Raw genomic sequence first — 57,671 nt, forward strand, 5'->3', positions numbered from 1 at the left:
GTCCTGCTGCTCACCCGGTACGGCAGCGGCGCTGCCACCGTGGGGGCGATGTGGGCGGTGATGGGGGTCACCGGAATCATCGCCGGCGCTCTTGCTGGACGCATGGACAGCGAAGGCCGTGAGGTCTGGTTCATCGCCGTCGGCGCCGCTGTCAGCGTTGTCGCCATGGGCTGCATGCTGGTGGCGGCCACGGTCGGTGGTGGCGTGCCGATGGTGGCCGCCGGCATGGCGGTGTTCGGGATCGCCAACGGGCCGTTCGACATCGGCCTGTTCTCGCTGCGTCAGCGTGCGACGGCGCCGGCGTGGATGGGGCGCGCCTTCGCTGTCTCGATGAGCCTGAATTTCGTCGGCCTCCCGGTGGGCTCGGCGCTCGCCGGACCGATCGTTGACCACAGCGCCGGCGCTGCCTTCGCGCTCGCGCTCAGCGCCAGTGCGCTGGGTGGCGTGGCGGCGGTGGCGCTCCTCCGACCGGTGCGGCAGCGCCGGGTGTCGGGGGCTGAGTACAATTGAGCCCTGCACAGGCATTCGATAATTTCTGCTGCCCGCCGGGCGGCGCTGAAGGAGGTGATTCCGACTAGTGTCGGAGGTCAAGGTCCGCGAGGGCGAGACGTTCGAGAGCGCGCTGCGACGCTTCAACAAGAAGATCAAGCAGAACGGCATCCTCTCCGAGGTTCGTCGTCGCGAGCACTACGAAAAGCCGTCGGTCCGTCGCAAGCGCAAGCTTGTCGCCGCCAAGAAGCGTCGCGCCAAGGCAGGCTGACCGCATTCACCAGGGGCCCGATGCGCGGCACAGTCGACGCGCCGGGCTTCGTGCGTCGTCCGCGCAGCGATGAGAGTGAGCATCCGGTCTGCCGACTCCGTGGCCCTCGCGACCCATCGCGGGGCGATCCGGCGCGCGCGCCTCGGTGCGCTGCTGCGTGCCAGCGGTGACGCGCTCGGGGTGCCCGCGCGCGCGTCCCTGGCAGTTCGGCTCACCGACGACGAGGAGCTACGCTCTCTGAACGCGCGCTTCCTGGGCACCGACGCGCCCACCGATGTGCTCGCCTTTCCCGCCGCCGAGGCCGGCCGCGTCGGCGACCTTGCCATCAGTGTCGAGCGCGCCGTCGACCAGGATCGTGAGTCGGGTGGCGACGGCGCCGCAGAGTTGCGACTGCTCGCCGTGCACGGCCTGCTCCACTGTCTCGGCCACGACCACGCTGAGGCGAGCGACGCGGCGTCGATGACTGAGGCGACGCGTGCTCTCCTCGCGGGGCAGCCTGTCCCCGACCTGGTGCCGGCCCGCTGATGGCGTCGCTGATCGTCGGGCTCGGCAATCCAGGCGGGGAGTACGCGCGAACCCGTCACAACGTCGGCTGGATGTGCCTGACCGAATTGGAGTCGCGCGGTCGCTTCGGGCGCGAGCGCCGCGAGGGGCCGGCGAAGGTGCGCGAGGGCCAGGTCGGCGGCTACGACATCGTCACCGCGCGACCGCAGACCTTCATGAACGTGTCCGGCCGCGCTGCAGTGCATCTGCTGGCGACGTACGGCGTGCCAGCGCAGGACCTCATCGTGGTTCACGACGACGTCGACCTTCCCCTGGGCCGTCTGCGCCTCAAGCGCGGCGGCGGCGCCGCCGGTAACAAGGGCGTGCTCTCGATCGTCGACTCGTTGCGCACCCCTGATTTCCTGCGTGTGCGCATCGGCGTGTCGCGACCTGTCGAGCGCGACCAGATGATCGACTACGTGCTCGACCGCTTCACGCCCGAGGAACGCGACCGGCTGGCCGCGGTGCTGCCGCGGACGGCGGCGGCGGTCATGGCGCTGGTGCGCGACGGCCTGGAACCCGCGATGAGCGAATACAACCGTGCCCCTGACGACTGAGCCGGCGACGCTGCGCGGGCGGCTCGACGCCGCAGCCGGGCTGCGCGAGCTGCGCAGCCTCGAGCACGGGCGCGTCGGGGGCGTTCCGGCTGGCGCCATCGCGCTGCTGGCCTGGTGGATGCGTGAGGCGACCGGTGCCCCGGTTGTGCTGGTGGGCAGCAACGCTGAGCTGCTCAGCTCCGACGCTGCGCTGTGGGGTGGCACGGACGGCCTCGGCCTCTTTCCCGCCGCCGACACGCCACCGTTCGACCGCGTGCCGCCGTCGGAGGAGGTGACCAGGCACCGCCTCGCCTCCCTTGCGCTCCTCGCCCAGCGAAGCGCGCCGCTGATCGTGGCGTCGCCGGCCGGCCTGCTCCGGCCTGCCCTGCCGGTCGAGGTGGTGCGCGGCGAGTCGATCCAGCTGCGCAGGGGCGAGCGGCGCTCACGGGACGAGTTCATCCGCCGCGCCACCGACCTCGGCTACAGCAGGGTGAGCGCGGTCTCGGGACCGGGCGAGATGGCGGTGCGCGGCGGGATTGTCGACGTGTTCGGGCTGGACCGGGCGCGACCCTGGCGCGCGGAGTGGTTCGGCGACGAGGTCGAGGACCTGCGCGCCTTCGATGTCGAGACGCAGACGTCCATCGCCAAGCTCGAGGAGGTCGCGCTGTGGCCGGCGCGCGAGCTCGACCTGCGCGCCGTCACCGTGGAGCGTGCTGTCCGCGAGGTCGACCGCCTCGACATCTCGGCGTGCCGTCCGGAGGTGCGCGAGGCGTGGCAGCGCGACCGCGAGCAGCTCGGCGTGGGCGCGTACGACGAGGGCGTCGACCTCTTCTATCCGTACCTGCTCGAGTCGCCGCCGACGACGCTGCTCGACCACGCCGGCGACTCCGCCGTGGTCCTGCTGGCCGGTGGTCGTGAGGCGGTGCTGCGCAGCGCCCAGCGTCATGCGGACGAGATCGAGGACCTGCGCACCCAGGAGGAGGAGCGCGGTGAGCTGCCCCCGGGGGCGCGCACCGGCCTGCTCACGCCGTCTGCGTTGCTGGCCGCGCTCGAGCAGCACCGCTGCATCGAGCTTGTGCGCGAGACGGACGGGGAGGTGGTGCTGGACTGGCACGGCGTGGACAGCTACGTCGGGCGCATCGAGGCGTTCACCGCAGCCGCGCGGGAGGTGACCGCAACCGGCGCGTCGGTGCTGGTGGTGAGCCGGCAGCAGCACCGCGTCGAGGAGCTGCTGGGCGACGGCAGCGTCGACCCTGTCGACATCGCGGAGATCGACGGCAACCTCACCACGCTGCCACCGGGAGCCTTCGCGGTGACCGGGGGCGACCTCTCCGCGGGGTTCTCGACCGGAGAGATGGGCCTCGACGTGTACACCGATCACGAGCTGTTCGGCGCCGTGAAACGGCGCGGCTCCCCGCTGGCGCGGGGGGCGAGGCGCGCGGAATCGACGTCGGTACGAGGCGCGCGGCGCGCCGCCTCGGGCAATGCCGCAGCGAGCGCGTTCGTGATGCGGTTCACGCCGGGCGACGTGGTGGTACACCGCGATCACGGGATCGGCCGCTTCCTCGAGATGCGCACGGTGAGCGACGCGCTCGGCGAACACGAGTACATGACCATCGAGTACGCCGACGGCGACAAGCTGTTCGTCCCCGTCGACCACCTCGACCGGGTGGACCGCTACGTGGGCGGTGCCGACTCGCACCCGCACTTTTCGAGGCTGGGCAGCGGCGAATGGGAGCGGGTCAAGCGGCGCGTCAAGGAGCGGACCGAGGAGGTGGCGCGTGAGCTGCTGGCGCTCTACTCCCGCCGCGAGATGGCCGACGGTCACGCCTTTGGCCCCGACGGCACCTGGCAGCGCGAGCTCGAGGCCTCGTTCCCCTACCAGGAGACGGCAGACCAGGAGATGGTGCTCGACGAGATCAAGCGCGACATGGAGTCCTCGCGACCGATGGATCGCGTGGTGTGCGGCGACGTCGGGTTCGGCAAGACGGAGCTCGCTTTGCGCGCCGCTTTCAAGGCGGCCGGCGAGGGACGCCAGGTGGCGATGCTCGTACCCACAACCGTTCTTGCGCAGCAGCACTTCCTGACCTTCAGCGAGCGCCTCGCTCCCTTCCCGGTCACGGTGCGGCAGCTGTCGCGATTCTGCAGCGACGCGGACATCGCCGACACGTTGACGGGACTGCGCAACGGCGGTGTCGACATCGTCGTCGGCACCCACAGGCTGCTGCAACGCGACGTGGAGTTCCGTAACCTCGGCCTGGTGGTGATCGACGAGGAGCAGCGTTTCGGGGTCCTGCAGAAGGAGAAGTTCAAATCGCTGCGTGTGGCTGTCGACGTGCTGTCGCTTTCGGCGACGCCGATCCCGCGCACGCTGCACATGTCCCTGGCGGGCATCCGCGACCTCTCGGTCATCCAGACCCCGCCCGAGGAGCGGCAGCCGATCAAGACCTACGTCACCGCCCGCGAGGAGTCACTGGTTCGCGAGGTGATCACCCGCGAGCTGGCCCGCGCCGGCCAGGTTTTCTTCCTGCACAACCGCGTGCAGACGATCGAGAGGCACGCCGAGGAGCTGCGCCGGCTGGTGCCGGAGGCGCGGATCGCGGTCGGCCACGGCCAGATGCCGGAGCACTCGCTGGCGGAGGTCATGCGCGAGTTCGGCGAGGGCAGCATCGACGTGCTCGTCTGCACCACCATCATCGAGTCGGGGCTGGACATCCCCAACGCCAACACCATCGTCATCAACGACGCGCACCGGCTCGGCCTGGCCCAGCTCTACCAGCTGCGCGGGCGGGTGGGCCGGGCTGGACAGCGCGCCTACGCCTACCTTCTGTACCCGCCCGACCGGTCGCTCACGGAAAAGGCCGACAAACGCCTCGATGTGATCGGTGAGCTGCAGGACCTCGGAGCCGGCTTCAAGCTGGCAATGCACGACCTCGAGATCCGCGGCGCGGGCAACCTCCTCGGCGAGGAGCAGCACGGCGAGATCGCCGCGGTCGGGCTCGAGCTCTACAACACGCTTCTGCGCCAGGCGGTCACCGCGCTGCAGGGCAAGCCCATCGTGGAGTCGCCGGCGCAGGTCAGCGTCTCTCTGCCTGTGAAAGCGTTCCTGCCGGTGAGCTACGTGACCGATGAGCGGCTCCGGCTGCGCTGTTACCAGGAGCTCGCCGCCTGCGCGACCGAGACCGACCTCGAGCGCGCCGCGCGAGGGCTCGTCGATCGCTTCGGTCCGCTTCCCGACGCAGCCGAGGCACTCGTGACCTCGCTGCGCGTCCGCCTTCTCGCCGCCGCAGCCGGCGTGGTCGCGGTCGAGTCGGGCGACGGGGGAGTGCGCGTGCAGCTGGCGGTCGACCACGGCGTCGACCTGGCAGGCGCGGTCAACCAGTGGCGCAGCCAGGCGACCGCCACGGCGACGCGCATCGTGGTGGCAACAGCGCCGGCGCGCCGTGGCGCGGACTGGCGCGAGGTTCTCCTCGGCGTGCTGCGCGAGCTTGGCCGCCTGCAGAGGATCCGGGGGAGGGTCGGCACTTAGGCGGCGGGGAGGGTCAGCAGGAAGCGGCTGCCCGCCTCGGCGCCGCTCTCTTCGAGGACAAGGTCACCACCCATGCGTTGCGCGCACTCCCGGCTCAGGTACAGGCCAAGGCCCGAGCCCTGCACGGCGCCGTGGCCTGCGCCACGGGCGAAGCGAGCAAAGATGCGCTCGCGTTCGTCCTCGCCGACGCCCGGCCCGTTGTCCTGCACGCGCACCGCGACGGTGCGATTCTCGGCGGCGACGGTCACCGTGATCACCGGGCGCCTCACCGAGTACGCGATGGCGTTGGCGAGCAGGTTGTCGAGCACGCGTGAGACCAGGGCGGTGTCACCGACCGCCTGGACGGCCTCGACCCCGTGCATCTCGATTGTTCCCGACCGAAGCCGTGACCGCGGCAGAGCGCGCTCGATGGCCGCGGTCACAAGCTCACCGACGATCAGGCGGTCGTGCGCGACGCCGAGATCGTGGCTCTCGATGCGTGCCAGGGTGAGCAGGTCCTGGGCGAGCGTTCGTGCATGTGCAGCCTGGCGCCGGATCGTGGCCAGCTGCTTGGCCGACTCCTCGTCGAGGTGCACGGCCTCATCAGCCATGAGCAGCTCGGTGTAGCCCTCGATGACCGTGAGCGGACCGCGCAACTCGTGCACCGCGATGTTCATGAAGTCGCGCTTCATCTTCTCCGCTTCGCGCAGGCGGTGCACCAGGCGACCGTTGTGGAGCACCAGCGCGGCCGGCGTCACGAAATGACGGAGGCCGGCGATGTCCCCGGCCGAGAACGGCTCGCGACCGTGGTGGCGACCCATCACGAGGATGCCGAGCAGGTCGTCCGAAAAACGCAGCGGCGCGACCAACGCGTGGCTGTACGGCGACGCATAGGGCTCCAGGGCAGCCTCGATGTCGGTCTGTGCGGTTGCCACCTGGATCGGCATGCCGGCGTCGATGGCGTCGCGTATCTCCGCAGCAAGCGGCCACCTGCTGCCGAGTGGGGCGATCCCTGACGTGGCCTCGACCACGCCCTCGTCGGCCTCGACGCGCATCACCGCCGCTGAGTCGGCCCCGGCCGCCTGGCAGGCGTGCTTGATGATCCGCTGCAGGAGCGCGGGAAGGTCCTGCAGGGTGGCCACGTCCGCCGCAGCTTCTGCGGCGGCCTGGAGGCGGCGGGTCGCTGCGGTCGCGTCCTCATACAGCTTGGCGTTGCGCAGTGCCAGGCCCGCGAGGGCTCCAAAGGCGGTGAGGTTGGGGATGTCGGAGCCCACGAAGGCCTGGTCCGCGTAGCGCGAGAGCACCAGCATGCCGACCAGTTCGCCCGCCTCGAGTACCGGAACGGTGGCGGTGTGCAGCACCCTGTCCAGCGCCTCGCGAAACTCCGTGTGCGCCTGGGACGTCGTCATCGGACCACCGAGCACCGTCTGGCGCGTCTCGAACAGCTCCTGCACCAGAGGCTGTCGCGCCAGGGACTCCGTCTGGTACGCGCGCCCCACCCAGGTGACCTCCCCGCCGGTGCCAACCGAGGCTTCGATGACCAGCCCATCCCCGACGAAGCTCGAGAGAGTGGCCCGGTCTGCGCCAGCCACCGTGAGGCTGCGCTCGAGGATGCGCCCCATCACCGTGCGGGCGTCCAGCGAGCCGGCGAGCTCGAGTGTGAGGGCGAGCAGGTCGTCGGTGGGCGCCTCGGGCTCCATGTGTCGGCCAACCTCGTGCAGGGGTCCTGCCGCGAGTGTAGATGTGCCCCCTGCCGGTGGGATGTTTGACGACATCGCCACGCTCATGAAGGCGGCTTGGCGCAGCGCGTCGGATACCGGCAACTGCGTACGCTGTGAGCGATGAGGGACGCCGCCGTCGACTCGCTGCGCGCACTCAACGAAGTCGTGAAGCGCCTCCGCGCCCCAGGCGGGTGCCCATGGGACCGCGAGCAGACTCATGCCAGCCTGCGGCCGTACCTCCTCGAGGAGACGTATGAGCTGCTCGAGGCGATCGATGCGCAGGGCGTGGCGACGCTTCGCGAAGAGCTCGGCGACGTCCTCCTCCAGGTGCTTATGCACTGCGCGATCGCCGCCGAGACCGACGACGGCTTCGACGTCGGTGACGTCGCCGAGGTGACCCGCGCCAAGATGATCCATCGCCATCCGCACGTCTTTGCCGGCACCGCTGTCGGCGGGGCCGCGGAAGTGGTCGTCAACTGGGAGCGTCTGAAGCGCACCGAGAAGCGTGAACGGCTGTCGCTGCTCGAGGGGATCCCCAGCGCGCTGCCGGCCCTGGCGTTCGCGCACGGCGTTCAGAAGCGCCCGGCGCGACTGGGCTTCGACGAGATGCCGAGCACGACGGACGCGTTGGACGCCACCAGGACGGCGCTCGAACGCCTGGCCAGCGTAGCCGAGGGGGCGCCGGCAGCGCCGGCTCGAGGGCAGGACTGGACGGTGGAGGTGTGCCGGCCGGCCGCGCCGCTCGAAGAAGCCGTGGGCGAACTATTATACGCCGCCGTGGCGCTGGCGCGCCGGCTGCGAGTCAACCCGGAGGACGCGTTGCGCTCGCGTACCAACCGATTCGTCGATCGCTTCCATGTCCTGGAGGAGGAGGCGCGCAGCGACGGCGTCGACCTGCACGACCTCGACCAGGCCGAGTGGCGGCGGCGCTGGGAGGCCACGTCCCGGCCGCGCTGAATCGGCCGACCTTGTCAAAATGACGCGTTGCGTCCATTCTATGGACGGTCGTACGGCCAGTTCCTGCACACGCTCTCGAGGGCCGACCCATTCTTCGTCATGTCATCGCACCGGATGCGAGTCCGCTGCGCCGCCTGGTCATCGCCGGGCTGGCCGCGCTCTCAGGTCTGGCCGCCTACGCCGTGTTCTCCGCTGCCGCGCAGAGCAACGCGCTCGACGCCCGGGTGCGTTCCCTGAACGCGCAGAACAGCACGCTGCAACAGCAGATCGCGCAGCGCAGCCAGCAGATCGGCGAGACCAACAACGTCGCCTGGCTCGAGGGTCAGGCGCGCCGGCTGGGCTTCGTCTTCCCGGGCGAGACGATGTTCATCATCACCACACCCGGTGCTGCATTACCCGCGAGCGGGGGCATCAACGCGGCGCTGCCAACCTACGCGCCGTCGCCGTCGCCATCGCCGTCAGCAAGCCCGGGGACTTCGCCGAGCTCGTCGCCCGCGGCCTCAGCCACGCCGCGCCCGTCGCCGACGCCGCTCGTCTTCGTGATGCCCTCACCGAGCGCGCACTGACGCCGCCTCTGCGGGGCCGTCCGCCGGCTTCCGATAGGCTATGACGGTGCCGCCCAGCGAGCAGCCATACCCCGAGGTCGACCCGCGGCCGCACTTCCCCACTCTCGAGGAGGAGGTGCTCGCCTACTGGGAGCGGGACCAGACCTTTGCCGCGTCGGTGGAGCAGCGCAGCCCCGAGCGCGAATTCGTCTTCTACGACGGTCCGCCATTCGCCAACGGGCTTCCTCACTACGGTCACCTGCTCACCGGGTTCGTCAAGGACGCGGTGCCCCGCTACAAGACGATGTGCGGCTACCGGGTGTCGCGACGATTCGGCTGGGACTGCCACGGCCTCCCCGCCGAGATGGAGGCCGAGCGTGAGCTGGGCATCTCCGGTCACGTTGCCATCAACGCCTACGGGGTCGACCGCTTCAACGAGCACTGCCGCAGCTCGGTGCTCCGGTACACGCAGGAATGGCGCAGCTATGTCACCCGTCAGGCGCGCTGGGTGGACTTCGACAACGACTACAAGACCATGGACATCTCCTACATGGAGAGCGTCATGTGGGCGTTCAAGCAGCTTTGGGAACGTGGGCTCATCTACGAGGGCCACCGCGTGCTCCCCTACTGCTGGGAGTGCGAGACCCCGCTGAGCAACTTCGAGACCCGGCTCGACGACGCGTATCGCCCGCGCCAGGACCCCGCCGTGACCGTGAAGTTCCGTCTGCGTCCGCTCCCCGACGACCCGGTCCCCACGTCTCTCCTGGTCTGGACCACGACGCCGTGGACCCTCCCGTCGAACCTCGCCATCGCGGTGGACCCCACCATCGACTACGCGGTGTTCGACCGCGACGGCGAGCGCTGGATCATCGGCGAGCGCGCCGCGGAGCGCTATGCCGAGGAGCTCGCCGGTGCCACCCGCGTGGACACGGTGCGCGGCGACGTCCTGGTGGGACGGTCGTACACGCCGCTTTTCGATTTCTTCGACGAGGAGCCGAACAGCTTCCGCCTCCTCGCCGCAGACTTCATCGCCGAGGACGAGGGGGCTGGGGCGGTGCACATGGCCCCCGGCTTCGGTGAGGACGACCAGCGGCTCTGCGAGGCCAACGACATTCGCGTCGTCGTGCCCGTCGACCAGAGCGGTCGGTTCACCGCCGAGGTGCCGGACTGGCAGGGGCTGCAGGTCTTCGAGGCCAACCCCAAGATCGTGCGCAGGCTGCGCGAGATCGGCGCGCTGGTGCGGCACGAGACCTTCGAGCACAGCTACCCGCACTGCTGGCGCACCGACACCCCGCTCATCTACCGGGCGGTGGGCTCGTGGTTCGTTGAGGTCACCGCCATCAAGGACAGAGCGCTCGAGCTCAACCAGGAGATCAACTGGGTCCCTGCGCACGTGCGCGACGGCGCCTTCGGCAAGTGGCTAGCTGGCGCGCGCGACTGGTCGATCAGCCGCAACCGCTTCTGGGGATCGCCGATCCCGGTGTGGAAGAGCGACGATCCCGCCTTCCCGCGCATCGATGTTTACGGTTCGCTCGACGAGATCGAGCGCGATTTCGGGGTGCGCCCGGCGGATCTCCACCGTCCCCACATCGACGAGCTCACCCGGGCCAACCCTGACGATCCATCCGGGCGCTCGACGATGCGACGGGTCGAGGAGGTGCTCGACTGCTGGTTCGAGTCCGGTTCGATGCCGTATGCGCAGGTGCACTACCCATTCGAGCAGGAGCGCTGGTTCGCCTCGCATTTCCCCGCCGACTTCATCGTGGAGTACATGGGCCAAACTCGGGCGTGGTTTTACAACCTGCACGTGCTCGCCACCGCCCTCTTCGACAAGCCGGCGTTCAGCAACTGCGTGGTCCACGGCGTGATCCTCGGCAACGACGGCCAGAAGATGAGCAAGAGGCTGCGCAACTATCCCGACCCCGAGGAGATGTTCGCCGACCACGGCGCCGACGCCATGCGCTGGTTTCTGCTCAGCTCCCCGGTGCTGCGCGGCCAGGACCTGGTCGCCGACGAGCGCGGCATTGTCGCCGGGCTGCGCCAGGTGGTCATCCCGGTGTGGAACGCGTACAAGTTCTTCTGCGAGTACGCCAACATCGACGGTTACCGCGCGCGCGCGCGCAGCGACGCCTCCGGCGTGCTCGACCGCTACATCCTCGCCAAGACCGACGCGCTCGTCGCCGACGTCGTCGAACAGATGGACGCGTATGACCTCGACGGTGCCTGCCAGTCATTGCTCGGGTTCATCGACGCGCTCAACAACTGGTACATCCGGCGCAGCCGCGAGCGGGTCTGGACGCACGGAATGAACGACGACAAGACGGACTGCTACGACACGCTCCACACGGTACTGACCACCTTCTGTCGCCTGGCCGCGCCGCTGCTGCCGCTGATGACGGAGACGGTGTACCGGGGCCTGACAGGAGCGCGCAGCGTCCACCTCACCGACTTCCCGAAGCCGCGCTCGCTGCCCTCCGACGCCGAGCTGGTCGCCGCCATGGATGCGGTTCGCGACGTCTGTTCGGCGGTGCTCTCGGTGCGCCGTGCTGCCAACCTGCGGGTTCGCCTGCCGCTTCCGTCGATCACAGTGGCGGTGCCGGACCCGCGGCTGCTCGAGGCCTACAAGGAGCTGATCGCCGACGAGGTCAACGTCAAGGAGGTGAAGCTCATCGCCGACGTTGACACCATCGCGCGGCGGGTGCTCGCCGTCAACGCGGCCGTGGTCGGACCGCGCCTCGGGCCGGACGCGCAGGCGGTGTTCACCGCGGCTCGCAAGGGCGACTGGCGCCTCGTCGAGGACGGCCTGGAGGTCGCCGGGCACCGGCTCGGGACCGGCGACTTCACCCTGGCCATCCGGCCCAAGGACGAGTCCAGCACCCGCGTCCTCGAGTCCTCCACGGGTGCGGTGAGCGTCGATCTCAGCGTCACCCCTGAGCTGGAGCGCGAGGGGCTGGCCCGGGACGTCGTGCGGCTGGTGCAGTCAGCGCGGCGCGACGCCGGCCTCCATCTCGCCGACCACATCCACCTGGTCGTCGAACTCCCGGCCGCGTACGCTGCCGCGGTTGACGAGCATCGCGACTACCTCTCCTCGGAAACGCTGGCGGCGGACCTCGAGATCGGCGTTGTCCCGCCTGGTATGAGCGTCCACGAGACCGAGGTGGCCGGGGGTGTTGCGCGTGTCGGCCTGGCCCGCGTCCCGGCCTGACCAGCGGGGCCGCTGAAGCCGGGTGCGCTAAACTGCCGGGGCGGCGTGGAGCAGTGGCAGCTCGTCGGGCTCATAACCCGAAGGTCGCCGGTTCGAGTCCGGCCGCCGCAATAGATGCCCCGCGCGGCACAGCCGCGTGGGGCATCTCTCACAGGGCGAGGCAGATCCTCGCCCTCGGTGCGTCGGAATGAATCCGATGTACCTCACCCACTCCTCGGCGCGCCTCGCGCGCCGCTGTCGCTCCGCATCGCCGCCGCATCTCACACCCCACTCGGCGCGATGAATCGCGCCGGCTTCGCGTGCTCGCGGCCCGAGGGGAGCCTGTTCGCCCCTCGCCTACAATTTCCCTTCCTCTCGGCGGCATAGCTCAGTTGGTAGAGCACCCGGCTCATACCCGGTATGTCCCTGGTTCGAATCCAGGTGCCGCCACCAACGCCGACAACAGGCGGCCGATGAGCGTTCACGGATCGACGCTGGAGCCGCGGCAGCGCGCAGCCGCGGTCGGGCGTTTGCGTCGCGCGGTTGCCGTGGCCATCGATGCACGCGGCGTGCTCAAGGCCGGCGAAACCGTGGTGGTGGCCTGCAGCGGGGGCCGTGATTCGACCGCGCTGCTCGATGCGCTGTCGCGGTTGGCGCCGCCCCGCCGGCTCACGCTCCACGTGGCCCACGTCGACCACCGCCTGCGTAACGATTCAGGCGCCGAGGCGGACGTGGTCGAGGCGGCAGCGGCACAACGTCAGCTGCCGTTCACCGCGCTGTCGGTGACGGTGGCGCTGCGGGGATCATCGCTGCAGGACCGCGCGCGTGACGCCCGCCATGCCGCGCTTGCGGAACTGGCCGACCGCATCGGCGCGACCGCGATCGCTCTCGCGCATACCGCCGACGACCAGGCTGAGACCGTACTGATGCGTGCGCTGTCCGGGGCGACGCCGCGAGCGCTGGCGGCGATGGGGGAGCGCAACGGGCGGCTGGCGCGGCCACTGCTGCGCGTCTGGCGCGCCGATGTCGACGCCTACTGCGCTGCGCTGGCGCTGCCCACCGTCGACGACCCGACCAACGACGACCGCCGCTTCCTGCGCGCCCGGGTCCGTCACGAGCTGCTGCCCGCGCTTGAGCAGGTCTTCCCGGCTGCGCGGCGGCGCCTCTGCGTTCTGGCCGACCATCAGCGCCGACTGCTGAACGGCTGAAACAGTTCAGCAAGCCCGGTTTGTCCGTGCCCTGAAACGGCTTTCAACGCACTTCGTTCAGGGGGGTCAAACGGAGACCCTCTGGTAGACTGCGGCCAATGCGCACCCCTCGTCGCGGCATCACCTACGGTGCCCTTGCGGTCGTTTTCATCCTCATTGTCTACGTGCTCGTCCACGGCGCACAGGGCAGCTCAGCAACCGCCCGCGACTCGGGCGTACTGGCCCAGGCGGCGCAGAACTACAAGGCACACAGCACCGACAAGCTCAACACCCTGTCGAGCGAGGCGAACCAGCGTGCGGTCATCAACGGTGACGGCACCACGGTCGCGTGGTACGACGCCAATGGCGACCAGTACCAGACCACTGTCGGTTCCAGTGCCGAAGCGCTCAAGATTTTCACCGATAATGGCTACACCAACTTCCGCAACGACTCCAGCAGTGGGAGCAACTTCCTCTTGGCACTTCTGCCCAACCTAGTCTTCTTCGCGCTGATGGCGCTGTTCCTGATCTGGATCTTCCGCCAGACCCAGAGCGGCAACAACCAGGCGATGTCCTTCGGACGCAGCCGTGCCCGCCTGCTCACGGGCGACAAGCCGGCGATCACGTTCGCGGACGTCGCCGGTGTCGAGGAGGCGAAGACCGAGCTCAGCGAGATCGTCGAGTTCCTCAAGTACCCGGACAAGTTCACCGCGGTTGGGGCACGCATCCCCAAGGGCGTGCTCCTGGTAGGGCCGCCGGGTACCGGCAAGACCCTGCTCAGCAAGGCCGTCGCCGGCGAGGCGGGGGTGCCCTTCTTCAGCATCAGCGGTTCCGAGTTCGTCGAGATGTTCGTCGGGGTCGGCGCCAGCCGCGTCCGCGATCTCTTCGACCAGGCCAAGAAGAACTCCCCGTGCATTGTCTTCGTCGACGAGATCGACGCCGTGGGCCGCCAGCGCGGCGCCGGGCTGGGTGGTGGCCACGACGAGCGCGAGCAGACCCTCAACCAGCTGCTCGTGGAGATGGACGGATTCGAGACGGCCACACACGTGATCGTGATCGCGGCCACCAACCGCCCCGACGTCCTCGATCCCGCGCTCCTGCGCCCCGGCCGCTTCGACCGACACGTGATGCTCGACCGTGCCGACATCCGCGGCCGGCGCGCCATCCTCGAGGTCCACGCACGCAACAAGCCGCTCGACCCGTCGGTGGAGCTCGAAGTGCTGGCCAAGCAGACCCCGGGGTTCTCGGGCGCCGACCTGGCCAACCTCATCAACGAGGGCGCCATCCTGGCGGCGCGAAACAACCGCAAGGTCATCATCATGGCCGACCTGGAGGAGGCGATCGCCCGGGTCATCGCGGGTCCGGAGCGCAAGAGCCGCGTGATCCTCGAGAACGAGAAGCGCACCATCGCCTTCCACGAGATGGGCCACGCCATGGTGGGGATGCTGCTCGAGCACACCGACCCGGTCCACAAGATCTCGGTGGTGAGTCGCGGCATGGCGCTTGGCTGGACCCTCAGCCTCCCGTCGGAGGACAAGTACCTGGTCAGCAAGGCCGAGCTCGAGGACCAGCTCGCGCAGATCCTCGGCGGTCGTTGCGCCGAGGAGCTGATCCTCGGGGAGAACAACATCACCACAGGCGCCTCCGACGACATCCGCAAGGCGACCCAGCTGGCCCGCCGCATGGTCACCGAGTGGGGGATGAGCGACAAGCTCGGCCCGCTGACCTTCGGGACCAAGGAGGAGCTCGTCTTCCTCGGCCGCGACCTCGGCGAGCAGCGCAACTACTCCGAGGACATCGCCAGCGAGATCGACCAGGAGGTGCACCACCTCGTCGAGACCGCCTTCCAGAAAGCCAAGGAGGTGCTCCGCCCGCGTGAGCACATCCTCCGTGCCCTGGCCGCCCGCCTCATCGAGGTGGAGACCATGGAAGCAGCCGAGATGAAGAAGATGATCGCCGACATGGAGGGCGGCCCGGCGGCAGCCGCCGACGGCGAGACGCCCTCAGAGGCGGCCGCCGGAGCGTAGCGCCCCAGGCGACCCCGACGTCGCTGGACCGGTCGCGCCGAGCACCGAATATAGCGCGTACCCGGCGTTACACTTGCGGCGAACGGCACTTCACCGGTGAGCCCGCGGACGCTTAGGCGCCGTGAGGTAAGCGCACCGGAGCTGCGCCGAGCGACAGCAGGCAACGCTTGGATCACGAGGTGACCGAGACGGTGGACGCGACCGAGGTTGAGGCGAGGTTGGCGCTTGCCTTCATTGGGGCCGGCCGGGCGGGATCCGCCCTGGCGACCGCTTTGCATGACGCGGGGCACCGCATCGTCGCCGTGCACAGCCGGACTCCGGCGCATGCCGCCCACCTGGCCGCATCGACCGGGGCGGAGGTTGTCCCCACCGCGCTGGCCGCCATGTGTGCCGCTGATCTCACATTCGCGACCGTGCCCGACGGCGAGATCGTGCGCGTGGCTGCCACCGTCGCCGCCACCGGTGGCGCGCTGCGCGCCCGGGCGCTCGTGCACTGCAGCGCCACTCATGGGCCTGATGTGCTCGCGGCGCTGCGCCTCACCTGCGCCGAGGTCGGTTCGTTTCACCCGCTGCAGGCGCTCGCCGGTGCTAGGAGCGCCCCGCTGCTGCGCGGGTCGAGCTTCGCCGTGGAGGCGGAGGAGCCTCTGCGCAGCACCCTCCTCGGGCTGGTCGCGGACCTCGGCGGCCACGCCATTGACGTCCCGGCGGATGGCCGCGCGCTGTACCACGCGGCCGCCGTCCTCGCCGGCAACGCCCCGCTGGCACTGCTGGCACGGGCCACGAGCCTGCTCGAGGAGGCCGGTGTGGCCCGAGCAGATGCGCACCGCGCGCTCGTCGCCCTGCTCGCCGGTGCGGTCAGCAACGCCCGCGAGGGCGGACCTGCCGGCGCGCTGACCGGGCCGGTGGTCCGCGGCGACGCCACCACGGTCGCCCGCCACCTCGACGTCCTCACCGCCGACCCCAACACGCGCGAGCTCTACCGGCGTCTGTCACTGGAGGCCCTCTCCCTGGCCGGGCCGGCCGGCCGCGAGGCCGTGGCGGACACCCTTGCTGCCGCGGCTCCGCGCACGACCCGCTCGTCCTCCAAGGTGGTGGCCCACCCGCGGGTGGCCTGACGACGGTGCCGGTCACCATCCACGACCTGCGCGCTCGCAAGGAGCGCCGCGAACGGTTCGTCATGGTCACGGCGTACGACGTCGCGATTGCCCGGCTGCTCGCCGCGGCGGAGGTGCCCGCCATCCTCGTTGGCGACAGTGTTGGCAACAATCACCTCGGCTACGACACCACCCTCCCGGTGACGATGGAGGAGATGGTGCACCACGCCCGCGCCGTGGCGCGGGGTGCGCCGTACCAGCTGCTGGTGGGCGACATGCCGTTCGGTTCCTACCACCGCTCGGTCGACCAGGCGGTCGCCAATGCGGTCGACCTCGTCCAGGCGGGGATGCACGCCGTCAAGCTGGAGGGTGGCGGTTGGGTCGTCGACGTCGCCGCGCGGATCGTCGAATGCGGTATCCCGGTGATGGGCCACCTGGGGCTCACCCCGCAGTCCGTCCACGCTTTCGGTGGTTTCCGGGTGCAGGGCCGCTCCGCGAACGACCGCGAGCGGATCCTCGACGATGCCCGCGCCCTCCAGGGTGCTGGCGCGTTCAGCCTGGTCCTCGAGGGCGTCCCGCGCGACCTCGCCGCCGCCGTGACCCGGGCGGTCTCGATCCCCACCATCGGCATCGGTGCGGGGCCGGACTGCGACGGCCAGGTCCTCGTGGCCTACGACCTGCTCGGCATCACCCGCGGCCCGATGCCCAAGTTCGCCAGGGCCTATGCGCAGATCGGCGACCAGGTGATCGCCGCGGCGTGCGCCTTTGCCGAGGACGTCGCCGCCGGCAGGTTCCCCGACGATGAGCACAGCTACCACTGATCGCCGTCCCCCGGAGCCGCCGCGGCAGCTGAACACCCCGGACGAACTGAGACGGTGGTCGGAGCGCTGCCGGGCGGCCGGGCTGCTGGTGGGGCTGGTGCCGACCATGGGGGCGCTCCACGCGGGCCACCGCAGCCTGCTGCAGCGCGCCCGCGCCGATTGCGACCGCGTGGTGGTCAGCATCTTCGTCAACCCGCTGCAGTTCGGAGCCGGTGAGGACATCGACCGCTACCCGCGCACGCTCAACCAGGACATCGCCGTGCTCACCGAGGAACGCGTCGACGCGGTCTTCGTCCCCGCCGTCGATGCGATGTACGGCCCCGAGATGGCCACGGCGGTCCGCGTAGACCCCTCGCTCACCGACGTCTTTGAGGGCGAGCACCGGCCCGGCCACTTCGACGGGGTGGCGCTGGTCGTCGCCAAGCTGCTGATCGCCTGCCGTCCCCACCGCGCCTACTTCGGCCAGAAGGACGCCCAGCAATGCGCGGTGGTCCGCCGGCTCGCCCGCGACCTCGACACCGGCGTGGAGATCGCCGTCTGCCCGGTGGTGCGCGACCACGATGGCCTCGCGCTGAGCAGCCGCAACCTCTATCTCGATGCCGACGACCGCCGCCGAGCGCTCGCGATACCGACCGGCCTGAGCGCGGCGGTGACCGCGTTCGCCGAGGGCGAGCACGGCACCGCCCGGCTCTGCGACCTGGTCCGACGGCCCATGGAGGCGGCCGGCTTGGCGGTCGACTACGTGGCCGCCGTGGACGCCGACAGCTTCAGCCCGCTGGACGTGGCCGGCCCCGGATGCCAAATTCTGGTCGCTGGTAGAATAGGAAGCACTCGGTTGATTGACGTGATCCGACTGGGAATCGACGAGGCTCCGCTGGACGCCGCCGGTTCGCAGGGTTCACAGGTCCCGGGGGTCAACGGCGTCCATGGGAGAGAGTGATGCGGCGCGTCGTGCTCCGAGCCAAGATCCACCGGGCCACGGTGACCGACGCGGACCTCGACTACGAGGGCTCCTGTTCGCTCGGACCTGAGCTGCTCTTGGCCGCGGACATCGTCCCGGGCGAACAGGTCCACGTCGTCAACGTCACCAACGGCTCGCGCGCCATCACCTACGCGATCGAGGGCAAACCCCGACAGGTCGGGCTCAACGGCGCCATGGCGCACATCGGTGGATGCGGCGACGTCGTGATCGTCATCGCCTACGCCCAGATGACCGACGCCGAGCTGATGGCGCACAGCCCGCGCGTGGTTCTCGTGGACGCGGACAACCGCGTGCGCGATGAGGTGGCTGTCTCCTGAACAGCGCGCTTGCCACAGTGGGGGAGACCTACGACGTCATCGTCGTCGGTAGCGGGATCGCCGGTCTGACCGCAGCGCTCACCGCGTCACCGCGCGCCCGCGTCGCCGTGCTCAGCAAGGGCGCGCTGGACGACGGCGCCACCCGCTGGGCGCAGGGTGGCATCGCCGCGGCGGTCGGAGGCGACGATACCGTCGACCTGCATTTCGATGACACGGTGGCTGCGGGCCGCGGACTGTGTGACGAGCGTGCGGTGCGCGTTCTTGTCGACGACGGTGCGCCGCGGATCCGCGAGCTGGCCGACTGGGGCGCGAGCTTCGACAGCAGCGACGGCGACCTCATGGTCGGCCGCGAAGCGGCGCACAGCCGCAACCGCGTCGTGCACGCCGGTGGCGACGCCACCGGACGCGAGCTCGAAACGGCCCTGCTGCGACGCCTGCGCCACAGTGGCGCCACAGTTGTGGAGAACGCCCGGGTGGTGGCCCTGCTGCACGACAGCGATGGACGCTGTGCCGGCGTCGAGGTTCGCGATGCCGACCGAGCCGGGGCTTCGCGCGTCCTCGGCGCCGGGGCCGTGATCCTGGCGACCGGCGGCGCCGGCCAGCTGTGGCGCTGTACCACCAACCCACCGGCCGCGTCCGGCGACGGCGTGGCGCTGGCGTGGGAGATCGGCGCCGAGGTGGTGAGCATGGAGTTCATGCAGTTCCATCCCACCGCCCTGGCGCTGCCCACAGCCCCGCGCTTCCTGATCAGCGAGGCGGTTCGCGGTGAGGGCGCCCACGTCGTCGATGCAGGCGGGCGACGATTCCTGTTCGACGCCGACCCGCGCGGAGAGCTGGCCGGTCGCGACGTGGTGGCACGAGCCATCTGGGAGCATCTGCTGCAGGACGGAACCGACCACGTCCTGCTCGACTGTCGGCCTCTCGGTGGGCGAGTGCGCGATCGCTTCCCGACCATCACCGCAACCTGTCGTGAGCACGGCATCGACATCGCAACCGAGCCGATCCCGATAGCACCCGCTGCGCACTACATGATCGGTGGGGTGCGCACGAACATCGACGGCGCCACCGATGTCGCCGGTCTGTTCGCATGTGGCGAGGTGGCCGGCAGCGGCGTGCACGGGGCCAACCGCTTGGCCAGCAACAGCCTGCTCGAGGGCGCGGTGTTCGGCCGGCGTGCAGCGCTGGCCGCGCTGCACAACATCGCCGAGCGCCCGGCGTCGCCGCCGCTCGGCCGCAGCCGCCCTGCCACTGACCATCGTGCGCCGACCGAGGACCCGTCGGCGCGGGCGCGGCTGCGCGACGCGATGTGGGAGGGATGCGGGGTGGTCCGCGACGCCGCTGGACTGGGTCGTGCGCTCGACGCCGCCGACGAGATCCTGGCGACCACGCCGGTGAGCGACTCCATCGATGACATCGGGCTGCGTCAGTCCGCCACCACGGCTCGCCTGGTCTGCAGGTCGGCACTCCTTCGCGAGGAGAGCCGTGGTGCCCATTTCCGCGCTGACTTTCCATCCACCCGTGACAGCTGGCATGGCGTTCTGGTCATGCAGAAAGAGAGAGGGCACCACTTTGACCGCAACGCTTGATCCCATCACCGACGCGCTGGCACCCGACACCCTCGACGGGCTCATCCAGTCGGCGCTAGCCGAGGACATCGGGGCCGGCGACGTCACCACCGATGCAGTCATTCCCGCCGACATGACCTGCCGCGGCAAGATCGTCTGCAAGGAGGATGGCGTCATCGCCGGGTTGAGCGTTGCCGCACGCGTCTTCGCCCTGATCGACGACCGCATCAGGTTCGACCCCAAGACCAGGGATGGTGAGAAGGTCCAGGAGGACCAGATCGTGGCGCGCATCTCCGGACCGGCCCGCGGGATGCTCAAGGCCGAGCGGGTGGCGCTGAACTTCCTACAGCACCTCAGCGGCGTGGCCACGATGACCGCGCGCTACGTCAAGGCGGTCGACGGCACCCGGACCAAGATCCTCGACACTCGCAAGACCACGCCGGGCCTGCGCGGGCTCGAGAAGTACGCCACCCGCATCGGCGGCGCGGTCAACCACCGCATGGGCCTGTACGACGCGGTGCTCATCAAGGACACGCACCTCGCCCTCGTCGGTGGGATCACCCCCGCGTTGCGGGCCGTGCGCAAGGCGTACTCGGACACCGACATCAACGTCGAGGTCAGCAACATCCAGGAGCTCGAGCAGGCGCTGGCCGACAAGGCTCCGCGCATCCTGCTCGACAACTTCGCGCCCGGCCAGGTGCGCGAGGCAATGCAGATCATCCGCCGACGCGCCGAGGTCGAGATCAGCGGCGGGGTGCAGGTGAGCAATGCTCGTGCGTATGCGCTCGCCGGCGCTGACTACATCTCGGTCGGGGCGCTGACCCACAGCGCCACCGCGCTCGACTTCTCAATGAAGGTGACGCGCTACTAGACGACCGGGGTCAGCTCTCCAACGCGGCCACCAGCTCCTCCTGGAGCCAGCCGAGCGCCATGAGCATGCCGAACTCCGGTTGAGCCCGCAGCTCGTCGGTCGCCGCCGTCTCCCAGCCGTCCTCGGTGATCCCCAGCAGCGAGCCGGCTGCCAGGCGCAGCTGGTTGAAGGCGCGCAGCCAGGCAAACACCTGCACCTCGGTGAGGACGAGCAGCTCGTCACCTGAGCGCAGCGCATCCCGGATGACGTCGAGGTCGGCTTCATAGCCGCGCTCGATCTCGGGGCGCACCCAGCGGTCGTACTCCGCCTGCTTGGTGTCGTCCTCGTAGGCTCGCGGCGTAGTCGCCAGCGCGCGGCTCAGGTGCGCCCGCAGGCGCTCCAGGATGTCGAGGATCGCGGTCCGCTCGGGCTCATCGAGCCGCACCTGGATGCGGCCACGCCGCTTCAGGACCGACGCCACCTGGGCCGGCCCCTCAGAGCCGCGCGAGCGTTGCCTGGAGCCCGAAGGCGTGCAGACGGGCCACCGAGACCTCGGCCTGCTCGCGGGGCTGGGTGGCGACCACCGCCTTGCCCTCCTCGTGCACCTGGAGCATCAGCGTGGTGGCGGTGACATGGTCGTACCCGAAGAGCTTGCGCAGCACCAGGACCACGTAACTCATCAGCGTGATCGGGTCGTTCCAGACGATCACGATCCAGCCCGGCTCACGGACGGTCTTCTCCTCGCGAACCGGGGCTTCGACCGGGACGGGGGTGGCCGTGGTCACCTTGCTAGCGTAGCGCGGCCGGAGTCGCCGTGCCCGGAGCCGCGTGCCCCGAACGGCGCGCCTCCGTGTACGCGCCGAGCACGCGTTCTGCGTTCTGCGCCATCGCGTACGAGGTGACCGCTCGTTCTCGGGCGGCGTGGCCGAGACGATCGCGCAACTCCGGGTCCGAGATCAGGCGACGGAAGGCATGATCGAGCGCCGGTCGCAGCGGGTGGGTGGGGATGACCATGCCCGCGCCCTGCAGCGCACGACCGTCCTCACCGGCGTCGGTGGCCACGATGGCGCACCCCGCCGCCATCGCCTCGAGCAGGGACAGCGACAGCCCCTCGGCCGTGGAGGGGAGCACGAAGACATCGCAGCCGCGCAGCAGCGTCAGCGCGCGCTCGCTGGAGACCAGCCCGACCAGGCGCACGGTGGGGTGGCGGCTCGCCAGGGTGCGCAGGCGGCCGCGCTGGATGCCGTCCCCGGCGATACAGAGAACGTGGTCGGCGGGAAGATCGAGGGACAGGAAGCTCTCGACGAGCGCGGGAACTCGCTTCTCGGGATCGAGCCGACCGATGTAGAGGACGACGACGGCGGCCGTGAGCTCGGCGTGCAACTCTGACGGTCCGGGGGTGATCGCCGCGGTGTCGACGCCGTTGGGGATGACCGCGATCTGCGCGGCCGGGTAGCCGGCGCGTACCAGCAGGTCACGCTGCTCGGTGCTGAGCGCGATGCAGCGGTCGACATGACCCATGCGCGTCCTGTGATATCGGTAGAGACCGTACAGCACGCGCCCCCGCGACGTCCCCGCGGGTCCGTGAGGCAGGTGGAACGTGGCCACGCACGCTGCGCGCAGGCGGTGTGCCGCGCGAGCGATGGCGCCGTCGTGGAGCGAGAAGCTCCAGGAGATGTGCACTACGTCGGGGTGGAACTGCTCCAGCGCAGCAGTGATGGTTCGCATCGCACCGGGCCGCGGGATGGTCACCGTCTTGAAGTGCCAGGCGCGGAGCAGCACCGCGTCCCCGCGATCGACCGGGACCACCTCGCCATCCTCATGGTGCGCAAAGAAGCGCACCTCCGCGCCGTGGGCACGCAGGGCACGGACCAGCTCACGGCTGTAGGTGGACAGGCCGTCGCCGCGCAGCCCTTCTGCGTGGCCGAAGAAGGCCACGCGGAGCGGGCGCTGCTCAGCGGTCATCGGTGAGTGGCACTCGCTGCACGGTCTGCGTGTCACGAAGATCGAAGAGGGAGATTCCGCGCAGCCGATGGTGGGCGCGGACGTAGCCGAAGAGCGACATGCCGACGATCGCGCTCAACCCCTTGTCGGCAAGCCGGTGCACCACCGCCGCCGCGGTAGCCACCCCGAACGGCAGCCCGCCCGCGGCGACCAGCAGGCCGGCGGTCGTGGCCTCGAAGGCGCCCAGGCTTCCCGGCGAGAGCGTGATCGCCGAGGCGACATTGCTGATCGAGTAGATGAATGCCGCCGTCACCCAGTCCACGCGGCCAGGCGCGATCGCGTTGACCACGAAGTAGAAGAGACTGACGGCCATCACCGCCTGCACCGCGCTGATCCACAACCACACGTAGGTCCGCCAGTTCTGGAAGAGGACCACGGTGTCGGCCTGGAGCTGGTCGATCGAAACCATCATCCGGCGCAGCAGCGGAGCCCGCGCGACGCCCCGTCGCACCAGGCGGAACACAGGTTGCACCGTCAGCACCGCCACCACCAGCACCGTGCCGCCCAGCGCGGCGGCAACTCCTGCTCTCGCGAAGTAGTACCGGCTCGACCCGGGGAGCGCAGCGGAGATCAACAACGCCGAGTACAGCAGCTCCTGCACGGTCACCGCGGCGATGGCGGATCCGACGGCGATGTCGCGCACGCGCGCCAGCAGGATCGCGCGGGTCAGCTCGCCGAGCGGCAGCAGCGCGGTCGCCTGTCCGGTCAGTGTCATCAATACCGTCTCGCCCAATGGAGGCCTGGTGGTGATGATCCGCAGCAGGGTCCACCAGCGCACGCCCTGGAGCACGTAGTAGCCGAGTGAGAGTCCCACGATGATGGGGATGTCGCGAACGTGGAAGCGCTCGATGGCGGTCCCCACCTGGCTGGGATTGCTGGCCACGATCAGCGAGCCCAGGACCGCGAGCGCCAGCACCATGGGGATGTGCCGCCGGCTGAAGATGCGCTGGCGCCGGGTTCGCGGCGCGCACCCCGGCGGCGTCGGAGACGCCGTCCGCGAGCTCATTGCCTGATCGCCCGGCATCGCAGCGGCTCCACGAGTCCAAGTGTATGAGCCCCGCGAGCGCACTCGGCGAGGCGGACGGACCTAGCCGTTGACGGCGTCGTGCACTGAGACCAGGCGCCAGTTGGCGTCCCCTGCATGGCCATGAGCGCCGACTCGAACGGACCGGCGTGCACGGACCTCGAGAAGTTCTCCACCGGTCCGCGTGTTCCAGTTGACGAACTTGCTTTGCTCGAGGTCGGTCAGCTGTAGACGCGCTCCATCGGCGTAGCCCGGAGCTTCCCGTTCTGGTACGGGGTGATGGTCAGACACCGTGATCGGCCGGCTCAGGCCCGTCTCGGGGTCCCACGAGGACCTGCCCGGGACGTTCGTCGAGGAAGAGCCGGCGCAGCAGGATCCTCCGTTCCGGCTCCGACGACGCGCGGCGCATGTCGGCGGACAGGCCCTCGAGGCGGCGCAGCACCACCATGAGGAGCAGCGCCGCGCACATCAGCGCCAGGCCGCGGCCCCCGATCCATGCCGCCGCCACCGGCAAGATGGAGAAGCCGGCTAGCACCCCCAGCGCGATGGCATGGGTGAGCGCGCCGGCCGCGAAACAGATGAGCAGCACCACCAGCAGCACGGGGTTGATCGCGGCTGCCGCCCCAGTCGCCACCGCGATGCAGCGCTGGCCGTTGAAGCGGAACCAGATCGGCCAGCCATTGCCGGCGACCGCGCAGATCGCCGCGATCTCGATGAAGGTGTTGTCGCCGCCCACAGCGCGGGCGATCACCACCGGGAGGACGCCCTGGGCGAACTGCAGCGGCCCCGACAGCACAGCCGCGCCTGCGCCGGCATTGCGGAACAGGTTGCTGGTCCCGGGGTTGCCCGAGCCGACGTCGCGGAGCTCGAGGTGTCGCCAGCGTCCCAGCAGCCACGCGACCGGCGCTGAGCCGATCAGGTAGGCGCTCACCAGCACCACCATGGCGACGGCGGTGACCGGGTGACTCATTGCGTGACCGCGGGTGGGTCCGTCGCATGCACGGGGAGGGCCGCGAAACCCACCGCCCCGGGGCCGGTGTAGACGCCGATCACCGGCGCCAGGGCCACCGTCTCATCGCTGGCGACGTCGCACACAGCCAGCAACCGTTCGCGCAACTCGACGGCGCGCTCGGCGGCGTCGGCGTGAAACAGCATCAGCCAATGCGGGCGCCCCGGCTCGAGGCGTTCGCGGGCAACCCGCTCCAGCGCGCGCAGCACCCCGGCGTCGGTGCGCGCCAGAGCGACGCGGCCGGTGCCGCCGCCGTGCATCTCGAAGACGGGGCGCACGTGGAGCGCGTCGGAGACCCCGGCCACCAGCGCCGGCACGCGTCCGCTGCGTGCGACGTACTCCAGCGTTTCGAGGGCCCCGTACATGCGCACCTCGTCGCATGCGCTGCGCACGCGGGCCAGCACGGCGTCACGGTCAGCGCCCGCAGCGCCGAGCGCGTCAGCGATCCGTGCCACGAGGCCGTACGCCACGGCCGCCGTGGGCGTCTCGACCACGTCCACGGTGGGGACGTCGCGACAGTCGCGGAACATGCCGGCCGCGACAGTGGCACTTGCGAACGTCCCGCTCCAGCGCGCCGGGATGGTGAGACAGACAATCGCCTCGACGCCGGTGAGCTGTTCGAAGGCGGCGAGGTATTCGCCCGGGCTCGGGGTGGACGTGGTGGCCTTCTCCCCGCGGCGCAGGCGCACGTAGACCTCACCGTCGGCGCTGTTGTCGATGCTCGCGCCGCCGATGTCGACGTGCATCGCGACGACGGCGCGTCCCCCGTCGATGCGCTGCTCGAGCGCTGCCCCGGTGTCGACGACGAGCCCGACGCGACGGCTGGTCACCAGGACAGCCCTGAGCGGGTCGCATGCATGGAGGACTCGATGCTAGCGAACGTATGCGATGAGTGGCGCCGCGCCGGCGGCACCGGTGCCGACCTCGCTCAGGCGATCGGTCGGCGCCGCCCGGCGACTAGGCCGCGGGGCGGACGCCGGGACTGAGGTCGAGGATGTCCGACCAGACCGCGTGGGTCTGGGCCGGCGCGGGTACCGGCCCGTCGAGCACCGCCTGGAGCGGGAGCTCGCAAGCGTGGCACACGATCCAGATTGGCCCGGGCTCGGAGATCTGTCGCTCGAGCCGATGGCGTTCGCCGCAGTCTTCACAGGTGATGGTCACTCGCATCGCTCCAGCAGGGTGGCATCGCGGGTGCTACGGACCACGCCCCCGCACGTCGCCACCCGGATACCGCCACGCAACGAATCGCCGACATCCTCTCCCCGGCTGCCCTGCTCGATCTCGGTCACGCCCGTCCGCTACACTTAGCGAGTTCGCACCCGGCACGGGCGCTTGCCCGTCTGAGCCATCAACGCGATCGTTCCGCGGCTCCGCCGCATCGTTTCCACCGGCATGGCTGAACCGCAGGTGACCCGGCGACCCGTCGGACGCCGTCGTGTCTCTACCGCGGTGCCGCTGGGAGATACCAAAGGAGAAGTTTGACCGCGACCCTGGTCCCAGACGAAGAGATCACCATGGAGCAGCTCCTCGCCGAGGAGGAGCATGTCATCCGCGCGCTCGCGCACGGCGACATCGTCGACGGCACCGTGGTACGGGTCGACCCTGACGAGGTGCTGGTGGACATCGGCGCCAAGTCCGAGGGGGTGATCTCCAACCGCGAGCTGAGCGCCCGCGGTGAGGCGCCCGTGGTGCTCAACCCTGGCGACCAGGTCAAGGTGTACGTCGTCCAGCCCGAGAACGAGGACGGCAACGTCGTCCTCTCGCTGCGCAAGGCGCGCGCCGAGGGCATCTGGCAGGCGGTCGCCCAAAAGGAGTCGGAGGGGGAGATCCTCGACGCCGAGGTTCGCGAGCAGAACAAGGGCGGCCTGATCGTCAACATCATGGGCCTGCGGGGGTTCCTGCCCAGCAGCCAGGTCGCGCGCCAGTTCAGCGGCAACCTCATGGAGCTGGTCGGCACCAAGATCCCGGTGAAGATCCTCGAGGTCAATCGCAAGCGCAACCGCCTGATCGTGTCGCAGCGTGCCGCGCAGGACGAGGATCGCGCCCGTCAGCGCGAGGAGCTGTTCGAGAAGCTGCAGATCGGCGACGTGGTCTCCGGCAAGGTCAGCGGGCTCACCTCCTACGGGGCGTTCGTCAACCTCGGCGGTGCGGACGGGCTCATCCACATCAGCGAGCTCTCCTGGGACCGCATCAACAACGTCAGCGACATGCTCAACGTCGGCGACGAGGTTCGCGTCAAGGTGATCAAGCTCGACCCCGAGCTGTCGCGCATCAGCCTCTCGCTCCGGCAGATGAGCGACGACCCGTGGGACACCATCGAGGACCGCTTCCCCGCCGGCAAGGCAGTCACCGGCGAGGTCACCAAGACCAAGAAGTACGGCGCCTTCCTGCAGATCGCGGACGGCGTCGAGGGATTGCTCCACATCAGCGAGCTTTCGTGGGACCACGTCGAGCGCACCGAGGACGTCCTCAAGGTGGGCGAGGTGGTCGAGGTCATGGTGCTCAGTGCGGACAAGGTCCGGCGCCGCATCAGCCTGTCGCTGCGCCAGCTCCACGGTGGCGGTCCCACCGAGGGCGCGGAGAACGGCGCCACGTACGAGCCGCCCGCCTACCGGATCCCCGACGACGAGGATGACGACGAGGACGACGGCGCCGCCGCCACCGCCACCGAGGCGATCGACGTGCCCGCGGCCGACGTCACCGACCCCGAGGGGACCGGTGCGGCCGACGTGGAGGTCGACGAGGCCGCCACCGAGGGCGCGCCCGCGGGCGTTGACAGCGCAGGGATCGCGCCGGCGATCGACGCCGACGAAGAGCCCGCCGCGCCCGAGACCGTCGATCCGGCAGCGTCGGAGCGCAAGAGCTCAGCGTAACCCCGCCGGACGATCTCGTGACCGCAATGAACGAGAACGCTTGAACTCGGAGTGGGCCGGGCATAATGGGGACGGATTCCCAGGTCGCCCGTCACTGACCCCCGCCACCATCGGGGGGGCCGGCCCGGGCCAACAGGCGGCAAGATTTGTACCCCTTCGAGCGGTTCACCGAGAGAGCCAAGAAAGTCCTCACCCTCGCGCAGGAGGAGGCTGAGCGCTCTCATCACTCGTACATCGGCACCGAGCATCTTCTGCTCGGGCTGCTGCGCGAAGGTGAGGGCCTGGCCGCCAAGGTCCTCAACAACCTGGGCGTCGAGATCAACAAGGTGCGCTCGACGATCGAGTCTGTGCTCGGACGCAACGAGCGGATCATCATCCAGCAGATCATCCCGACGTCGCGCGTCAAGAAGGTCATCGAGATCTCGTTCGAAGAGGCGCGCCGGATGGGCAACAACTACGTCGGCACCGAGCACCTGCTGCTCGGTCTGCTCATCGAAGGCGAGGGCATCGCCGCCCACGTCCTCGAGGACCTCGGCGCCAACCTCGAGAAGGTGCGCGGCGAGATCGACCGTCTCCTCCATGAGTCCGGTCTCGAAGAGGAGGCCAAGGAGGCGCAGAAGAAGCCGAGCAAGACACCGCTGCTCGACCAATTCTGCCGTGACCTCACCGAGCTGGCCCTGAAGAACGCGCTCGACCCGGTCATCGGCCGCGCCATGGAGATCGAGCGCGTCGTGCAGATCCTCAGCCGGCGCACCAAGAACAACCCAGCGCTCATCGGTGAGCCCGGCGTCGGCAAGACGGCGATCGCCGAGGGCCTCGCCCAGGCGATCATCCTCGGCAACATTCCCGAGTCGCTGATGGGCAAGCGCGTGCTCACCCTCGACATGGGCGCGCTGGTCGCGGGCACCAAGTACCGCGGCGAGTTCGAGGAGCGGCTCAAGAAGATCCTCGACGAGATCCGCCAGTCGCGCGAGGTGGTGCTGTTCATCGACGAGCTGCACACCCTGGTCGGTGCGGGTGCCGCCGAGGGCGCCATCGACGCGGCCAACATCCTCAAGCCGGCACTCGCGCGCGGCGAGATCCAGTGCATCGGCGCCACCACCCTCAACGAGTACCGCAAGTACATCGAGAAGGACGCCGCCCTCGAGCGACGCTTCCAGCCGGTGTTCGTCGACGAGCCGAGCCTGCAGGAGACCATCGAGATCCTGCACGGCATCCGCCCTCTGTACGACAAGCACCACCGCGTGGAGATCACCGACGAGGCGCTCAAGGCCGCCGCGGAGCTGAGCGTGCGCTACGTCACCGATCGGTCGTTGCCGGACAAGGCGATCGACCTCATCGACGAGGCGAGCGCGCGGGTGCGCATGAAGCTGACCACCACCCCCGACAACCTCCGTGAGATGCAGAAGGAGATTCGCGAGCTCCAGGCGCAGAAGGAGGAGGCGATCGCCGGCCAGGACTACGAGACCGCCGCGAGCTTCCGCGACAAGGAGAAGAAGCTCAAGGAGAAGTACGTCTCGCTCGAGATGCAGTGGCGCGACGAGCTCGGCGCAACCGTGCCCGAGGTCAACGAGGAGCACATCGCCGAGATCATCAGCTCCTGGACCGGGGTCCCCGTGTCACGGCTGGTGGAGGAGGAGACCTCGCGCCTGCTGCGCATGGAGGAGGAGATCCACAAGCGCCTCATCGGCCAGGACGACGCCGTCAAGGTGATCTCCCAGGCGGTGCGGCGCGCGCGCGCGGGCCTCAAGGACGCCAAGAGACCGATCGGCTCCTTCATGTTCCTCGGCCCCACCGGTGTCGGCAAGACCGAGCTGGCGCGTTCACTCGCGGCATTTCTGTTCGACAACGAGGACGCGATCATCCGCCTGGACATGAGCGAGTTCATGGAGCGGCACTCCACGGCTCGGCTGGTCGGTTCGCCTCCCGGCTACGTCGGCTACGACGACGGTGGGCAGCTCACCGAGGCGGTGCGCCGCCGTCCCTACAGCGTCGTTCTGTTCGACGAGATCGAGAAGGCGCATCCCGAGGTCTTCAACATGCTGTTGCAGATCCTCGAGGACGGGCGTCTCTCCGATGCCAAGGGCAAGGCGGTCAACTTCTCGAACTGCATCGTGATCATGACCAGCAACATCGGCATCTCCAACCTCAAGGCCAACATGTCGATGGGCTTCCAGCCGTCGGTACCCGACGAGCGGACCTCGTCGTCCGAGCATGGCAAGATGCGCGACCAGATCATGGAGGAGCTGAAGCGGGCGTTCCGTCCGGAGTTCCTCAACCGCGTCGACGCTGTGGTGGTTTTCCACCGCCTCGACCAGGCGCAGATGCGCAACATCGTCGACCTCATGCTCGCCAAGGTGGCGGTGCACCTCGCCGCCCAGGAGCTCAACTTCAACGTTACCGACCCCGCCAAGGACAAGATCGTCGAAGAGGGTTTCGACAAGGTCTACGGTGCGCGCCCGCTGCGTCGGGTCATCCAGCGCGTCATCGAGGACCCACTGTCAGAGGAGCTGCTGCGCCTCAAGCATGGCCCCGGTGACACGGTGATCGTCGACCTCACTGAGGGTGAGGTGAAGATGAACCTCGTGCCCAAGAGCAAGGAAAAGCGCGACCGCAAGGAGAAGCCGGAGAAGGCCGAGGCGGCCGCAGCCGGAACGCCACCGGCGGAGTAAAGCCTGACCACCGCGTGGATCCCCGAGGGGTGGGACGAGGGTGTGATCGCGTTGGGCGGACACTTCCTGCAGAGCAGCCGGTGGGCGCGCGTGCAGGAGCGGCTCGGCAACCGCGTGGTCGTCGGCGCCAGCCGCGACTGGTGCTGGCTCGGCGTCGTGCGCCAGGCTGGTCCGTTCCGCTACCTGTACCTGCCCTTTGGGCCGTCGCTGCGCTCCGCGGCCGCGCTTCCCGCCGCGCTTGATTCCGCGCGGGAACGGGCGCGCCGGCTGGGATGCGTGCTGGTGCGCTTCGAGCCGGGCACCGTCGATGCCATTGACGTCGCTGCGACGGGCGCACGACGGGTGAAGTCACGACAGTACGAGCACACCCTTGTGCTGCACATCGATGCCGACGAGGAGACGCTGCGCAAGGGGTTGAACAGCGGGCACAGGTCGCGGATCAACGCCGCGGACAAACGGGGGCTGCACGTGGTGCGCTCCAACGACCCGGCGCGCATGACCGACTTTGTCCGCCTGCTCCGCCAGGTCGAACGACGCAACGACTTCTTCTCGTACGAGGACCCCTACTTCGACGCCATCGCACACGAGTTGCTCGTCAGTGGTGATGCGTCGCTGTACTTCGCCACAGCCGGGAAGCGCGATGCTGCGGCGGCGCTGGTCTTCGATTTCGGACCGACGCGGTATTACGCGTTCGGGGCAACCGACACCGAGTCGCGAAAGCTGATGCCCGCCCCGCCGGTGGTGTGGCAGGCGATCGTCGACGCCCGGCGCGAGGGCCGCCGGCTCTTCGACTTCTGGGGAGCGGCGCCGCCCGACGCGCCGCCGGATCATCCCTGGAACGGGATCACCGACTTCAAGAAGGGATTCGGCGGGGACCGCCAGACCTACGCCGGCACGTGGGAGCTGACGGTGCGTCCCATCGCGGCGCGGCTGTTCGGCCTGGCCCGGGCGGCCAAGCGCTAGGGCGAGGGGGAGCAAGCTCCCCCTCGGTCACGGTGGCTATGTCCTGACGCCGGTCCCGATGGGGCAGCTGACCCCGGTTCCCTGCAGGCCGCAGTAGCCGTTGGGATTGGCGTCGAGGTACTGCTGGTGGTAGGGCTCGGCGAAGTAGAACGTCGGCGACTCGACGACCTCGGTGCTGATCTCCCCCTTGTGGGCGGCGCGCAGCCGCTCCTGGTACGTCGCGCGCGAGCGGTGCACGGCCTCCGCCTGGGCAGGCCCGCAGGTGCCGATCAGGCTGCGGTACTGGGTCCCCACGTCGTTGCCCTGGCGCATGCCCTGGGTGGGGTCGTGCTCCTCCCAGAAGACGCTGAGCAGCTTCTCGTAGCTCACCGTGGCGGGGTCGTACACGACCAGCACCACCTCGGCGTGGCCGGTCCGCGCCGAGCACACCTCCTCATAGGTGGGGTTCGGGGTGTAACCGCCGGCATAGCCCACCGCGGTGACCCAGACGCCCTCGAGCTCCCAGAAGAGCCGCTCCGCGCCCCAGAAGCAGCCCATCCCGAAGATGGCGGTCTCGAACCCGTCCGGGTAGGGGGGCGTCATCGCTCGGCCGCTAACGCGGTGCCTCCCGGTCACCGGCGTGGGCTCGCTCCGTCCCGGCAGCGCCTCGGCTGCCGATACGGGCTTGGTCTTGTGAGAGCTGAGAAAGCTGAACATCGACGACCTCCTGGGCACCATTGTGCCCTCCGCAATGAGGTTCCACACCCCGCCGCGTAGCCGGATGGGCGCCCCATCTGCCAGGGCGAAGGGAACGCATGTGCGGGTACGCTTAACGATCCATGCCCCACGACACCATCGACATCCGCGGAGCTCGCGAGCACAACCTCAAGGGCATCGACCTGAGCCTTCCCCGAGACCGGCTCATCGTCATCACCGGGCTCTCCGGCAGCGGCAAGTCCAGCCTCGCGTTCGACACCATCTACGCAGAGGGGCAGCGCCGCTACGTCGAGTCGTTGAGCGCTTACGCACGCCAGTTCCTCGGTCAGATGGAGAAACCGGACGTCGACCACATCGACGGCCTCAGCCCGGCGATCTCGATCGACCAGAAGGGGACGAGCAAGAACCCCAGGTCGACGGTGGGCACGGTCACCGAGATCTACGACTATCTCCGCCTCCTGTACGCGCGCATCGGCCATCCCCACTGCCCCAACTGCGGTCGCGAGATCAGCAAGCAGTCCATCGAGCAGATCACCGACCAGGTGCTGGCACTGCCCGAGGGCACCCGCCTCATGGTCACAGCACCGATGGTGCAGGGCCGCAAGGGCGAGCACCGCGAGGTGTTCGCCGAGGCCAAGCGCAGCGGCTTCGTCCGCGCTCGCGTGGACGGCGAGCCGCGCGACCTCAGCGAGCCGATCACGCTGGACAAGAAGTTCAAGCACGACATCGAGATCGTTGTCGACCGCGTCGTCGTCAACCCCGAGCTGCGCAGCCGTTTGCACGACTCGCTCGAGCAAGCCGCCAAGCTGAGCGACGGCCTGATCCTGCTCATCCCCGTCGATGAGGGCGCTCCGGTCGGAGAGATGCTCTTCTCGAAGGACTATGCGTGCGTGTACTGCGGCATCTCCATGGAGGAGCCGGCGCCGCGCAACTTCTCATTCAACAGTCCCCACGGCGCCTGCCCGGTGTGCACGGGATTGGGGATGCGCATGGAGGTGGACCCGGAGGCGGTCGTCCCCGACCCCTCGCTGAGCATCAACGAGGGCGCGCTCTCCGGGTGGACGCGCGGGCCATCGATGTCGTGGTTGATGGACGTGCTGGAGACGGTCGCGCGGAAATTCAAGATCTCGCTGAGCACGCCGTGGAAGAACCTCTCGACCAAGGAGCAGCGGCTGATCCTCTACGGGCTGCCCAAGGACGAGACGGTGCGCATCCGCTACGTCAGCCATAGCGGCTACTCGCGCAGCTACGACGCAGGGTTCGAAGGGGTCGTCAACAACCTCGAGCGACGCTATCGCGAGACCGAGTCGGACTGGGTCAAGCAGGAGATCGAGCGGCTGATGATGCAGAAGCCGTGCCCCGCGTGTCATGGCGGACGCCTCAAGCCCGAATACCTCGCGGTCACGGTGGACGGCATGAACATCATGGATCTCTGCCGCCACAGCGTCGTCGCCGCTCTCGGACGGATCGAGCGCCTGCACTTGAGCGAGCGCGAGATGCTGATCGCCCGCCAGGTGCTCAAGGAGATCCGCGAGCGGCTCGGCTTCCTCCACGACGTCGGGCTCGACTACCTGACGCTCGATCGCGGCGCGGCCACGCTCAGCGGGGGCGAGGCGCAGCGCATCCGCCTGGCAACCCAGATCGGCAGCCGGCTCATGGGGGTGCTCTACATCCTCGACGAGCCCTCGATCGGTCTGCACCAGCGCGACAACCACAAGCTCATCCGCACCCTGGAGCGTCTGCGCGACATCGGCAACACGCTGATCGTCGTCGAGCACGACGAGGACACCATCCGCGCCGCGGACTACGTCGTCGACGTGGGACCCGGGGCCGGTGAGCACGGTGGCTACGTGGTTGCGGCCGGCACCATCGACGAGGTTCTCGCCACCCCGGAGAGCATCACCGCGCAGTTCCTCAATGGGCAGAGGTCGGTCCCGGTGCCGCTGATCCGCCGGCGGGGCAACGGCAAGGAGCTGGTGGTGCGCAACGCCACCGAGAACAACCTCAAGGGGATCGACGTGGCGCTGCCGCTGGGCACGTTCATCTGCGTCACCGGGGTCAGCGGCAGCGGCAAGAGCACGCTGATCAACGACATCCTCTACCGGCGCCTCGCGCAATTCCTCTACCGGGCCAAGCAGCGCCCTGGCCGGCACGACAGCATCGAGGGGCTGAAACTGATCGACAAGGTCATCGACGTTGACCAGTCGCCGATCGGCCGGACCCCGCGCAGCAACCCGGCGACGTACGTCGGCATGTTCACCGACATCCGCGACCTCTTCGCCAAGCTCCCCGAGGCGCGTGTGCGCGGGTACAAGCCGGGGCGCTTCTCGTTCAACGTGGTCGGCGGCCGCTGTGAGGCGTGCGCGGGCGACGGGATGATCAAGATCGAGATGCACTTTCTGCCCGACATCTACGTGCCCTGCGAGGTGTGCAAGGGGAGGCGGTACAACCGGGAGGCCCTCCAGGTCCTGTTCCGCGAGAAGAGCATCGCCGACGTGCTCGCCATGACCGTCGACGAAGCCGCGACGCTGTTCGAGAACCAGCCTCGGATCGTGCGCAAGCTGCGCACCCTGCAGGACGTCGGCCTTGGCTACATCCGGCTCGGGCAGCCGGCCACGCAGCTCAGCGGCGGCGAGGCGCAGCGGGTCAAGCTGAGCACCGAGCTGAGCCGTCGCGGCACCGGCAGCACGGTGTACATCCTCGACGAGCCCACCACCGGGCTGCACTTTGCCGACGTCGAGAAGCTGTTGACGGTGCTGCACCGGCTGGTGGACGCCGGCAACACGGTGATCGTCATCGAGCACAATCTCGACGTCATCAAGACTGCTGACCATGTGATCGATCTTGGCCCCGCGGGCGGCGAGTCGGGAGGCGAGGTGATCGCGGTCGGCACACCGGAGGAGATCGCCGTGGCTCCGGCGAGCGCCACCGGGGAATACCTGCGCCCGCTGCTACGCAAGCGGGTTCCGGCGGTGAGCGCAGTCACCGCCAATGGGCTGTCGTCGGGCAAAGGGCGGCGCAAACCAACAACAGCAGCCGTCTAGCTGGGGCGCACTTCCAGTCGCACGATTTGCCCCTCAGCGCAGGCGAATTCATTTCGCCGGAGCTGAGACCGCTGGCTGGGGGGTGTCCGAGGGGGGAACGCAGTTCCCCCTTCGCCGTCTCAGTTCCCCCATCGCCGCCCCATGCGGTACCGTGCAACAAAATGGTGCAACTCGACAACGGTGGAGAGGAGCGGCGTGTTCGGCTGCGCCGCCTCGACGACTGCCTGACCATCCTCGAGCAGGCACATGAGCTCGACCTCACCCTGGTCACCGCCGGGATGGCCGAGGCGCTCTCCGAGCGTGTGCCCACGATTCGTGAGGGGATGGTGATCGCGGACGCCATCGAGGAGGTGCTCCGCCAGCAGGAGCCGTACATGATCCAGGTGCGTCCCGAGGTCACCCGCCGCGTCCGGCGGCGTCGCGACCCGTTCGATGTGAGGCTGCTGCTGCAGCGTCGCTGAACGGGACGCGCGCGGCGCTGTGTTCGGAGCCGGACAGCGGTCCGGCGGCCGGCTCGGGCTACACTCCGCAGCCACGTGAGCGCATTCGGCTTCGATCCCGAGGAGATCCTCCGCCGTCGCCGCGGTCCACGCGTGGTGCGGACCGGCGGAGGACCACCGACCCGCCGCCGCGGCCGGCGCATCGTGGGCATCCTCGTCGTGGCCATCATCGCGGTGGTGGCGCTGGGGCGCTGGCTCCTCGGTCTGCGCGCCAGCTACCTCTACTACGCGAGCCTGAACCACACCAACGTCTTCTGGACGCCGTTCCTCGCTCAGGTCGTGCTGTTTGTGATCGGCGCGGCCATCACCGGCGGTGGTGTGGGGCTCAGCATCTATGGCTGGGTGCGCGCCGCGCGCAACCTCGACAGATACGGTGGCCGAATCGCCTTCTGGGCGGGCATCGCCGTCGCCGTGATCGCCGCGATCGCGGGCGGCGGCTTCCTCGCCAGTCACTGGCAGGACGTCCTGCTGTGGCTGCACGGCCAGTCGTTCGGGGCCCAGGACGCGGTCTTCCACGAGGACTACTCGTTCTTCGTCTTCACGCTGCCGGTGCTGGACGCGATCCAGGCGCTGCTCTGGGCGGTCGCCCTGGTCGGTCTCCTCGGGGCTGTCGGGCTGGCCGCCTTCGCGTTCTCAGTGGCCAACGCGCCGACGGAGGTGACCCTGCCCGTCAAGCCACCCGAGGGGCGAACCTTCGAGGACGGCTTCCGCGTCGCCGTCATCCACGCCGGAATCTGCCTGGCCGGGGTCTTCGTGCTGGCTGCGCTCGGAGCACATTTCGGCGTCTACCACCTGGCCACCTCGCAACACGACAACTTCGTCGGCCTTGACGCCACCCAGCGCAACGTCACACGCCCCGTGCTCGGCGTGCTCCAGTGGGTGGCGCTGGCGCTCGCCGTGCTCACCGCCGCGCTGGTGGTGGTGCGCCGCAACCGGGGCACCGGTTCCACGGGGGCGGTCTTTGCGGGCACGCTGGTCGGCTGGCTCATCCTCGCCGGCGTCATCCAGGGCGTCCCCGGCCTCATCTATCAGAGCGCGTCGGTGAACCCCAACGCGCAGGTCGCGCAGACGCCGTCGATCAACGACTACCTGGCCACCAGCCGCTACGCCTGGGCGCTCCAACCGTCCAACGTTGACGTGCGCTCTTTCGGGACTGTCGCCGCGCCCACGCTCAACGACCTCGCGGCCGACCCGGGGACCTTGCGCAACGTCCGCATCCAGGACACAAGCCAGCTGCCCGACACGTTCGCGCAGATCGATCGCAGCCGCAGCTACCAGACCTACCCGACCATCACGGTGGACCGCTACCCGTCGGCACCCACCGTGGGCACCGGCGACACGGAGGTGATGCTCGGTCCCCGGGAGATCGCCGAGACCGACATCCCCAACAAGTCGTTCATCAACAGCGCACTGAACTACACCCACGGATACGGGATCACAGCCGTTTCGGTCAACGCCGTCGCCGCCGAGGGCAAGCCGCAGGTGCTGGTCGGCCAGCAGCCACTCAAGCAGGTCTCGCCCGACGCCCCTCCCGGGCTCACCTTCAACGGCTCCACGGGCGATCCGCGCATCTACTGCGGGCTCAAGACGACGCAACCGGTGGTCACCGGAACGCAGCAGAGCGAGTTCGACTACCCGTCCGGCGGCGGCGACGCCACCTTCCACGCCGGCACCGAGATGCAGGGCATCCCGGTGAGCAACGTGCTCGACAAGCTGGCTGTCTCCGTGGATTCGTTCGGCAGCCTCGACCTGTTCCTCAACAACTCGCTCACCGACGCCAGCCGTGTCCTGGTGCACCGTGAGATCACCGACCGCATCACCAGCATCGCGCCCTTCCTGCACGTCGACGGCGACCCCTACGTCGTTGCCGACGCCAGCACCGGTCACCTCGACTACGTGGCCGACGCGTACGTGCAGACCGATCGCTTCCCGGAATCCGCCGTGCAGAACAGCGTGTCGTACATGCGCAACGCCGTAAAGGCGGTGGTCGACTCGCGCACCTGCGCCGTCAAGCTGTACGCGGTCGATCCCAACGAGCCCATCACCGCCGCCTGGAACGGCATCTACCCCGGCCTGCTGCAGCCGCTCGACAGCATGTCCGCCTCTCTGCGCAGTCACCTGCGCTACCCGGAGGACCTCTTCACTGCGCAGGCCCAGGTCTACGCCAATGTGCACGTCAGCAACGCATCGGTCTTCTTCAACGGCAGTGACCGCTACCGCATCGCTCAGCAGCAGATCTCGGGCCAGCAGCAGGACACGCAGCCGTACTACGTGGAGATGACCCTTCCCCACGACAACCAGCCGAGCTTCGTGCTCTTCCAGGCCTTCTCACCGGCCAGCTCGAGCGGGGGAGGCGCCAACAACATGACCGCCTGGCTCGCCGCCCAGTCCGACTACACGTCGACCAATCATCCGAAGTTGGTCGCGGTGCCGCTCAACAACTCCTCCAACGTGCTCGGTCCTCTGCAGTTCGACAACAACATCAACACCGACCCGGTCATCAGCCCGGAGATCAGCCTGCTCAGCCAGCACGGCTCGTCGGTCATCCTCGGCAACGTCATCGTGCTGCCTTTCAACAACGACTCCTTCCTCTACCTGCGGCCGCTGTACGTGCTCGCGTCGGGGAGCGCGGGCGGGACGGCGTTCCCGCAGCTGCACGAAGTCATCGTTGGAACCCAGAACAGCGTGGCCCAAGGGCCGTCCTTCGTCCAGGCGCTCCAGGCGCTCTTCAACACCACCCAAGCCATCCCCGGTCTAGGGAGCGCTCCAACCACGCCGACGACGACGACGCCGCCGGGCACCACGACCACGCCGCCGTCCACCACCACCTTCACGGCACAGCAGCTGGCCCTGCTCAACGACCTGCTCACTCATGAGCAGAACGCCCAGGCAGCGCTCCAGAAGGGCGACTTCACCACCTTCGGCAAGGAGGAGGACGCGATCAAATCGGACACCGCCCAGCTCACCGCACTCCTGAAGAATTCGCCGTCAGCCTCGGCGTCGCCGCGGCCGACGCCGAGCGCGACTCCCTGAGCGAAGTCGCGCGGCGCTGCCCGGACCGCGGGCGGGTTGTATAGGCTCAAGGGCGTGGAGTTGATCGCGCCGGGCATTCACCAGATCGACACGCTTCTCGGCGGCATGGATCGCATGACGGCGGGGTTCCTCCTCGACGGCTCGCAGCCGGCGCTGGTCGAGACCGGCTCGCAGAGCAGCGTGGGAGCGGTCCGGGACGCGCTGACCGACGCCGGGCTCGGTCCCGACGACCTGCGCTGGATCATCGTCACTCATATCCACCTCGACCACGCCGGCGGTGTCGGGGACATGGCGGCGGCGTTCCCCAACGCCACCGTGGTGGTCCACGAACGCGGCGCCCGCCACCTCCTCGACCCCAGCCGGCTGATCGACAGCGCGGCGCGGGTTTACGGCCCGCTGCTCGACGGGCTCTACGGGCGCATGCTGCCGGTCGCCCAGGACCGCCTGATCGCGGCCGCCGACGGGCACCGCGTCGACCTCGGCGACGGCCACCACCTCACCATGGTCGATTCCCCCGGGCACGCCAAGCACCACCACGCCGTCCTCGACGAGGCCACCGGGACCCTCCTGGTCGGCGACGCCGTGGGCGTCAAGCTGCCCGATTTCGGGGTGCTTCGGCCGGCGACGCCGCCGCCGGAGTTCGACCTCGAGCAGGCCACCACCAGCCTGCGTCGCTTCGCGGAACTGCGGCCGGAACGGGTCGTGCTCACCCACTACGGTCCCGTCGACGAGCCGCTGGAAACGCTCGCCGAGGCGGAGGAGATGCTCCACCAGTGGGTGGAGGTGGCCGACCGCACCATGCGCGAGAGCGAGGAGGCGGGCATCGACGACGTCGCCGCCGCCCTCGCTGAGGCGTTTGCCAGCGCGCCTCCCGACCTCGCCGCCGACGTGCGCGAGAAGTTCGAGGTGCTCAACGGCGTGCACAGCAACGCCGCGGGCATCGTCCGGTATCTGAAGAATCGCCAGCCCGCCGTCGCGGAGTGAATGCAGGCAGCGCTCGCGCCTCGGGAACCCGGCTGCTCGCGGCCGTCGTGCTGAGCGCGTGCGTCGGGGTCATCGGGGGCGGGCTCGGCGCCTGGGGCGTGTACAGCCGCTTCGGCCCGGTCGAACGGGTGATCACCCAGACCAAGGCGGGGGGTGGGGCGGTGTCGGTGGGTGACATCGCCACCGCGGTGCTGCCGTCGCTGGTGACCGTCAGCACCCAGCCCGTCACAGCCGGCAGCCTCGCGAGCGGATCGGCGACCGGTCTCACCGAGGGCTTCGCGGTCACCAGCGACGGCCTCGTCGTCACCTCCGCGCACGCCGTGCGCGGCGCCACCCGGCTGCGCGTGGCCACCGCCGACGGCAAGGGCTACGACGCCACCGTGGCGGCGAGCGACCTCGCCGACGGCATCGTGGTGCTGCGCGCCGCCGGCGCGTCAGGGCTGACCCCCTTGCATTTCGCCGGCCAGGACCCGCGCATCGGCGACCTCGCTGTGGCCGTGTTCCGACCGGCGCTGGGCACGCTCACCACCCGCAGCGGGGTTGTTGCCGCCATTGGCGTCAACGCAAGCGACGGCGTGGTCGACCTCGGGGACCTGCTCGCCTTGGACGCCACCGCAGCCCCGCAGGCGGACGGTGCGCCGCTGGTGGACGGCACCGGTGCGGTGATCGGCGTGGTGACCACGGTGCCGTCCGCTGCCGGCGTGGTCGCCGCATCGGGAAAGGATGCGGCGGCGCTGGTCAGCGGTGTCCAGCGCGGCTCGACGACCGCCACCGGCTCCTTCGGCGTGACCAGCGTGCTGGTGGACCCGGCGCTGGCCGGCGCGACTGCAGTGCCGCAGGGTGCGCTGATCCAGTCGGTCAGCCCCACCGGCGCGGCCGCGGGCCTGCTGCAGCCCGGCGACGTGGTGACGGCCGCGAACGGCAGCAGCGTCGTCACCGCAGGTGCCTTCCAACCCAGCGACTTCAGCCTGGCCATCGGCGATAAGGCGATCCTCGAGGTCACCGCCCCGGGCGGCGCCGTGCGCAGTGTCACCCTCACCGTGAGTGCCAGCTGAGCGGGGACGCAGTTACCCCTTCGCGTACCATGCCGCGAGATGGAGATCACCTATCTCGGCATGTCCTGCGTGCGCCTGCGCGGTCGCGACACCCAGGTCATCGTCGATCCGCCTGATGGTCAGCTCCCCGGGCTGGGCAAGGCGGGCCTCGACCTGGTCGTGCGCACCGAGGGGCGCACCGATACAGACAAGCTGCGCGCGCATGACGGAGGAAGCCAGGAGATCGCCGGGCCCGGCGAGTTCGAGGTGCGCGGTGTGACGGTCCGAGGTGTCGACGCCGGCGACGGTCGCACCGTCATGCGGGTCGAGATCGATGACGTCCGGGTGCTGAGCGTGGGCCGCCTCGATCGCCAGCTCACCGAAGAGGAGATCGACGCGCTGGGCCACATCGACGTCCTGGTGACACCGGTCGGAGGCGGCGACGCTCTCGGCGCGGTGGCGGCGGCCAAGCTTGTCAACGCCGTCTCGCCGGCAATCGTGGTGCCGGTGCGTTATCGCTCACCGAGCTCGGCGGGTAGCGGCGACTACGAACCCGTCGAAACCTTCGCCAAGGAGATGGGCCTCGCCGAGGACAGCTACCAGGCACAACCCAAGCTCAACCTCAACGGCGCAATGACGGGCTCCGATGACTCGCGCGTGGTGATTCTCGAGCCCCGCGTGTAGACCCTCAGCGCAGGCAACTTCACGTCGCCGGAGCTGCGGACCGCTGAGCGGGGGGCGCCCGAGGGGGAGCGCAGTTCCCCTTGGCCATCGAACGCAAGTTCCCCCTTCGCATGTAGACTGTCGAAAACCTCTAGGGAGGCTCCCCATGGCCAAGTTCGTGTTTGTCACCGGGGGAGTGGTTTCCTCTCTGGGGAAGGGAATCACCGCCGCATCGATCGGCACGATCCTCAAAGCTCGCGGCTTGCACGTGGGCATGCAGAAGCTCGATCCCTACCTCAACGTGGATCCCGGGACCATGTCGCCGTACCAGCACGGCGAGGTCTTCGTGACCGACGACGGTGCCGAGACGGATCTCGACCTCGGCCACTACGAGCGCTTCGTGGACGTGGCGCTGAGCAAGGCGAGCAACGTCACCACCGGCAAGATCTACTCCAGCGTGATCGCCAAGGAGCGCCGCGGCGACTACCTCGGCGGTACCGTCCAGGTGATCCCGCACATCACCAACGAGATCAAGCAACGCATCCTGCGCGTGGCCGAGAACGAACTGCCCGAGCCGGACGTGGTCATCGTCGAGGTGGGCGGCACCGTCGGTGACATCGAGTCGCTGCCCTTCCTCGAGGCCATCCGCCAACTCAAGAACGACGTCGGCCGCAACAACGTCTGCTACGTGCACCTCACCCTGGTTCCCTACGTGGGCGCCAGCGAGGAGTTCAAGAGCAAGCCGACCCAGCACAGCGTCAACACGCTGCGCAGCATCGGCATCCAGCCCGACGTCATCGTGGCGCGCAGCGAGCAGCCCATCGGCGAGAACCTCAAGGACAAGATCGCGCTCTTCGGTGACGTCGAGCGCCGCGCCGTCATCAACGTGCCCGACGCCCGGTCCATCTACGAAGTGCCCCTGCTGCTCGAGGACACGGGGCTCGGCGATTACATCGTCGAGATGCTCGGCATCGAGTCAGAGCCGCCTGAGCTTACCGGCTGGCGCGACATGGTGGCGCGGATCTCGGCGACCAAACCGGCGGTGCGCATCGCCGTGGTCGGAAAGTACGTGGAGATGCCGGACGCCTACATCAGCGTCACCGAGTCGCTTCGCCACGCCGCCGTCCACTGCGGGGTCGAGCTCACCATCCAGTGGGTCAACTCCGAGCAGCTGGACGAGGACGCCGCCGAGCTGGTGGGCGTCGACGGCATCGTTGTTCCCGGCGGTTTCGGCCACCGCGGCATCGAGGGCAAGATCCTCGCCTCGCGGTACGCGCGGCAGCACCTGGTGCCCTACCTCGGGCTCTGCCTCGGTATGCAGTGCGCCGTGGTCGACATCAGCCGTGAGGTTCTGGACGCTCCTGATGCCAACTCGACGGAGTTCAACGCCTTCTCCTCAGTGCCCGTCATCGACCTCCTCCCCGAGCAGCGCGACATCGAGAACAAGGGCGGCACGATGCGCCTCGGCGTCTACCCATGCAAGCTGCTGGCGGGCAGCAGGGCGGCCACCGCCTACGGTGAGGCGCTGATCTACGAGCGCCATCGGCACCGCTTCGAGTTCAACAACCACTATCGCGAGCGTCTTGCTGAGGCGGGCGTCGTCTTTAGCGGCACCTCCCCGAACGGCAGGCTGGTGGAGATCATCGAGCTCCGCGACCATCCCTTCTTCGTCGGCTCGCAGTTCCATCCGGAGTTCCGATCGCGGCCCAACCGCCCCCACCCGCTGTTCCGCGAGTTCATGCACGCCGCCGGTGTGCAGGCGAAAGCCATCGGGAATGAGTCGGGCGCCCGGTTGCAGGTGCGCGGCGTCGTCGAGGGGCGGACCACCACGCTTTAATCAGCGGCGATGGCCGAGACCGTCGTCCCTGACCTGACCGCTCCTCCCGCTCGTGTGGGCCGGGACCGCCACCGCGGCCTCGAGTTGCTGCGCGCGACGGAGGCGGCCGCGCTGTCGGTCGGTCGCTGGCTCGGCCGCGGCGACAAGTCGGGCACTCGCGACGCCGGCCAGCTGGTGATGGAGGAGGCCCTGGTCGGCATGCCCTTCGACGGCCGGGTGGTGATCGGCCCGGAGGGTGGCAACAGCAATCTCGCCCCCGGCCGGCGCATCGGTGTCGGCCGCGATCGTGTCGACCTGGCCATCATCCCCGTCGACGGTCTGAGCCTCGTGTCGCGCGGGCTCAGCCAGGCCCTGAGCATCGCCGCCGCCGCCGAGCCCGGTGGCATCCTCTCACCGCCTCCCGTGGCCTACATGCACAAGATCGCCGTAGGCCCGGCCGCCCGCGGGGCGGTCGACATCGCGGACACCCCGGAGAACAACCTCCGCCGCATTGCCTTCGCCATGGACGTGCAGGTGCAGGACCTCACCGTGATCATGCTCGACCGTCCTCGCCACCAGACGCTCCTCGAGCGCGTTCGCTCGCTGGGGATCCGCGTCGCGCTCATCTCCGACGGCGACGTGGGCGCCGCCATGATGGCCGCCTGGCCGGGCAGCGGCATCGACGTGATGATCGGTTCGGGCGGGACCCAGGAAGCCATCGTCGCCGCCTGCGCGATGCGCTGCCTGGGCGGCGAGCTCCATTGCCGGCCCTGGGTGCGCCACGAGGACGAGGCGGTGGCGGTGCGTGCCGCCGGGCTCGACCCCGAGCAGACGATCACCATGGAGCAGCTCGTCCCCGGGCGCCAGGTAAGCATCGCGGTCACCGGCATCAGCGGAGGAGGGATGCTGCGCGGAGTCCAGTACCACAACTGGTGGGCAGAGACCCACAGCCTGGTGATGCGCGCTCAGAGCGGAACGGTTCGCGAGATCCGCACCAAGCACCACGTGGCGCTGCCCCCAGAGGGAGCCCGCCGCGTGAGGTAAGTAACGAAGGGGGAACTGCATTCCCCCTCGGGCACCCCCCAACTGAGCGGTGTCAGCTCCGGCGACGTGAAGTCGCCGGCGCTGACGGGTTGCACGGGATTTGCTTGAGACAGGCATTCTGTGTAATCATGTAATTATGAAAGCACAGCGAGAGGCGCAGGCCTCCTTCAGCGACGACGAACTGTCCGGCTGGTTCGCGGGACGCATCCCCGACGACCTCTACTCCGGAGCCGCGACCATCACCGGTGACCGCGACGAGATCCTCATCGTGGGAACCATCCCAGAGCCCGAACTGGCGGCCGACGCCAATGACGCGGCGCGCGGCGCGGCCCGCTCCGCTCGCATCTCGCGGTTCCGCGAAGAGACGCGTGAGCGCCGCATCGCGGTGGCCTCCGAGGCCGAACGACTCTTCGGTCGCAAGGTGTCGTGGGGAGCACGCTGCGGGGAGGTCGAGGAGCACTTCACCACCCTGGGTGTCCCTGTCATGACCCGCCTCCGCCTCGGCGACCGGGCGGTCCTCGACACCCTCATCGACGCCGGCGTGGCGCGCAGCCGCAGCGAGGCGCTGGCGTGGTGCGTGCGACTGGTGAGCCGCCACCAGGACGACTGGATCAAGAGCCTACGCGAGGCTCTGACCGCGGTCGAGAAGGTGCGCAGCGAGGGGCCGACCCCCGCCTGAGATGAGCTCGGAGATCCCCACCGGGCCGACCCATGAGTCGCCGATGGACGCCTATTCGCGGGTGGTCAGCGGCGTCGCCGCCGCGCTGGCTCCGTCTGTGGTCAGCCTGCTCGTCGAGCGGCGCACCCGGAGCGGTCGTGGTCGGGCGGGGAGTGGCTCCGCGTGGGTGCTCACGCCCGACGGATACCTGGTGACGTCGGCGCATGTCGTCCACGGCGGGGTGGGTGGCGCGGCGCACACCGCCGACGGTCGCCAGCTCCCCTTCGACGTCGTCGGCGAGGACGCCCTGTCCGACATTGCGGTGGTGCGCGCCGCCGGTGGCGACCTGACGGCGGCCAGCGTCGGCGACGCCGACCGCCTGCAAGTCGGCGAGCTGGTCGTGGCCATCGGCAACCCCCACGGCCTGGCCGGCTCGGTGACCGCCGGCGTGGTCAGCGCCCTGGGGCGATCGCTGCCGACCCGGTCGGAGGGACATCTGCGCCTTGTCGAGAACGTCATCCAGACCGACGCGGCGCTCAACCCGGGCAACTCCGGTGGAGCCCTCGCCGACAGCCGTGGCCGCGTCGTCGGCATCAACACCGCGCTCGCCGGCTACGGCCTCGGCCTCGCAGTGCCGGTCAACGCCACCACGCTGGCGATCATCGCCGCGCTGATGCAGCAGGGCCGGGTGCGTCGCGCGTTCCTGGGGGTGGCCGGGCGGGCGCAGCCGCTGTCTCCGCGCCTGGCCGCCCAGCTGGGCCGGGCGCGGGGCCTGCGCGTGGTGGAGGTGGTGCCCGGCAGTGCCGCCGACGGCGCGGGGCTGCGACCCGGCGACGTCATCATCGAGCTCGACGGCCACGCCGTGCAGACCGCCGGTGACGTGCAGCGTCTGATGATGGCCGAGGTGGTGGATCGCTTCGCCCTGCTCCGGGTGGTCCGGGACGGCGAGGTGCGCACGGTCACGGCCATCCCCGCGGAGCTGCGCGCCGCCTGACGACGGGGTCCGGTCGGACCGGAAATGAGGCGCACGCATAATCCCTGGGATGCGTGTCATCGCCGGGCGGCCCGACGGCTCCATCGAGATCCTCGACGGCTACCGCGCGGCCGCACGCAATGGCCGCGAGTTGGTGGCGCTGGAGATCGACGACCTGCTCCCGCTGCCTGAGGAGGCGACGCTCACCCACCTGCCCGGTCGCCGCCCCGTCGCCATCGACAGCGACGGCGCGGCGGTGGGGGTGGCCGGGGAGTGGCTGGCTGTTGCCGCCGTTCTGCCGGTGGGACACCTGCGCACGCTGTTGCCGGCGACGCTCCGTGAGCCGGCTGCACGCCGCCTGCCGCTCTACGGCTACACCGCGGTCGTGGAGCACGACGGTGAGCTGCTCTGCGCGGCGATGCGCACCGACAGCTTCGCGTGGTGGCAGCCGGCGAGGTACGGGCGCGTCGATCTGCCCGCCGCCGTGCAGGCAGCCCGGGCGGCGCTCCCCGGCAACCGCCTCGTCGACCACCTCGCCCGCTGCGCCCTGGAAAATCGCTGCTACACCGCGCAGAACACCTTCCACCGCCGCTACGAGGGCGCCTTGCCGGCCTCGCCGGCGTGCAACGCCGACTGCCTCGGCTGCATCTCGCTGCAGAGCGACGGAGAGGTGCCCGCACCACAGGACCGGATGCGCTTCGCTCCCACTGCCGACGAGCTGACGGCTCTCGCCGACTGGCACCTTCGTGGCGACGACGCCGCGATCGTCTCCTTCGGCCAGGGCTGCGAGGGCGAGGCGCTCACCCGCGACGACGCGCTCGTGGAGGCCACCCGGCGCATCCGGGAGATGCACCCGAGCGCGACCATCCACGTCAACACCAACGGCAGCAAGCCGCACGTGCTCGAGCGGCTCATCGACGCCGGGCTCAACAGCGTGCGGATCAGCGCGATCTCGTTCAACGACGCCGTGTTCCGCCCGTACTACCGGCCCATCGGCTACGACCTTGACGACGTCATCGCCTGCGGGCGGCTGATGCACGAGCGCGGCGGCCAGGTGTGTCTCAACATGCTCACCTTCCCCGGGGTGACCGACGTGGACCAAGAGGTCGACGCGACGGCGCGCGCGTGCGAGTCGATGGGGGTCGACCAGGTGCAGTGGCGGTCGCTCAACGTCGACCACGACTGGCTGCTCGACGTCCTGCCCGCGCTGCCACCCGGCGCCGGCATCCGTGCCGCCCACCAGCGCATGCGCGAGCTCCTCCCCGGGGTCGAGCACGGCAACTTCACCCGCCCGGTCGGTGCGCTCGTCTGACCCTCGGGGTTCGAATTCAGGCCCCATGGTATGCTGGACTCCGTTCCCACCCCGCTGTTTCCGAGTGCCCATGAAGACCGAGATCCATCCGCAGTATCACCTCGACGCCGTCGTCACCTGCCTGTGTGGCAACACCTTCACGACCGGCTCGACGCTGCCTGAGCTGAAGACCGAGGTGTGCTCCGTCTGCCATCCCTTCTTCACCGGCACGCAGCGCATCATCGACACCGGCGGCCAGGTGGAGCGCTTCCGCCGCCGCGCCGCCGCCAAGACCGGCAAGCAGACCGCCGACGCCGGCTGACCGGCGGCCCGGTCGAGTCACGTCCGTGTCGTCGCCGAGTCAGCGCGCGCGTACAGTGACCGTGATGCGCCGTCCCCGGATCCGCGACATCGTGCTCACCGCCGCTCTCAGCGCGGCCACCGCGCCGCCGCAGATGTTCTTCTACGGTGGCCAGGCGGTGATCGAGGGCGTGCTCATGCGCGGTCGCCACCACTATGCAGTCGCCGCCCGCCGCCCCGACGGCAGCATCACCGTCACCTCGGAGATGCTCAACTCTCGGGTCAACACCAACCCGGTGTGGGCGAAGCCGTTCCTGCGCGGGGTTGCGGGCCTCTACGAGATGCTCGCGCTGGGCATGCGCGCGTTGCAGTGGTCGGCGAACGTGCAGCTCGGTGAGGAGGCCCAGCTCAGCGCCAACACGCTGCGCGGCACGGTGGCTGTGTCGATGGTCTTCGCGCTGGGACTGTTCATCGGTCTCCCCTTGCTCCTGGCCGGCGTCCTGCATCGCGGCTCGCAGAGAAGCGTGGTCGGAGTGCTCATCGAGGGCGCGTTCCGCGCCCTCATCCTCCTTGGCTACCTCGCTCTCATCGGGCGGCTGCGCAGCGTTCGCCGCCTCTTCGAGTACCACGGCGCGGAGCACAAGGCGATCAACTGCCTCGAGTCCGGCGCGGTCGTTGACGTCGCCCACGTGCGTCCATCCAGCCGCCTCCATCCGCGCTGCGGCACCGGCTTCCTTGTGGTGGTGGCGCTGGTGAGCGTCATCGTGTTCGCGCCGCTCGGCGTGCTGCCGATCCCGGTGCGCATCGCCCTGCAGATCGCCCTGGTCCCAGTGGTGGCCGGCATCTCCTACGAGTCCATTCGCGGCCTGGCCCGGATCCGTCACACCACCTTCGGCCGCGTCGCGCTGGTCCCCGTGCTCGCCACCCAGCGGCTGTCCACGCGTGAGCCCGACGACCGTCAGATTGAGGTGGCCATCACCGCCCTGGCGGCGGCGCGCGCCGGCGAGGACTCCGTCAGCGAACTGCACGACGCCACAGCCACCTAACCTTCCCGGCCATGGCAGCCATCGACGATCGCTTGCGCGCGCTCGAAGAACGCTTCGACGAGATCGGGACCCTGCTCGCCCAGCCCGACGTCTACGGTGACGTCGACCGCGTGCAGCACCTCTCCCAGGAGCAGGCACGGCTGCGCGAGGTGGTCGAGACCGGGCGCGCCTGGCGCAGCGCCCACCAGGCCGCGACCGAGGCCGAGGAGTTGCAGCACAACGAGAGCGACCCCGAGATCGTCGCCATGGCAGCGGAGGAGGAGGCGACCCAGCAGCGTCTCGAGGAGGAGGCACATCAGCGGCTGCGCAGCCTGCTCGTCCCCACCGACCCCAACGACGAACGCGACGTCGTCGTGGAGATCCGCGCCGGCACCGGCGGCGACGAGGCGGCTATCTTCGCCGCCGACCTCTTCCGGATGTACAGCCGCTACGCAGAGCGGCAGCGCTGGAACGTCGAGGTGCTGGAGGCGAGCGAGTCCGGGACGCACGGCTTCAAGGAGGTGATCTTCGAGGTGCACGGTCGCGGCGCCTACTCGAAGCTGAAGTTCGAGTCCGGCGTGCACCGCGTCCAACGCGTCCCGGAGACGGAGTCGCAGGGCCGCATCCACACGTCGGCGGCGTCCGTGGTCGTGCTTCCCGAGGCCGACGAGGTCGAGGTGACCATCGCCGAGAACGAGCTGAAGATCGACGTCTACCGCAGCACCGGACCGGGCGGGCAGAGCGTCAACACCACCGATTCGGCGGTGCGCATCACCCACCTGCCCACCGGCCTGGTCGTGACCTGCCAGGACGAGAAGTCCCAGATCAAGAATCGCGCCAAGGCGCTGCGCGTGCTCCGGGCCCGGCTCTACGACATCGCCCAGGCCGAGCGCGATGCCGAGCTGCGGGCGACCCGCAGGTCCGCCGTGGGCAGCGGCGACCGCAGCGAGAAGATCCGCACGTACAACTATCCGCAGTCGCGGATCACCGATCATCGCATCCACCTCGACGTGTTCCAGCTCCCCAAGGTCATGGACGGTGAGCTCGACCTCCTCATCGAGCCGTTGGCCCAGGAGGATCAGGCCCGCCGGCTGCTCGAGGACGACGGCGATGACTGAGCGCCCACGCCGCGGAGCGCACCCTCCCCGGTGAGCCCGCTGCGCACCGTCATGGAGGTGGTGCGGCTCAGCACCGGCTACCTCGAGAGCCACGGGAGCAGCTCGCCTCGACTCGACGCCGAGCTGCTGGCGGCGACGGCCCTGCGGATTCGCCGGCTCGACCTGTACCTGCAGTTCGACCGACCGCTGGAGGAGGAGCAGCTGAGCGCCATCCGCGAGCTGGTGCGCCGCCGCGGCGACGGCGAGCCCGTCGCCCACATCACCGGCGAGCGCGAGTTCTACGGACGGCCGTTTGCCGTCTCAGCGGACGTCCTCATCCCCCGGCCGGAGACCGAGACGCTCGTCCAGCTCGCCCTGCAACGCGCTCGCGGCCAGGCCCACGATGGCGACGGGCTGCGCATCGCCGACATCGGCACCGGCAGCGGCTGCGTCGCCATCACGCTGGCCGCCGAGCTGCCCGGCGCAGCGGTGACCGCGACCGACGTCAGCGACGCGGCGCTCGCCGTCGCAGCCACCAACCTCCGCCGCCTCGGGCTCACCGAGCGCGTCGCGCTGCTGCGCGGCTCCTGGTGCGACCCACTCCAGGGTCGGGCCGACCCACTCCAGGGTCGGGCCTTCGACATCGTCGTCTCCAACCCACCCTACGTGCCCTCTGCCGAGTTGGACGGCCTGGCGCGCGACGTGCGTGACCATGAGCCGGCGCTGGCGCTCGACGGCGGAACGGACGGGCTCGAGGCCTACCGGGGGCTGCTGCCCTCGATCGCCACGGTCCTCGCGCCGGGCGCGTGGGCCGCGGTGGAGATCGACATCCGGGAGGCCGCCGCGGTGGAGGCGCTGGGACGCGAGGCGCTGGGCGGATCGGCGCGCCCCAGCGTGCACAACGACCTCAGCGGTCGGCCGCGGGTGGTGGCGTTCGAGATCATCAAATGATGACCGCTGACAGGGAGACCGGCGCCTCGAACGCGCTGCACGCCGCGCTGGCGGCCGTGCGCGGCGGTGCGGTGATCGCCGTCGCCACCGACACCGTGTACGGCCTCGCCTGTGACCCCGCCAACGCGGCCGCCGTGGACCGGGTCTATGTGATCAAGGGACGGCCGGCCGGGATGGAGCTCTCTCTGCTCGCCGGCGACGCGGCCGACCTCGACGACCTGGTGCGCTGGACCGCGATCGCCGAGCATCTCGCAGAGGCCTTCTGGCCCGGCCCGCTCTCCCTGGTGCTGCCGATCGGCGTGCGCGGTCTCGCCGTCCCGAGGCGGGGGGGCACCGTGTCAGTGCGCGTGCCTGACCACGACCGCCTTCGTGACCTGCTGCGCGAGAGCGGTCCGTTGGCGAGCACCAGCGCCAACCGCCACAGGGCGCCGCCATTGACGCAGGCGGCTGCAGTGCGCCGCGAATTCGGTGCTGAGATCGGCGCGGTGCTGGCGGGTGGCCGCCCTCGCGGCAGTGCCTCCACTATCATCGACTGCAGCGTGACGCCACCGCGCGTCCTGCGCGACGGGCCGATCGACAGCCACAGGCTCAGGGAATTCGTGCAGGGCTGACCACGAGCCCCCGCGTTCCAGCGCCAGGAGGTCGATGACAGGATGGCAGTGCAGCAGCAGGCGGGCACCGGCGTCGAGAGCGGATTCACCGCCAAGCCCGCGCTCCGGGCCACCGATCCCGAGGTGGCTGCGCTCCTGGATGACGAGCTCACCCGCCAGGAGGAGACGCTCGAGCTGATCCCCTCGGAGAACCTGGCGTCGGTGGCGGTCCTCGAGGCGCTCGGGTCGTGGCTCAACAACAAGTACGCCGAGGGCGTCCCCGGCAAGCGCTATTACGGCGGATGCCAGGTGGTCGACAAGGTGGAGAACCTGGCGCGCGACCGCTGCAGGGAGCTCTTCGGTGCCGACCACGCCAACGTCCAGCCGCACTCCGGGTCCCAGGCGAACACCGCCGTCTACGCCAGCGTTCTCAAGCCCGGTGACACGGTGCTCGGCATGGCGCTCGACCAAGGCGGCCACCTCACGCACGGGTCGCCGGTGAACTTCAGCGGGAAGCTCTACAACTTCGAGGCGTACACGGTGAGCGACGCCAACGGGCGCATCGACTATGACGAAGTCCGCGGCCGCGCGCACGAGGTGGCGCCGTCGCTCATCGTTGCCGGTTACAGCTCGTATCCACGCCTCCTGGACTTCGCCGCCTTCGAGGACATAGCCCGCGACGTGGGCGCCCTGCTCATGGTCGACATGGCGCACTTCGCTGGGCTGGTCGCGGGCGGCGCGCACCCGTCGCCGGTGCCGTACGCCGACTTCGTCACGTTCACCACGCACAAGACGCTGCGCGGACCGTGGGGCGGCGTCATCCTCTGCAGGGCCGAGCACGCCGATGCCATCGACAAGTCAGTGTTCCCGGGGACCCAGGGCGGGCCTCAGATGCACACCATCGCGGCCAAGGCGGTGATGTTCCAGCAGTGCCTGCAACCCGAGTTCCGCGCCTACGCGCGCCAGGTAGTTACCAATGCGGCGGCGCTGGCGCGCGGCCTTACCACGCGAGGCATCGAGTTGGTCACCGGCGGGACCGACAACCACCTGATGGTCATCGACCTGCGTCCATTCGGGGTGCGCGGGCGGGCCGCGCAGAGCGGCTTCGACGAGGTGGGCATCACCATGAATGCCAACGGGTTTCCCAACCACGGGGCCACCGCGTACAACCCCAATGGGCTGCGCCTGGGCACCCCGTCCGTGACCACGCGCGGGATGCGCGAGGCGGAGATGGACGAGATCGCCGACATGATCGCGGAGATGCTCAGGGACTTCGACGACGTCACCGTTCACGCCCAGGTGCGTGAGCGCAGCCTCGCTCTCTGCAGGCGGTTCCCGCTGCCCTATCGCGTCTGATGGGATCCGCCGGCTGGCTGCCCGCCCTGCCTCCGTTCCTGCTGGCCAGCGTCGTCACCATGATCCTCATCCCCGCCACCATGCTGCTGGCGAGGCGGGTGGGGGCCGTCGCCGAGCCCGATGCCGACCGTCACCTGCACCGCCAGTCGACTCCGCGCCTCGGCGGTTTGGCGTTGTTCGGTGGGTTCACGGTGGCCCTGCTGGTGTTCGGGGGACCGGTGAGCGACCGCTGGCAGGTGGTCGGCGTCACCGCGGCGATCACCGTGGCGATGCTCATCGACGACATTCTCGACCTCCCCTGGAACGCCAAGCTGGCGATTGAGCTGGGGGCCGGCGTCCTCGTCGCCGCGCTGGGCATCACCATCAACTTCTTCGCGGTCCCCGGTGGCCACGGGCCCTCGCTCGTCGAGCTGGGCTGGCTGGCGGCTCCGATCACGGCGATCTTTGTGCTCGGCATGGAGGTGTCGATCAACCTCCTCGACGGCTCCGACGGGGTCGCCGCCGGGGTGGTCGGCATCGTCGCCACAGTGCTCCTGCTTGCGGCAGTCAACCGCATCCAGGGGCCCGCTGACGTGCAGAACGGCGTGATCATCCTGAGCGGAGCCCTGATGGGCTGCTGCACCGGGTTCCTGTTCTTCAACCTGCCGCCCGCGCGCGTCTTCATGGGTGACACGGGCAGCCACTTCCTCGGCGTGGCGCTGGCGGTGATCAGCGTCCTCGGCGTCGCCAAGATTGCCGTGGCTCTGGCGCTGTTCGTCCCGCTCATCGCCCTCGGTCTGCCCATCGGCGACACGGCGTTCGCGATCGTGCGCCGCCGCCGCGCCGGGCGCAGCGCCACCGATCCCGACGCCGGCCATCTGCATCACCGCATGCTGGCCACGGGAATGAGCCCGATGGAGACCGCGCTCACCTTCTACCTGATGACCGCCATCCTGGGCTGCGTGGCGCTGTTCGTGTTCGGGCACCGGCGCATCCTCGACGTCGCCCTGGCGCTCCTGGTGGTCGCGCTCGTCGGCCTGCTCTGGCGCAGCCGCCGTCGCCGCCCGGAGGTCGACTCCGATGGTTTCCTGGTGGTGCGTGGACGGCCCAGCGCGCCGGCGCGCGTGCGCCGCGGTGGGGAGGCGGACTGAGTCGCGAGTGACCAAGCACGGAGGGGATGGCCCGAAATCGGGGGCCGGAATCAGCTATGCGGACATGCTCGGCCTCGGTGTCGCCCTCGCCGTTGCGGTGGTCATTCCCCTGTTGCTCGGCCTGTGGTTGGGAGGTCTCGCAGGGGCCCAGACGTTCGGGGTCCTCGCGGGGGTCGCTCTTGGTATCGTTGCGGCGGGCTGCGTCCTGTACCTGAGGTTGAGGCGGTATTGGTGATCTCGAAAAGCGTTTCCGCGCGGCCGGCGCATGTCGTCCGGTCGGCGGCGCTGGCATGCCTGGCTGCTGCCGTGGCATGCGCGCTGGTCGGCACCATCGTCGGCCATCCAACGTTTGGACTTGGCCTCGCGACGGGGCTCGCCGTCGGGGCAGGCAACGGCTACGCGGCTGAGCGCCTCTTCTCCGTGGGGGTGCCATTCATCGCCACGAGCATGTTGCGAATCATCGTGCTGACCCTGGTCGCGCTGGTGGCCGGCCTGGTGTTCGGGTTCGGTCCCGCCGTGCCGGTCGTCGCGGGCCTGGCCCTCGCACAACTGGTCCTCGCCGGCAGCGCCATGGTCGAGTCGGTGCGCCGATGACGTTCGCGATGCTCCTCGACACGGGGCCGACGGTCACCCAGCCCAGCACGGCGATATGCAACTCGCCTCCGTTGCTGACCAACCCCATCACCGTCTCGGCGTGCGACCTCAACCACGACACCCTGATCAGCAGCGCCTTCGCCATCGTCGTCACCCTGATCATCGTGTTTGCGGTGGCCAGGCACGTGGTTCCGGGGGTTCCCGGAAAGGTGCAGATGGTCCTGGAGCTGTTCCTCGACTACGTCAAGGGGCTGGTCCGCGACTCGGTGGGCGAGGGTTCTGATTTCATCATCCCCATCGCGGCCACCATCGGCCTGTACATCCTCGTGGCCAACTGGATCGCTTTCCTGCCGCTGGCCCATCCGCTTCAGCCGGCGGCGGCGGACCTGAATCAGACGCTGGCCATGGCAGTGGTGGTCGTCGGCGTCGTCCAGGTGTACAGCTTCAAGGTGCTGGGCTTCCGCGGATACTTCCGTCGCTTCACCAAGCCCTTCGAGTTCAACTGGGCATTCCGAATCGTGTTCATCCCGCTCAACCTCATCGAGGAGGTCGTCAAGCCGATCACCCTCTCGCTGCGACTGTTCGGCAACATCTTCGCCGGCCTGGTGATGGTCGAGCTGCTCAGTCAGCTGCCGATCTTTCTCGCCTGGTTGCCGGTCGCGGTCTGGAAGGTGTTCGACGTCCTCTTCATCGGCGCCATCCAGGCGTTCATCTTCATGCTTCTCACCGTCATCTATTTCGAAATGGCCCGCGAGGGGTTGGAAGAAGAGGGGCACCACGGCGCTCAGGCCGCTGCCCACGCATAGGCACTAGGGAGGCACCATGAACCACGCTATCGCCCTGGCAGGGGCGCTGATCGGAGCCGGTATCGCGCTCGGTGGTGGCGCCATCGGCGCGGCCATCGGAGACGGGCTGGCCGGCAACGCGGCCATTCAGGGGCAGGCCCGCCAACCAGAGGCAGCCGGCGCACTGCGCGTCACCATGTTCCTCATCATCGGCCTGGTCGAAGCCATGTACTTCATCAACGTGGTCTTCGTCTTCATCCTCATCGGCGACGCCAAGATCACCTAGATGAGACCGATGGTCGCGGACGCCAGCCTCCTGGAGATCAACGTCACCTTTGTCGTCGAGGTGATCGCGTTCGTCGCGCTGCTGCTCGCGCTGCGGCGGTGGGCGTATCCCAGGATCATGGCTGCCGCGGAGAGCCGCCAGCAGTTGATCGCGCGCAACCTCTCGGAGGCCGAGCGGAACCGCCAGGAGGCGTCAGCGGCCCTGGAGGACGTCAGCCGCCAGATCGAGGACGCCCGCGCCCAGGCGCGCGAGATCATCGACCGCGCCCACAAGGCCGCCGTCCTGGAGACCGAGGAGCTGGCCCGCAAGGGACGGCGCGAGGCCGAGGCTCAGCTGCAGCGAGCCCGCTCGGAGATCGCCACCGAGCGCGACAAGGCGATCCAGGAGATCCGCGCCGAGGTGGGCACCCTGGTGGTCTCGGCGGCGAGCCGCGTGCTCGGCCAGGCCATCGACAGCCGCACCCATTCGCGGCTGATCGAGGAGTCCCTGGCACAGGTGGACTCGAGCAACGGCAACGGCAGCGGGGCCAACTGAGTGGCGTCCTCTATCGGCCGCCGCTACGCGCAGGCCTACTTCGACCTGGCCCGCGAAGCAAAGAAGATTCAGCAGCGACGTGAGGACCTGGCGCGCGCGGTGGAGACGCTCGCCAACCCGGAGGTAGCGGACGCGCTCGTCAACCCGCGCCTCACCCTGGCCGATCGAACCCGGCTTGCGCTCGACCTTCTCGAGGGCGTGGGCGACCCGGCGCGCAACCTGGTGCGCCTGATCATCCAGCGCGGTCGCATCGCCGTGCTCCGCGACATCCTCGAGGCGTGCGACACCCTCACGGACCGCGACAGTGGAGTCATCCGCGCCGAGGTGGTGACCGCGATCCCGGTCGACCCGGAACTGAAGAAGCACATCGGCTCCGTTCTCGGCGACAAGCTCGGCGCAGCGGTGCAGACCGAGGTTCGACAGGACCCGGAGATCATCGGCGGACTGGTCATCCGCATCGGCGACCGGGTCATCGACACCAGCGTGCGCACCCGGCTCCAGCAGCTCCGGACGGCGCTCGTCTGATGCGCTCCGTGCCTCTCAATCCCACCGCGCCGCCGCGCGCATAACGACAGAGGAACCACAACAGAATGGCCATACGCAGTGACGAGATCGGCGAGATCCTCAAGCAGAGGATCGCCAGCTTCGACGCCCCCGTGGTGGACGCGCACGAAGGGGTGATCACCTCGGTCGGCGACGGCATCGCGCGAATCTACGGGCTCGAGGAGGCGATGGCCGGCGAGCTGCTCGAGTTCCCCGCCCCCCCCGGCGGGCAGCCTGTGCTCGGGCTCGCGCTCGACCTCAGAGAGGACGGCGTGGGTGCGGCGATCATGGGCGAGTACGAGCACCTCCAGGAGGGCGACACCGTCCGCACCACCGGACGCGTCGCCGAGGTGCCGGTCGGCGACGAGCTCATCGGTCGCATCGTCAACGCGCTCGGCGAGCCGCTCGACGGCAAGGGGCCCGTCGAGACCTCGAAAAATCTTCCCATCGAGAACGTCGCGCCCGGTGTCATGTTCCGCCAGGCGGTGACCACGCCCATGCAGACAGGCATCAAGGCCATCGACGCCATGTTTGCCATCGGCCGTGGCCAGCGCGAGCTGATCATCGGTGACCGCCAGACCGGCAAGACCCAGGTGGCTCTCGACGCCATCATCAACCAGAAGGACAGCGGCATCATCTGCATCTACGTCGCTGTCGGCCAGCGGCGCCAGACCGTGGCCCAGGTGGCCGCCCGCCTCGAGGAGGCCGGCGCGCTCCAGAACACCATCATCGTCGCTGCCACCGCCAGCGACCCGGCACCGATGCAGTTCATGGCTCCGTATGCGGGGTGCGCCATGGGCGAGTTCTTCATGCAGAAGGGCAAGCACGCGCTGATCGTGTACGACGACCTCAGCAAGCACGCCCAGGCGTACCGCCAGCTCTCGTTGCTGCTGCGTCGGCCACCGTCGCGTGAGGCGTATCCAGGCGACGTCTTCTACCTGCACTCGCGCCTGCTCGAGCGCGCTGCGCGCATGAGCGACAAGGAGGGCGGGGGCACCCTGACCGCCCTGCCGATCATCGAGACGCAGGCCAACGACGTGTCGGCGTACATCCCCACCAACGTCATCTCCATCACCGACGGCCAGATCTTCCTGGAGACGGACCTGTTCAACGCGGGCATCCGGCCCGCCATCAACGTCGGCATCTCCGTCTCGCGCGTCGGCTCGGCGGCGCAGACCAAGGCCATGAAACAGGTCGCCGGGCAGCTCAAGCTCGACCTCGCTCAGTACGGCGAGCTGCGCGCCTTCGCGCAGTTCTCCGCAGACCTCGACAAGCGCACCCGCGCCACCCTGGACCGCGGCCAGCGCATGACCGAGCTGCTCAAGCAGCCGGCCAACTCGCCAGTCCCCTTCGCCCAGCAGGTGGTCGCCATCTACGCCGGCACCAAGGGATACATCGATGACGTGCCCGTCGAGCGCGTCGGTGAGTTCGAGAAGGGGCTGCTGCGCTTTCTCGGCAGCGACTACCCCGACATCGAGAAGGACATCACCGAGAAGCAGGAGCTCACCGCGGACACCGAGAAGGCGCTGGCCGCAGCGATCGAGAAGTTCAAAGAGAGCTTCGCCGGATAGATAGATGGCATCTCTTCGCGACCTGCGTCGA

The 57,671-nt window shown here is 69.4% G+C and carries 52 protein-coding genes, 2 tRNA genes and 1 pseudogene (1 of these 55 running past the window's edge); 46 read left to right on the top strand and 9 right to left on the bottom strand.

Features of this window, described 5'->3' with window-relative positions; genetic code table 11:
* The 5 genes and pseudogenes from JF886_RS14675 to mfd all read left to right on the top strand — a co-directional run.
* Positions 1 to 510: pseudogene (locus JF886_RS14675) on the top strand (hypothetical protein); the annotation flags it as partial.
* A gap of 67 nt (positions 511 to 577) precedes the next feature.
* On the top strand, positions 578 to 760 hold the full coding sequence (gene rpsU / locus JF886_RS14680; RefSeq protein ID WP_337313752.1) for a 30S ribosomal protein S21: 183 nt from the start codon (positions 578 to 580) through the stop codon (positions 758 to 760).
* Between the two features lie 75 nt (positions 761 to 835).
* Complete coding sequence (ybeY, locus tag JF886_RS14685; protein ID WP_337313754.1) at positions 836 to 1,285, top strand: rRNA maturation RNase YbeY; 450 nt, start codon at positions 836 to 838, stop codon at positions 1,283 to 1,285.
* Positions 1,285 to 1,860 carry an aminoacyl-tRNA hydrolase gene (gene pth / locus JF886_RS14690; protein ID WP_337313756.1) on the top strand — a complete coding sequence of 192 codons (576 nt, stop codon included), beginning with the start codon at positions 1,285 to 1,287 and terminating at the stop codon, positions 1,858 to 1,860. The genes ybeY and pth overlap by 1 nt, the downstream gene beginning before the upstream one ends.
* Positions 1,844 to 5,368, top strand: a complete 3,525-nt coding sequence (gene mfd / locus JF886_RS14695) for a transcription-repair coupling factor (protein ID WP_337313757.1) — start codon at positions 1,844 to 1,846, stop codon at positions 5,366 to 5,368. Before pth ends, mfd begins: the two co-directional genes overlap by 17 nt.
* On the opposite strand, the gene JF886_RS14700 is transcribed toward mfd, so the two are convergent.
* Entirely contained in the window at positions 5,365 to 7,047 is a 1,683-nt protein-coding gene (locus tag JF886_RS14700) for a sensor histidine kinase (RefSeq protein WP_337313758.1), read from the bottom strand. The genes mfd and JF886_RS14700 overlap by 4 nt on opposite strands.
* Before the next feature lie 141 nt (positions 7,048 to 7,188).
* Between JF886_RS14700 and mazG the strand changes: the two genes are divergently transcribed.
* From mazG to nadC, 13 genes are all read left to right on the top strand, one after another.
* On the top strand, positions 7,189 to 8,025 hold the full coding sequence (gene mazG / locus JF886_RS14705) for a nucleoside triphosphate pyrophosphohydrolase (RefSeq protein ID WP_337313760.1): 837 nt from the start codon (positions 7,189 to 7,191) through the stop codon (positions 8,023 to 8,025).
* 149 nt (positions 8,026 to 8,174) lie between these two features.
* On the top strand, positions 8,175 to 8,591 hold the full coding sequence (locus tag JF886_RS14710; protein WP_502711442.1) for a septum formation initiator family protein: 417 nt from the start codon (positions 8,175 to 8,177) through the stop codon (positions 8,589 to 8,591).
* A gap of 40 nt (positions 8,592 to 8,631) precedes the next feature.
* Entirely contained in the window at positions 8,632 to 11,775 is a 3,144-nt protein-coding gene (ileS, locus tag JF886_RS14715) for an isoleucine--tRNA ligase (RefSeq protein WP_502711441.1), read from the top strand.
* A gap of 39 nt (positions 11,776 to 11,814) precedes the next feature.
* Positions 11,815 to 11,886 (top strand) — tRNA-Met (locus tag JF886_RS14720).
* A 245-nt stretch (positions 11,887 to 12,131) separates the two neighbouring features.
* Positions 12,132 to 12,207, top strand: a tRNA-Met gene (locus tag JF886_RS14725).
* 20 nt (positions 12,208 to 12,227) lie between these two features.
* Positions 12,228 to 12,962: a tRNA lysidine(34) synthetase TilS gene (gene tilS, locus JF886_RS14730; RefSeq protein ID WP_337313764.1), complete on the top strand. Its 735-nt coding sequence runs from the start codon at positions 12,228 to 12,230 to the stop codon at positions 12,960 to 12,962.
* Positions 12,963 to 13,060: 98 nt separating this feature from the next.
* Complete coding sequence (gene ftsH / locus JF886_RS14735; RefSeq protein WP_337313766.1) at positions 13,061 to 14,968, top strand: ATP-dependent zinc metalloprotease FtsH; 1,908 nt, start codon at positions 13,061 to 13,063, stop codon at positions 14,966 to 14,968.
* Positions 14,969 to 15,147: 179 nt separating this feature from the next.
* Positions 15,148 to 16,083 carry a Rossmann-like and DUF2520 domain-containing protein gene (locus JF886_RS14740; protein ID WP_337313768.1) on the top strand — a complete coding sequence of 312 codons (936 nt, stop codon included), beginning with the start codon at positions 15,148 to 15,150 and terminating at the stop codon, positions 16,081 to 16,083.
* Positions 16,080 to 16,883 carry a 3-methyl-2-oxobutanoate hydroxymethyltransferase gene (gene panB, locus JF886_RS14745; RefSeq protein ID WP_337313867.1) on the top strand — a complete coding sequence of 268 codons (804 nt, stop codon included), beginning with the start codon at positions 16,080 to 16,082 and terminating at the stop codon, positions 16,881 to 16,883. The genes JF886_RS14740 and panB overlap by 4 nt, the downstream gene beginning before the upstream one ends.
* Positions 16,864 to 17,823 carry a pantoate--beta-alanine ligase gene (gene panC / locus JF886_RS14750; RefSeq protein ID WP_337313770.1) on the top strand — a complete coding sequence of 320 codons (960 nt, stop codon included), beginning with the start codon at positions 16,864 to 16,866 and terminating at the stop codon, positions 17,821 to 17,823. The genes panB and panC overlap by 20 nt, the downstream gene beginning before the upstream one ends.
* A complete protein-coding gene (panD, locus tag JF886_RS14755) occupies positions 17,823 to 18,182 on the top strand; it encodes an aspartate 1-decarboxylase (RefSeq protein ID WP_337313772.1) in 360 nt (119 codons plus the stop codon). Before panC ends, panD begins: the two co-directional genes overlap by 1 nt.
* A 17-nt stretch (positions 18,183 to 18,199) precedes the next feature.
* Positions 18,200 to 19,768 (top strand): L-aspartate oxidase, encoded by a 1,569-nt coding sequence (gene nadB / locus JF886_RS14760; protein WP_337313774.1) that lies wholly within the window; start codon positions 18,200 to 18,202, stop codon positions 19,766 to 19,768.
* Positions 19,752 to 20,618, top strand: a complete 867-nt coding sequence (gene nadC, locus JF886_RS14765; protein WP_337313776.1) for a carboxylating nicotinate-nucleotide diphosphorylase — start codon at positions 19,752 to 19,754, stop codon at positions 20,616 to 20,618. The genes nadB and nadC overlap by 17 nt, the downstream gene beginning before the upstream one ends.
* Positions 20,619 to 20,628: 10 nt before the next feature.
* Here nadC and JF886_RS14770 read toward each other — a convergent pair whose 3' ends face one another.
* The 7 genes from JF886_RS14770 to JF886_RS14800 form a co-directional block, all read right to left on the bottom strand.
* Positions 20,629 to 21,078 (bottom strand): DUF2017 family protein, encoded by a 450-nt coding sequence (locus JF886_RS14770; RefSeq protein WP_337313779.1) that lies wholly within the window; start codon positions 21,076 to 21,078, stop codon positions 20,629 to 20,631.
* 13 nt (positions 21,079 to 21,091) lie between these two features.
* The gene (clpS, locus tag JF886_RS14775; RefSeq protein ID WP_337313781.1) at positions 21,092 to 21,382 is read right to left on the bottom strand and encodes an ATP-dependent Clp protease adapter ClpS; all 291 of its coding nucleotides are present in this window, start codon (positions 21,380 to 21,382) and stop codon (positions 21,092 to 21,094) included.
* 4 nt (positions 21,383 to 21,386) lie between these two features.
* Positions 21,387 to 22,562: a glycosyltransferase family 4 protein gene (locus tag JF886_RS14780; protein WP_337313783.1), complete on the bottom strand. Its 1,176-nt coding sequence runs from the start codon at positions 22,560 to 22,562 to the stop codon at positions 21,387 to 21,389.
* Complete coding sequence (locus JF886_RS14785) at positions 22,552 to 23,607, bottom strand: lysylphosphatidylglycerol synthase transmembrane domain-containing protein (RefSeq protein ID WP_337313785.1); 1,056 nt, start codon at positions 23,605 to 23,607, stop codon at positions 22,552 to 22,554. The genes JF886_RS14780 and JF886_RS14785 overlap by 11 nt, the downstream gene beginning before the upstream one ends.
* Before the next feature lie 301 nt (positions 23,608 to 23,908).
* Complete coding sequence (locus tag JF886_RS14790; protein ID WP_337313787.1) at positions 23,909 to 24,595, bottom strand: glycerol-3-phosphate acyltransferase; 687 nt, start codon at positions 24,593 to 24,595, stop codon at positions 23,909 to 23,911.
* Positions 24,592 to 25,464, bottom strand: coding sequence for a DegV family protein (locus tag JF886_RS14795; RefSeq protein ID WP_337313788.1), 873 nt, complete (start codon positions 25,462 to 25,464; stop codon positions 24,592 to 24,594). The genes JF886_RS14790 and JF886_RS14795 overlap by 4 nt, the downstream gene beginning before the upstream one ends.
* Positions 25,465 to 25,591: 127 nt before the next feature.
* Complete coding sequence (locus tag JF886_RS14800) at positions 25,592 to 25,795, bottom strand: hypothetical protein (protein ID WP_337313791.1); 204 nt, start codon at positions 25,793 to 25,795, stop codon at positions 25,592 to 25,594.
* A 317-nt stretch (positions 25,796 to 26,112) separates the two neighbouring features.
* Between JF886_RS14800 and rpsA the strand changes: the two genes are divergently transcribed.
* From rpsA to JF886_RS14815, 3 genes are all read left to right on the top strand, one after another.
* Positions 26,113 to 27,507, top strand: coding sequence for a 30S ribosomal protein S1 (rpsA, locus tag JF886_RS14805; RefSeq protein ID WP_337313792.1), 1,395 nt, complete (start codon positions 26,113 to 26,115; stop codon positions 27,505 to 27,507).
* A 146-nt stretch (positions 27,508 to 27,653) separates the two neighbouring features.
* Entirely contained in the window at positions 27,654 to 30,179 is a 2,526-nt protein-coding gene (locus JF886_RS14810) for an ATP-dependent Clp protease ATP-binding subunit (protein ID WP_337313794.1), read from the top strand.
* Positions 30,180 to 30,221: 42 nt separating this feature from the next.
* The gene (locus JF886_RS14815; RefSeq protein ID WP_337313796.1) at positions 30,222 to 31,142 is read left to right on the top strand and encodes a lipid II:glycine glycyltransferase FemX; all 921 of its coding nucleotides are present in this window, start codon (positions 30,222 to 30,224) and stop codon (positions 31,140 to 31,142) included.
* Between the two features lie 36 nt (positions 31,143 to 31,178).
* On the opposite strand, the gene msrA is transcribed toward JF886_RS14815, so the two are convergent.
* Complete coding sequence (msrA, locus tag JF886_RS14820; RefSeq protein WP_337313798.1) at positions 31,179 to 31,838, bottom strand: peptide-methionine (S)-S-oxide reductase MsrA; 660 nt, start codon at positions 31,836 to 31,838, stop codon at positions 31,179 to 31,181.
* A 122-nt stretch (positions 31,839 to 31,960) separates the two neighbouring features.
* Between msrA and uvrA the strand changes: the two genes are divergently transcribed.
* The 25 genes from uvrA to atpG form a co-directional block, all read left to right on the top strand.
* Entirely contained in the window at positions 31,961 to 34,882 is a 2,922-nt protein-coding gene (uvrA, locus tag JF886_RS14825) for an excinuclease ABC subunit UvrA (protein WP_337313800.1), read from the top strand.
* Between the two features lie 161 nt (positions 34,883 to 35,043).
* Complete coding sequence (locus JF886_RS14830; RefSeq protein ID WP_337313802.1) at positions 35,044 to 35,343, top strand: hypothetical protein; 300 nt, start codon at positions 35,044 to 35,046, stop codon at positions 35,341 to 35,343.
* Between the two features lie 75 nt (positions 35,344 to 35,418).
* Positions 35,419 to 38,415, top strand: coding sequence for a UPF0182 family protein (locus tag JF886_RS14835; protein WP_337313804.1), 2,997 nt, complete (start codon positions 35,419 to 35,421; stop codon positions 38,413 to 38,415).
* Positions 38,416 to 38,469: 54 nt separating this feature from the next.
* Entirely contained in the window at positions 38,470 to 39,399 is a 930-nt protein-coding gene (locus JF886_RS14840) for an MBL fold metallo-hydrolase (protein ID WP_337313806.1), read from the top strand.
* Positions 39,396 to 40,454 (top strand): S1C family serine protease, encoded by a 1,059-nt coding sequence (locus JF886_RS14845; RefSeq protein ID WP_337313808.1) that lies wholly within the window; start codon positions 39,396 to 39,398, stop codon positions 40,452 to 40,454. The genes JF886_RS14840 and JF886_RS14845 overlap by 4 nt, the downstream gene beginning before the upstream one ends.
* Before the next feature lie 39 nt (positions 40,455 to 40,493).
* Entirely contained in the window at positions 40,494 to 41,117 is a 624-nt protein-coding gene (locus JF886_RS14850) for an MBL fold metallo-hydrolase (RefSeq protein WP_337313810.1), read from the top strand.
* 145 nt (positions 41,118 to 41,262) lie between these two features.
* On the top strand, positions 41,263 to 42,933 hold the full coding sequence (gene pyrG, locus JF886_RS14855; protein ID WP_337313812.1) for a CTP synthase: 1,671 nt from the start codon (positions 41,263 to 41,265) through the stop codon (positions 42,931 to 42,933).
* 9 nt (positions 42,934 to 42,942) lie between these two features.
* Positions 42,943 to 43,956: a class II fructose-bisphosphatase family protein gene (locus tag JF886_RS14860; RefSeq protein WP_337313814.1), complete on the top strand. Its 1,014-nt coding sequence runs from the start codon at positions 42,943 to 42,945 to the stop codon at positions 43,954 to 43,956.
* Between the two features lie 136 nt (positions 43,957 to 44,092).
* Positions 44,093 to 44,635 carry an ATP-binding transcription factor AbmR gene (abmR, locus tag JF886_RS14865; protein ID WP_337313816.1) on the top strand — a complete coding sequence of 181 codons (543 nt, stop codon included), beginning with the start codon at positions 44,093 to 44,095 and terminating at the stop codon, positions 44,633 to 44,635.
* A gap of 1 nt (position 44,636) precedes the next feature.
* Complete coding sequence (locus tag JF886_RS14870) at positions 44,637 to 45,608, top strand: S1C family serine protease (protein WP_337313818.1); 972 nt, start codon at positions 44,637 to 44,639, stop codon at positions 45,606 to 45,608.
* 49 nt (positions 45,609 to 45,657) lie between these two features.
* Complete coding sequence (locus tag JF886_RS14875; RefSeq protein ID WP_337313820.1) at positions 45,658 to 46,899, top strand: radical SAM family protein; 1,242 nt, start codon at positions 45,658 to 45,660, stop codon at positions 46,897 to 46,899.
* A 70-nt stretch (positions 46,900 to 46,969) separates the two neighbouring features.
* Complete coding sequence (rpmE, locus tag JF886_RS14880; protein ID WP_337313822.1) at positions 46,970 to 47,200, top strand: 50S ribosomal protein L31; 231 nt, start codon at positions 46,970 to 46,972, stop codon at positions 47,198 to 47,200.
* Between the two features lie 64 nt (positions 47,201 to 47,264).
* Positions 47,265 to 48,224: a DUF1385 domain-containing protein gene (locus tag JF886_RS14885; protein ID WP_337313823.1), complete on the top strand. Its 960-nt coding sequence runs from the start codon at positions 47,265 to 47,267 to the stop codon at positions 48,222 to 48,224.
* A gap of 11 nt (positions 48,225 to 48,235) precedes the next feature.
* Complete coding sequence (prfA, locus tag JF886_RS14890; protein ID WP_337313825.1) at positions 48,236 to 49,321, top strand: peptide chain release factor 1; 1,086 nt, start codon at positions 48,236 to 48,238, stop codon at positions 49,319 to 49,321.
* Positions 49,322 to 49,351: 30 nt separating this feature from the next.
* Positions 49,352 to 50,251: a peptide chain release factor N(5)-glutamine methyltransferase gene (prmC, locus tag JF886_RS14895; protein ID WP_337313827.1), complete on the top strand. Its 900-nt coding sequence runs from the start codon at positions 49,352 to 49,354 to the stop codon at positions 50,249 to 50,251.
* Positions 50,251 to 50,862 (top strand): L-threonylcarbamoyladenylate synthase, encoded by a 612-nt coding sequence (locus tag JF886_RS14900; RefSeq protein ID WP_337313829.1) that lies wholly within the window; start codon positions 50,251 to 50,253, stop codon positions 50,860 to 50,862. Before prmC ends, JF886_RS14900 begins: the two co-directional genes overlap by 1 nt.
* 42 nt (positions 50,863 to 50,904) lie before the next feature.
* The gene (glyA, locus tag JF886_RS14905; protein ID WP_337313831.1) at positions 50,905 to 52,197 is read left to right on the top strand and encodes a serine hydroxymethyltransferase; all 1,293 of its coding nucleotides are present in this window, start codon (positions 50,905 to 50,907) and stop codon (positions 52,195 to 52,197) included.
* The gene (locus tag JF886_RS14910) at positions 52,197 to 53,327 is read left to right on the top strand and encodes an MraY family glycosyltransferase (RefSeq protein WP_337313833.1); all 1,131 of its coding nucleotides are present in this window, start codon (positions 52,197 to 52,199) and stop codon (positions 53,325 to 53,327) included. The genes glyA and JF886_RS14910 overlap by 1 nt, the downstream gene beginning before the upstream one ends.
* 231 nt (positions 53,328 to 53,558) lie before the next feature.
* Positions 53,559 to 53,921 carry a hypothetical protein gene (locus JF886_RS14915; protein ID WP_337313835.1) on the top strand — a complete coding sequence of 121 codons (363 nt, stop codon included), beginning with the start codon at positions 53,559 to 53,561 and terminating at the stop codon, positions 53,919 to 53,921.
* Positions 53,918 to 54,727, top strand: a complete 810-nt coding sequence (gene atpB, locus JF886_RS14920; protein WP_337313837.1) for a F0F1 ATP synthase subunit A — start codon at positions 53,918 to 53,920, stop codon at positions 54,725 to 54,727. The genes JF886_RS14915 and atpB overlap by 4 nt, the downstream gene beginning before the upstream one ends.
* A gap of 16 nt (positions 54,728 to 54,743) precedes the next feature.
* Positions 54,744 to 54,992 (top strand): ATP synthase F0 subunit C, encoded by a 249-nt coding sequence (gene atpE, locus JF886_RS14925; protein ID WP_337313839.1) that lies wholly within the window; start codon positions 54,744 to 54,746, stop codon positions 54,990 to 54,992.
* Positions 54,993 to 55,526, top strand: coding sequence for a F0F1 ATP synthase subunit B (atpF, locus tag JF886_RS14930; protein ID WP_337313841.1), 534 nt, complete (start codon positions 54,993 to 54,995; stop codon positions 55,524 to 55,526).
* On the top strand, positions 55,527 to 56,051 hold the full coding sequence (atpH, locus tag JF886_RS14935) for an ATP synthase F1 subunit delta (RefSeq protein WP_337313844.1): 525 nt from the start codon (positions 55,527 to 55,529) through the stop codon (positions 56,049 to 56,051). It abuts the gene before it with no gap.
* Positions 56,052 to 56,116: 65 nt separating this feature from the next.
* Positions 56,117 to 57,640, top strand: coding sequence for a F0F1 ATP synthase subunit alpha (atpA, locus tag JF886_RS14940; RefSeq protein ID WP_337313845.1), 1,524 nt, complete (start codon positions 56,117 to 56,119; stop codon positions 57,638 to 57,640).
* 4 nt (positions 57,641 to 57,644) lie between these two features.
* Positions 57,645 to 57,671 carry the 5' portion of an ATP synthase F1 subunit gamma gene (gene atpG / locus JF886_RS14945; RefSeq protein WP_337313846.1) on the top strand. It continues 828 nt past the right edge of the window, so the window shows 27 of its 855 coding nt (coding positions 1-27); it begins with the start codon at positions 57,645 to 57,647; its stop codon lies beyond the right edge, outside the window.

The organism is Candidatus Aeolococcus gillhamiae (genome assembly GCF_016464765.1).
In the GTDB taxonomy this organism is placed as follows: Bacteria; Chloroflexota; Dormibacteria; order Aeolococcales; family Aeolococcaceae; genus Aeolococcus; species Aeolococcus gillhamiae.

What these genes read in the sequence shown, in the direction of transcription:
- abmR (WP_337313816.1), top strand. Translation starts at nt 44,093, where the DNA reads ATGAAAGCACAGCGAGAGGCGCAGGCCTCCTTCAGCGACGACGAACTG.
- JF886_RS14870 (WP_337313818.1), top strand. Translation starts at nt 44,637, where the DNA reads ATGAGCTCGGAGATCCCCACCGGGCCGACCCATGAGTCGCCGATGGAC.
- JF886_RS14780 (WP_337313783.1), bottom strand. Translation starts at nt 22,562, where the DNA reads ATGACCGCTGAGCAGCGCCCGCTCCGCGTGGCCTTCTTCGGCCACGCA.
- atpB (WP_337313837.1), top strand. Translation starts at nt 53,918, where the DNA reads ATGACGTTCGCGATGCTCCTCGACACGGGGCCGACGGTCACCCAGCCC.
- mazG (WP_337313760.1), top strand. Translation starts at nt 7,189, where the DNA reads ATGAGGGACGCCGCCGTCGACTCGCTGCGCGCACTCAACGAAGTCGTG.
- uvrA (WP_337313800.1), top strand. Translation starts at nt 31,961, where the DNA reads ATGCCCCACGACACCATCGACATCCGCGGAGCTCGCGAGCACAACCTC.
- ileS (WP_502711441.1), top strand. Translation starts at nt 8,632, where the DNA reads ATGACGGTGCCGCCCAGCGAGCAGCCATACCCCGAGGTCGACCCGCGG.
- JF886_RS14875 (WP_337313820.1), top strand. Translation starts at nt 45,658, where the DNA reads ATGCGTGTCATCGCCGGGCGGCCCGACGGCTCCATCGAGATCCTCGAC.
- JF886_RS14900 (WP_337313829.1), top strand. Translation starts at nt 50,251, where the DNA reads ATGACCGCTGACAGGGAGACCGGCGCCTCGAACGCGCTGCACGCCGCG.
- glyA (WP_337313831.1), top strand. Translation starts at nt 50,905, where the DNA reads ATGGCAGTGCAGCAGCAGGCGGGCACCGGCGTCGAGAGCGGATTCACC.
- JF886_RS14700 (WP_337313758.1), bottom strand. Translation starts at nt 7,047, where the DNA reads ATGGAGCCCGAGGCGCCCACCGACGACCTGCTCGCCCTCACACTCGAG.
- prfA (WP_337313825.1), top strand. Translation starts at nt 48,236, where the DNA reads ATGGCAGCCATCGACGATCGCTTGCGCGCGCTCGAAGAACGCTTCGAC.
- JF886_RS14850 (WP_337313810.1), top strand. Translation starts at nt 40,494, where the DNA reads ATGGAGATCACCTATCTCGGCATGTCCTGCGTGCGCCTGCGCGGTCGC.
- JF886_RS14790 (WP_337313787.1), bottom strand. Translation starts at nt 24,595, where the DNA reads ATGAGTCACCCGGTCACCGCCGTCGCCATGGTGGTGCTGGTGAGCGCC.
- atpF (WP_337313841.1), top strand. Translation starts at nt 54,993, where the DNA reads ATGAGACCGATGGTCGCGGACGCCAGCCTCCTGGAGATCAACGTCACC.
- pyrG (WP_337313812.1), top strand. Translation starts at nt 41,263, where the DNA reads ATGGCCAAGTTCGTGTTTGTCACCGGGGGAGTGGTTTCCTCTCTGGGG.
- JF886_RS14910 (WP_337313833.1), top strand. Translation starts at nt 52,197, where the DNA reads ATGGGATCCGCCGGCTGGCTGCCCGCCCTGCCTCCGTTCCTGCTGGCC.
- atpA (WP_337313845.1), top strand. Translation starts at nt 56,117, where the DNA reads ATGGCCATACGCAGTGACGAGATCGGCGAGATCCTCAAGCAGAGGATC.
- JF886_RS14785 (WP_337313785.1), bottom strand. Translation starts at nt 23,607, where the DNA reads ATGAGCTCGCGGACGGCGTCTCCGACGCCGCCGGGGTGCGCGCCGCGA.
- panC (WP_337313770.1), top strand. Translation starts at nt 16,864, where the DNA reads ATGAGCACAGCTACCACTGATCGCCGTCCCCCGGAGCCGCCGCGGCAG.
- JF886_RS14860 (WP_337313814.1), top strand. Translation starts at nt 42,943, where the DNA reads ATGGCCGAGACCGTCGTCCCTGACCTGACCGCTCCTCCCGCTCGTGTG.
- rpmE (WP_337313822.1), top strand. Translation starts at nt 46,970, where the DNA reads ATGAAGACCGAGATCCATCCGCAGTATCACCTCGACGCCGTCGTCACC.
- JF886_RS14830 (WP_337313802.1), top strand. Translation starts at nt 35,044, where the DNA reads ATGGTGCAACTCGACAACGGTGGAGAGGAGCGGCGTGTTCGGCTGCGC.
- ftsH (WP_337313766.1), top strand. Translation starts at nt 13,061, where the DNA reads ATGCGCACCCCTCGTCGCGGCATCACCTACGGTGCCCTTGCGGTCGTT.
- tilS (WP_337313764.1), top strand. Translation starts at nt 12,228, where the DNA reads ATGAGCGTTCACGGATCGACGCTGGAGCCGCGGCAGCGCGCAGCCGCG.
- msrA (WP_337313798.1), bottom strand. Translation starts at nt 31,838, where the DNA reads ATGTTCAGCTTTCTCAGCTCTCACAAGACCAAGCCCGTATCGGCAGCC.
- atpE (WP_337313839.1), top strand. Translation starts at nt 54,744, where the DNA reads ATGAACCACGCTATCGCCCTGGCAGGGGCGCTGATCGGAGCCGGTATC.
- pth (WP_337313756.1), top strand. Translation starts at nt 1,285, where the DNA reads ATGGCGTCGCTGATCGTCGGGCTCGGCAATCCAGGCGGGGAGTACGCG.
- JF886_RS14885 (WP_337313823.1), top strand. Translation starts at nt 47,265, where the DNA reads ATGCGCCGTCCCCGGATCCGCGACATCGTGCTCACCGCCGCTCTCAGC.
- panD (WP_337313772.1), top strand. Translation starts at nt 17,823, where the DNA reads ATGCGGCGCGTCGTGCTCCGAGCCAAGATCCACCGGGCCACGGTGACC.